Origin of the sequence: Streptomyces sp. NPDC057438 (assembly GCF_042802995.1) — a bacterium.
Classification (GTDB): domain Bacteria; phylum Actinomycetota; class Actinomycetes; order Streptomycetales; family Streptomycetaceae; genus Streptomyces.
This window is the reverse complement of sequence record NZ_JBHVDD010000021.1, coordinates 1-57,671: the sequence shown is the minus strand read 5'-3', so window position 1 is coordinate 57,671 and position 57,671 is coordinate 1. Positions and strand designations below refer to the sequence as shown.

At 72.6% G+C, this 57,671-nt stretch carries 47 protein-coding genes, 1 tRNA gene and 1 riboswitch (1 of these 49 running past the window's edge); of the genes, 17 read left to right on the top strand and 31 right to left on the bottom strand.

The features are described from left to right. The 3 genes from ACFU5F_RS14795 to ACFU5F_RS14785 form a co-directional block, all read right to left on the bottom strand. A protein-coding gene (locus ACFU5F_RS14795) for a peptidase (protein ID WP_383886832.1) crosses the window boundary here: on the bottom strand, positions 1-737 show its 5' portion. It extends 1 nt beyond the left edge of the window; only the first 737 of its 738 coding nucleotides appear in the window; its start codon is at positions 735-737; the stop codon is cut by the window's left edge — 2 of its three bases fall inside, at positions 1-2. A 209-nt stretch (positions 738-946) separates the two neighbouring features. Then, positions 947-1,462 (bottom strand): ATP-binding protein, encoded by a 516-nt coding sequence (locus ACFU5F_RS14790; RefSeq protein ID WP_383886830.1) that lies wholly within the window; start codon positions 1,460-1,462, stop codon positions 947-949. A 474-nt stretch (positions 1,463-1,936) separates the two neighbouring features. Next, the gene (locus tag ACFU5F_RS14785; protein WP_013003084.1) at positions 1,937-2,305 is read right to left on the bottom strand and encodes an STAS domain-containing protein; all 369 of its coding nucleotides are present in this window, start codon (positions 2,303-2,305) and stop codon (positions 1,937-1,939) included. A gap of 234 nt (positions 2,306-2,539) precedes the next feature. Here ACFU5F_RS14785 and ACFU5F_RS14780 point away from each other — a divergent pair, with 234 nt between their 5' ends. Then, positions 2,540-3,454, top strand: a complete 915-nt coding sequence (locus ACFU5F_RS14780; RefSeq protein WP_383886828.1) for an RNA polymerase sigma factor SigF — start codon at positions 2,540-2,542, stop codon at positions 3,452-3,454. 235 nt (positions 3,455-3,689) lie between these two features. Beyond that, positions 3,690-6,065, top strand: coding sequence for a ricin-type beta-trefoil lectin domain protein (locus tag ACFU5F_RS14775; protein WP_383886826.1), 2,376 nt, complete (start codon positions 3,690-3,692; stop codon positions 6,063-6,065). Between the two features lie 34 nt (positions 6,066-6,099). On the opposite strand, the gene hutI is transcribed toward ACFU5F_RS14775, so the two are convergent. Genes hutI through hutU form a run of 4 tightly spaced genes read right to left on the bottom strand, consistent with a single transcriptional unit; the run spans position 6,100 to position 11,697 of the window. Continuing rightward, the gene (gene hutI, locus ACFU5F_RS14770; protein ID WP_383886824.1) at positions 6,100-7,389 is read right to left on the bottom strand and encodes an imidazolonepropionase; all 1,290 of its coding nucleotides are present in this window, start codon (positions 7,387-7,389) and stop codon (positions 6,100-6,102) included. Beyond that, complete coding sequence (locus ACFU5F_RS14765) at positions 7,386-8,726, bottom strand: formimidoylglutamate deiminase (RefSeq protein ID WP_383886822.1); 1,341 nt, start codon at positions 8,724-8,726, stop codon at positions 7,386-7,388. The genes hutI and ACFU5F_RS14765 overlap by 4 nt, the downstream gene beginning before the upstream one ends. Further along, positions 8,723-10,036 carry an allantoate amidohydrolase gene (locus ACFU5F_RS14760; protein ID WP_383886820.1) on the bottom strand — a complete coding sequence of 438 codons (1,314 nt, stop codon included), beginning with the start codon at positions 10,034-10,036 and terminating at the stop codon, positions 8,723-8,725. Before ACFU5F_RS14760 ends, ACFU5F_RS14765 begins: the two co-directional genes overlap by 4 nt. Then, the gene (gene hutU / locus ACFU5F_RS14755) at positions 10,033-11,697 is read right to left on the bottom strand and encodes a urocanate hydratase (protein WP_383886818.1); all 1,665 of its coding nucleotides are present in this window, start codon (positions 11,695-11,697) and stop codon (positions 10,033-10,035) included. The genes ACFU5F_RS14760 and hutU overlap by 4 nt, the downstream gene beginning before the upstream one ends. 121 nt (positions 11,698-11,818) lie before the next feature. Here hutU and ACFU5F_RS14750 point away from each other — a divergent pair, with 121 nt between their 5' ends. The 6 genes from ACFU5F_RS14750 (at position 11,819) to ACFU5F_RS14725 (ending at position 17,074) form a co-directional block, all read left to right on the top strand. Continuing rightward, the gene (locus ACFU5F_RS14750) at positions 11,819-13,282 is read left to right on the top strand and encodes a diaminopimelate decarboxylase (protein WP_383886816.1); all 1,464 of its coding nucleotides are present in this window, start codon (positions 11,819-11,821) and stop codon (positions 13,280-13,282) included. A 456-nt stretch (positions 13,283-13,738) separates the two neighbouring features. Then, on the top strand, positions 13,739-14,137 hold the full coding sequence (locus ACFU5F_RS14745; RefSeq protein WP_013003076.1) for a hypothetical protein: 399 nt from the start codon (positions 13,739-13,741) through the stop codon (positions 14,135-14,137). Next, entirely contained in the window at positions 14,134-15,165 is a 1,032-nt protein-coding gene (locus ACFU5F_RS14740; RefSeq protein ID WP_383886814.1) for a hypothetical protein, read from the top strand. Before ACFU5F_RS14745 ends, ACFU5F_RS14740 begins: the two co-directional genes overlap by 4 nt. A gap of 37 nt (positions 15,166-15,202) precedes the next feature. Next, complete coding sequence (locus ACFU5F_RS14735) at positions 15,203-15,793, top strand: roadblock/LC7 domain-containing protein (RefSeq protein ID WP_383886812.1); 591 nt, start codon at positions 15,203-15,205, stop codon at positions 15,791-15,793. Between the two features lie 16 nt (positions 15,794-15,809). Then, the gene (locus ACFU5F_RS14730) at positions 15,810-16,184 is read left to right on the top strand and encodes a hypothetical protein (RefSeq protein WP_013003073.1); all 375 of its coding nucleotides are present in this window, start codon (positions 15,810-15,812) and stop codon (positions 16,182-16,184) included. A gap of 182 nt (positions 16,185-16,366) precedes the next feature. Further along, positions 16,367-17,074 (top strand): lipoprotein, encoded by a 708-nt coding sequence (locus ACFU5F_RS14725; RefSeq protein WP_383886906.1) that lies wholly within the window; start codon positions 16,367-16,369, stop codon positions 17,072-17,074. 13 nt (positions 17,075-17,087) lie between these two features. Here ACFU5F_RS14725 and ACFU5F_RS14720 read toward each other — a convergent pair whose 3' ends face one another. The 4 genes from ACFU5F_RS14720 to ACFU5F_RS14705 form a co-directional block, all read right to left on the bottom strand. Then, positions 17,088-17,654, bottom strand: coding sequence for a hypothetical protein (locus tag ACFU5F_RS14720; protein ID WP_383886810.1), 567 nt, complete (start codon positions 17,652-17,654; stop codon positions 17,088-17,090). A gap of 105 nt (positions 17,655-17,759) precedes the next feature. Beyond that, entirely contained in the window at positions 17,760-18,620 is an 861-nt protein-coding gene (locus ACFU5F_RS14715; RefSeq protein ID WP_383886808.1) for a MurR/RpiR family transcriptional regulator, read from the bottom strand. Continuing rightward, positions 18,620-20,203, bottom strand: coding sequence for an aromatic amino acid ammonia-lyase (locus tag ACFU5F_RS14710; RefSeq protein WP_383886905.1), 1,584 nt, complete (start codon positions 20,201-20,203; stop codon positions 18,620-18,622). Before ACFU5F_RS14710 ends, ACFU5F_RS14715 begins: the two co-directional genes overlap by 1 nt. Positions 20,204-20,380: 177 nt before the next feature. Continuing rightward, positions 20,381-20,581 carry a hypothetical protein gene (locus ACFU5F_RS14705; protein ID WP_383886806.1) on the bottom strand — a complete coding sequence of 67 codons (201 nt, stop codon included), beginning with the start codon at positions 20,579-20,581 and terminating at the stop codon, positions 20,381-20,383. An 83-nt stretch (positions 20,582-20,664) separates the two neighbouring features. Between ACFU5F_RS14705 and ACFU5F_RS14700 the strand changes: the two genes are divergently transcribed. Further along, entirely contained in the window at positions 20,665-21,102 is a 438-nt protein-coding gene (locus tag ACFU5F_RS14700) for a hypothetical protein (protein ID WP_383886804.1), read from the top strand. A gap of 433 nt (positions 21,103-21,535) precedes the next feature. Here the strand turns inward: ACFU5F_RS14700 and ACFU5F_RS14695 are convergent, their stop codons facing one another. Then, on the bottom strand, positions 21,536-22,924 hold the full coding sequence (locus ACFU5F_RS14695; protein WP_383886803.1) for a cystathionine beta-synthase: 1,389 nt from the start codon (positions 22,922-22,924) through the stop codon (positions 21,536-21,538). Between the two features lie 157 nt (positions 22,925-23,081). Between ACFU5F_RS14695 and ACFU5F_RS14690 the strand changes: the two genes are divergently transcribed. From ACFU5F_RS14690 to ACFU5F_RS14680, 3 genes are all read left to right on the top strand, one after another. Continuing rightward, positions 23,082-24,176 carry an SGNH/GDSL hydrolase family protein gene (locus tag ACFU5F_RS14690; protein WP_383886801.1) on the top strand — a complete coding sequence of 365 codons (1,095 nt, stop codon included), beginning with the start codon at positions 23,082-23,084 and terminating at the stop codon, positions 24,174-24,176. A gap of 214 nt (positions 24,177-24,390) precedes the next feature. Then, positions 24,391-25,608: an acetyl-CoA C-acetyltransferase gene (locus tag ACFU5F_RS14685; RefSeq protein ID WP_383886799.1), complete on the top strand. Its 1,218-nt coding sequence runs from the start codon at positions 24,391-24,393 to the stop codon at positions 25,606-25,608. A gap of 295 nt (positions 25,609-25,903) precedes the next feature. Continuing rightward, on the top strand, positions 25,904-26,686 hold the full coding sequence (locus ACFU5F_RS14680) for a hypothetical protein (protein ID WP_383886903.1): 783 nt from the start codon (positions 25,904-25,906) through the stop codon (positions 26,684-26,686). Positions 26,687-26,708: 22 nt separating this feature from the next. On the opposite strand, the gene ACFU5F_RS14675 is transcribed toward ACFU5F_RS14680, so the two are convergent. Beyond that, positions 26,709-27,020, bottom strand: a complete 312-nt coding sequence (locus ACFU5F_RS14675) for a hypothetical protein (protein ID WP_173402906.1) — start codon at positions 27,018-27,020, stop codon at positions 26,709-26,711. A 103-nt stretch (positions 27,021-27,123) separates the two neighbouring features. On the opposite strand from ACFU5F_RS14675, the gene ACFU5F_RS14670 reads away from it, so the two are divergent. After that, positions 27,124-27,354 (top strand): DUF4287 domain-containing protein, encoded by a 231-nt coding sequence (locus ACFU5F_RS14670; protein ID WP_013003062.1) that lies wholly within the window; start codon positions 27,124-27,126, stop codon positions 27,352-27,354. A 97-nt stretch (positions 27,355-27,451) separates the two neighbouring features. Here the strand turns inward: ACFU5F_RS14670 and ACFU5F_RS14665 are convergent, their stop codons facing one another. Continuing rightward, positions 27,452-28,333, bottom strand: a complete 882-nt coding sequence (locus ACFU5F_RS14665) for a Bax inhibitor-1/YccA family protein (protein ID WP_383886796.1) — start codon at positions 28,331-28,333, stop codon at positions 27,452-27,454. A 291-nt stretch (positions 28,334-28,624) separates the two neighbouring features. Then, positions 28,625-28,707, bottom strand: a tRNA-Leu gene (locus tag ACFU5F_RS14660). Between the two features lie 584 nt (positions 28,708-29,291). Here ACFU5F_RS14660 and ACFU5F_RS14655 point away from each other — a divergent pair. After that, on the top strand, positions 29,292-30,062 hold the full coding sequence (locus ACFU5F_RS14655) for an ABC transporter ATP-binding protein (protein WP_383886794.1): 771 nt from the start codon (positions 29,292-29,294) through the stop codon (positions 30,060-30,062). Positions 30,063-30,153: 91 nt separating this feature from the next. Beyond that, positions 30,154-32,691, top strand: a complete 2,538-nt coding sequence (locus ACFU5F_RS14650) for an ABC transporter permease (RefSeq protein ID WP_383886792.1) — start codon at positions 30,154-30,156, stop codon at positions 32,689-32,691. A 100-nt stretch (positions 32,692-32,791) separates the two neighbouring features. Here ACFU5F_RS14650 and ACFU5F_RS14645 read toward each other — a convergent pair whose 3' ends face one another. The 14 genes from ACFU5F_RS14645 to ACFU5F_RS14580 form a co-directional block, all read right to left on the bottom strand. Next, entirely contained in the window at positions 32,792-34,087 is a 1,296-nt protein-coding gene (locus tag ACFU5F_RS14645; RefSeq protein WP_383886790.1) for a class I SAM-dependent methyltransferase, read from the bottom strand. Positions 34,088-34,303: 216 nt separating this feature from the next. After that, complete coding sequence (locus ACFU5F_RS14640) at positions 34,304-35,692, bottom strand: NAD(P)/FAD-dependent oxidoreductase (RefSeq protein ID WP_383886788.1); 1,389 nt, start codon at positions 35,690-35,692, stop codon at positions 34,304-34,306. A gap of 449 nt (positions 35,693-36,141) precedes the next feature. After that, positions 36,142-37,083 (bottom strand): exopolyphosphatase, encoded by a 942-nt coding sequence (locus ACFU5F_RS14635; RefSeq protein WP_383886786.1) that lies wholly within the window; start codon positions 37,081-37,083, stop codon positions 36,142-36,144. Continuing rightward, entirely contained in the window at positions 37,080-37,622 is a 543-nt protein-coding gene (locus tag ACFU5F_RS14630) for a DUF501 domain-containing protein (protein WP_383886784.1), read from the bottom strand. The genes ACFU5F_RS14635 and ACFU5F_RS14630 overlap by 4 nt, the downstream gene beginning before the upstream one ends. Positions 37,623-37,650: 28 nt before the next feature. Then, positions 37,651-38,172 (bottom strand): septum formation initiator family protein, encoded by a 522-nt coding sequence (locus tag ACFU5F_RS14625; protein ID WP_383886782.1) that lies wholly within the window; start codon positions 38,170-38,172, stop codon positions 37,651-37,653. A gap of 135 nt (positions 38,173-38,307) precedes the next feature. After that, on the bottom strand, positions 38,308-39,588 hold the full coding sequence (eno, locus tag ACFU5F_RS14620; RefSeq protein ID WP_013003053.1) for a phosphopyruvate hydratase: 1,281 nt from the start codon (positions 39,586-39,588) through the stop codon (positions 38,308-38,310). Between the two features lie 412 nt (positions 39,589-40,000). After that, positions 40,001-40,717 (bottom strand): transglycosylase family protein, encoded by a 717-nt coding sequence (locus tag ACFU5F_RS14615; RefSeq protein WP_383886780.1) that lies wholly within the window; start codon positions 40,715-40,717, stop codon positions 40,001-40,003. A 4-nt stretch (positions 40,718-40,721) separates the two neighbouring features. After that, positions 40,722-40,921, bottom strand: a riboswitch (cyclic di-AMP (ydaO/yuaA leader). A 182-nt stretch (positions 40,922-41,103) separates the two neighbouring features. Further along, the gene (locus ACFU5F_RS14610) at positions 41,104-42,174 is read right to left on the bottom strand and encodes a transglycosylase family protein (RefSeq protein ID WP_383886901.1); all 1,071 of its coding nucleotides are present in this window, start codon (positions 42,172-42,174) and stop codon (positions 41,104-41,106) included. A 227-nt stretch (positions 42,175-42,401) separates the two neighbouring features. Further along, complete coding sequence (locus ACFU5F_RS14605) at positions 42,402-43,667, bottom strand: cytochrome P450 (protein WP_383886899.1); 1,266 nt, start codon at positions 43,665-43,667, stop codon at positions 42,402-42,404. Positions 43,668-43,854: 187 nt separating this feature from the next. Continuing rightward, a complete protein-coding gene (locus ACFU5F_RS14600) occupies positions 43,855-44,991 on the bottom strand; it encodes a nucleoside triphosphate pyrophosphohydrolase (protein WP_383886778.1) in 1,137 nt (378 codons plus the stop codon). A gap of 149 nt (positions 44,992-45,140) precedes the next feature. Beyond that, entirely contained in the window at positions 45,141-45,818 is a 678-nt protein-coding gene (locus ACFU5F_RS14595; RefSeq protein ID WP_383886776.1) for a SurA N-terminal domain-containing protein, read from the bottom strand. 166 nt (positions 45,819-45,984) lie between these two features. Next, positions 45,985-47,478, bottom strand: a complete 1,494-nt coding sequence (locus tag ACFU5F_RS14590; RefSeq protein ID WP_383886898.1) for a protein kinase — start codon at positions 47,476-47,478, stop codon at positions 45,985-45,987. A 44-nt stretch (positions 47,479-47,522) separates the two neighbouring features. Continuing rightward, entirely contained in the window at positions 47,523-48,158 is a 636-nt protein-coding gene (locus ACFU5F_RS14585) for a hypothetical protein (RefSeq protein ID WP_383886774.1), read from the bottom strand. A 220-nt stretch (positions 48,159-48,378) separates the two neighbouring features. Further along, the gene (locus ACFU5F_RS14580; protein WP_383886772.1) at positions 48,379-50,406 is read right to left on the bottom strand and encodes an N-6 DNA methylase; all 2,028 of its coding nucleotides are present in this window, start codon (positions 50,404-50,406) and stop codon (positions 48,379-48,381) included. Positions 50,407-50,679: 273 nt separating this feature from the next. Between ACFU5F_RS14580 and ACFU5F_RS14575 the strand changes: the two genes are divergently transcribed. Further along, positions 50,680-51,417 carry a hypothetical protein gene (locus ACFU5F_RS14575; protein ID WP_383886770.1) on the top strand — a complete coding sequence of 246 codons (738 nt, stop codon included), beginning with the start codon at positions 50,680-50,682 and terminating at the stop codon, positions 51,415-51,417. Between the two features lie 33 nt (positions 51,418-51,450). Here the strand turns inward: ACFU5F_RS14575 and ACFU5F_RS14570 are convergent, their stop codons facing one another. Together ACFU5F_RS14570 and mfd are read right to left on the bottom strand one after the other, a co-directional pair. Further along, positions 51,451-52,167, bottom strand: coding sequence for an HNH endonuclease family protein (locus tag ACFU5F_RS14570; RefSeq protein ID WP_383886768.1), 717 nt, complete (start codon positions 52,165-52,167; stop codon positions 51,451-51,453). Positions 52,168-52,304: 137 nt separating this feature from the next. Further along, positions 52,305-55,838, bottom strand: a complete 3,534-nt coding sequence (mfd, locus tag ACFU5F_RS14565; RefSeq protein ID WP_383886766.1) for a transcription-repair coupling factor — start codon at positions 55,836-55,838, stop codon at positions 52,305-52,307. A gap of 239 nt (positions 55,839-56,077) precedes the next feature. Here mfd and ACFU5F_RS14560 point away from each other — a divergent pair, with 239 nt between their 5' ends. Next, on the top strand, positions 56,078-57,538 hold the full coding sequence (locus ACFU5F_RS14560; protein ID WP_383886764.1) for a DUF2079 domain-containing protein: 1,461 nt from the start codon (positions 56,078-56,080) through the stop codon (positions 57,536-57,538). Positions 57,539-57,671: the final 133 nt, after the last annotated feature.

The following is a 57,671-nucleotide window of genomic DNA, read 5'->3' as shown; positions in this document are numbered from 1 at the left end:
CAGCGACGTACCGCCTGGTTCCTGCGTGTCACCCACAGGGCGCCCGCCGCGCCCGCGAGCAGTACCGTCCCGCCGAGCGTGCCGAGCGCGACCGCCGAGTCCAGGGGTCCGGTCTGCGGAAGCTCGCCGCCCGAGCCGCCCGAGCCGCCGGAGCCGCCCGTTGCGGAGCCGCCGCCCGTACCGCCCGAGGCGCCACCCCCGCCGGCGGCGGTGACGTCGAGGGTCAGCGAGGGGCCGGGGTCGTTCCCCGGGGTGCAGGTGGTCACCGTGCCGAGGGCCTTGATGGTGAGGACACCCGCGGTGAAGTCGACCTTGCCCGTCTTCTTCGGGGTGTACGTACCGCTCAGGTCATTGATCTTGATCGGCGTGTTGGCCGGGATCGCCTCCTGGTTCGCCGGCCCGGTCACCGTGAGCGTCCCGCTGTCGGCCCCGCCCAGCTCGATCGTGGCGCTCGGCGTCATCGCGCCCTTGCCCAGCTCGACCGGGCTGGACGACACGCCCTTCTGCCACGACATCGTGATCTTGTAGCCGTCGCCGCTCTCGACGCCCTTGATGTCGATCGGCGACACCGCGGACTTGTCCCCGATCGGCGTCTTGCAGTTGTACTCGACGTCCACGACCTCGGCATGGGCCACCGGGGCGGCCATCAGCACCGCTGAGCCGGCCAGGGCCGCGAGGGACGCGAGCGCGGCGGTTCGTTTCTGGTACGTCCGGTACGACACCTCGGCACCCCACATTTCTGACGGAACATCAGATCGGCGGCTCAAGGTACGCCGGGGCCCGTGGAGAAGGAAGACACACGCAGGTGTCGGATGAGTGTCGATACCCCGGCGCGGCCGTCCACCGGCCGCTGCACCGGCCGCCGTGACGACGGTCTGGCCCGGGAGGCCTCAGGGTCTGACCTCCGCCCGGCCGTCCCCGCCAACCCGCCGGAGGCACACGGCGGTCAGGCCGGCGCCCCCAGCTCCGCCCACACCGTCTTCCCGGACGCGCCGGGGTCCCGTACTACCCCCCAGTCCAGACACAGCCGCTGCACGATGAACATGCCGTGGCCACCCGGGCGGCCCGCCCGGTGCGGTGTCCGGGGTGCGGGATCCCCCGTCCCGCGGTCGGACACCTCGATCCGCAGCACCTTGTTGTCGCACCCGATCCGCAGCTCGGCCGGGCCCTCCGCGTGGAGGCACGCGTTGGTGACGAGCTCGGACACCACCAGCAGGACGTCCTCCGCCGCCGCCCGCTGGTCCGCGGTCGCGGCCGGCAGCCACCCCCACTCGTACAGCGCCTGGCGGGTGAAGTCGCGGGCGAGCGGCACCACCCCGCTCTCGCCTTCGAAGCTGAGCCGACGGGACCGACGCCCCGTGGCGGGGACCGCGGGCGGGTCTCCCCCGGGCGCCCCGGAAGCGCCGCCGGCACCCGGTTCCGGGCCGCGGTCGCCCGGCGAGAAGGGCCGGGTGGTGCTCATCAGCGCTTCACCTCACCGATTCACCAGTACACGATTCAGGACTCATCAAGGATGCGGGACACAGGCCAGCGGCACGTGCCGTCTTCTGCTGTCATCGTTGCGCCATCCGTACTCCCCGTCGCACTTCGCCGAACTACCGAGTCACCGCCGAGCCGCCGTCGAACCGCCGCCGAGTCGCCGCCGCACCGCCGTCGAGCCGTTGCCGGGTCCCTGCCGGACCCGCGCCGTACGCCCCACCGCCCGTCCACGCCCCGCCGCCGGGCCCCTCCCGGGCAGCCGGCCCGTTCGCCGGCACGTTCAGGATGTCTCCTGCCCGAGCGAACCGTCAGAACACCCATGTTTTCGGCACAGCCCTGTGACGCGAACAACCTGCCGGTCGGGACGGGGCGCCGGGAGCCCGTCCTGCGGGCCCGATGGCCGCGACGGCCGGACCGACGGCGCCCTCGGCGAGGGACTCGGCCGACGGACGCGGGCCTAGTCCCCCAGGGCCGCGTCGAGGGTGTCGTGGACGGTGAACACGGCGTCCGCCCCGGTGATCTCGAAGACCCGCGCCACCGCCGGGAGCATGCCCGCCAGATGGACCCCGCCGCCCGCGGACTCCGCCTTGAGCCGCACGCCCAGCAGGACGTTCAGCCCGGTGGAGTCGCAGAACTCCAGCAACGAGCAGTCCACCACCAGACGCGTGAATCCCTTTTCCAGGCAGCTCTCGAGTGGCTCGCGCAACAGATCGGCGGTGTGGTGATCCAGCTCACCCGCCGGTGTCACGACGGCACTGGAGCCCTCTTCCCGCACCTCGACCCGTAGCCGGCCCGACTGTGCGCTGCCGACCGTCCCACGGTCCATGCCGTCTCTCTCCCGACCGTCGTGACTGCTGACTCGCCCTCGAACACTACGCCTTCTCCACACTCTCCGACACCCGAACAATCCCCCGAAAAGGGACATTTCAGTACAGCACGCACTTGCGACGACGTCCTGAAAACGGGTAGGGCTAGTAGTGCACCAAATGACACGGCCGGCTTTGGAGGCGCCGCACACCGCAGTGCACGTACAGGCATCGGCGGCCATATGCCGAGAACGATGGAGGACATCATGTCACCCCGGCTCGACGCATCGCATACCCAGAGGGCGACGTCGGCATCCGCCCCGGAAGAGACTCAGGACGACCTCGCCCACGATCCGGGCGACGGACTCACCGACCTGCCGGAGATCCCCCCGTACGACGAGGTGGGACCGGTGGACGCCCGGGCGCTGTCCAAGACCCTCTTCGAGCGGCTGGAGTCCCTCGAGGAAGGCACGTACGCATACTCGTACGTCCGTAACACGTTGGTCGAACTCAACCTGGCTCTGGTGAAGTTCGCCGCCTCCCGGTTCCGCTCGCGCAGCGAGCCCATGGAGGACATCATCCAGGTCGGCACGATCGGCCTGATCAAGGCGATCGACCGCTTCGAGCTGAGCCGGGGCGTCGAGTTCCCCACGTTCGCGATGCCCACCATCGTCGGCGAGATCAAGCGTTTCTTCCGCGACACCAGCTGGTCCGTGCGCGTACCGCGCAGGCTTCAGGAGCTCCGGCTCGACCTGGCCAAGGCCGGTGACGAGCTGGCCCAGAAGCTCGACCGCGCTCCCACGGTGGGCGAGCTGGCGGAGCGCCTGGGGCTGACCAAGGACGAGGTCGTCGAGGGCATGGCGGCGTCGAACGCGTACACCGCCTCGTCCCTGGACGCCCAGCCGGAGGAGGACGACTCCGAGGGCGCGCTGGCCGACCGGATCGGCTACGAGGACCACGGACTCGAAGGCATCGAGTACGTCGAGTCCCTGAAGCCGCTGATCGCCGGACTGCCGCCGCGCGACCGGCAGATCCTCTCCCTGCGGTTCGTGGCCAACATGACGCAGTCCGAGATCGGGGACGAGCTGGGCATCTCCCAGATGCACGTCTCCCGGCTGCTGTCCCGCACGCTGGTGCGGCTGCGCAGGGGACTGACGCTGGAGGAGTGAGCGGGCTGGCGCTGCCGGGGCGTCCGTGACGATGACGGAAGTCGGCCGGGTGCGGCAGGAGTTGTGACACTCTTCCCGTACCCGGCCGAACCGCGTCCGGCCTGCCGATCTCTCACCCCCTTACCGCAAGAAACCCCTTCCCTCCGGTTCACCTTCCGTCACTATGGTCACGCGCCAGACTGTTCGGTGTTCCAGAAGCCGACTGGCGGACACGGGGGTGCGAGGAGGCACGAGGATGACTCGGGCTCGGGACGAGCGCCCCGGCGACGACGACAGCCATGAGGACCGGCAGGACACCGGTGCGCCGGGCGCACGCCCCGACGACGGGTCCGAGCACCGGCACGGAGCCGCGTCCGACGCGCGGCTCACCGCGCTGTTGCGCGCCGACTCGCCGGTCGCGTACACGGCCCTGCGCGAGCTGCGTGAGCGCCACCACCCGTCGGTCCTCGCCTACGCCCGGCTGTGTGCCGCGAGCGAGTCGTCGGCCCTGGAGCTGGCGACGCAGGCGTTCACGACCGCCACGCGGGAGACGGCACGCGGCACCGAGGCGTCCGTGCCCTGGCGCCACCAACTGCTGCTGCTGACCGTCAGGGTGGCCGCCACCTGGACCACCGACGAACACGCGACCGGTCTCGCCCCCGCCCTGCGCCCCGTGCTGGCCGCGGCGGGCCCCGAGGGCCCCGTCCCGCCCCTGCTCGCGGCGTTCCGGCTCCTGCCGCCCCGGCCCCAGGGACTCATCTGGTACGGCGTCGTGGAGCAGGAACCCGACGAGCGTACGGCCGTGCTGCTCGGTCTCACCCCCGACGACGTGACGTACAAGCGGGAGTCCGCGCTCCAGGCCCTGCGCCAGGCCTGTCTCCGCGCGCGTCTCGCCGCCTCCGACGACCCCCGTTGCCAGGACTTCCGCCGGCTCATCGAGGAGTCCGTGCGACCGGACTCCCCTCGCCACAGCAGCGATCTGCACGCCCACATGGAGTACTGCGCCTACTGCGCCGGCGCCTACGAGGAGCTGTGCGCCCTGCGCGACAGCCCGCGCACGACGCTGGCGGAGGGGCTGTTGCCCTGGGCCGGTACGGCGTACACGCGGGGCTCGCGCGGCGCGCGGGGCGGGGCGGGCGGACGCGTGGGCGGCCGACCGGGTGATGGTGTGGAGGGCGCGGGCACGGAGGACTTCTCGGGTACGGACCCGGCCCCGGAGACTGAGCAGGAGGCCGGGTGGGCGGGCGGCTCGGCCGGGGCGTCCCGTCCGGGCCGGGCGAGGACGGGGCCGCGGAGCAGGGCGGGCGCCGGAGCGGGAAGGTGGGCCGAGGCCGCCGCCGCGACCGCCGCGGCGGCGGAGGCGTGGGCGGAGTCGGGCCTGGGCGGCGGGCCGGGCAGGGGCGTCCCGTCCGGGCCGGGCGCGGAGGGGGCGGCGGACTCGGGTGCGGCGTCCGGCTCCGGCACGGGGCCAGGGTCGGGCGGCGGCCGGGGCGGCGTCGGCACCGGCATGGACTCCGGTTCCGGATCCCCTTCCGGTTCCGGATCCCCGTCCTCCGGCTCCGACTTCGGCGCCGTCGGCGGGGACCGTCCCGTGGGCGGCGGGCGAGCAGAGCCTTGGGCCGGTGCGCCGGCCGGGGCCGAGACATGGGCGGGGCCCGGGGAGGACAGGGCGTCGGCCGACTCTGCAGGCGGCGCCGGCGCTGGGCCCTACTCGGCGGGCTCGGCCGGGAACAGGGCCGGGGCGGGGACAGCCGCCGGAGCTTGGGCTACGGGGCCCGACGACACGGAGCCCCTGGCCGCGGGCGGGGCCAGGCCGGCCGCCGGGGCCTGGGCGGCGGCGGAGAGCGACGGCGGGGCCGAGGTGCTGACCGGGGCGGCGAGGGCCACGTGGTCGCGGTCCCGCCGCATCGTGCTCACCTCGGTGGCCCTCGGGGTGGCGCTGGCGCCGCTGCTGGCGTTCCTGGTGTTCTCGGGATCGGTCGGCTCGTCGTCGTCCGACGACGCGGCCGGTTCCGGGGGTACGCCCACGGCACCGCCGTCGGGGGCGGTGACCCCCACGGTCCCGCCGAGCCCGACGCCGTCCCCGACCCCCTCGGAGACCGCGAGCCCCTCGGAGACCGCGAGCCCCTCGAAGCCCCCGCGGAAGGAGAAGCCGACGCGGAGCCCGAGTCCGTCCGACACGGGGTCGCCGACGCCGACACCGCCGTACGGAGGGCCGCTGAGCGGTGCCTACACGCAGGTGGTGAACGTCGCCTCAGGGCTGTGCCTGGACATCCGGGGCGAGTTGGCGAAGGGCACCGACGTCGTCACGGCCACCTGTTCCTCGCGCGCCACGCAGCGCTGGCGGCTCGACTCGGCGCGTGCCGCCCTCCAGTCGTTCGCCGATCCCGACCTGTGCCTGGACAGCCGTGGGGCGATCGACGACGGTGTGGGCGTCTGGGAGTGCGACTCGCTCGACGGGGACAGGGGCGACAACCTCCGGTTCGAGGTCGACTCCCGGGGGGCGATCCGCCCGGCGATCGCGGGGCGGTTCGCCGTGACGCCGGACGCGCTCGGTTCCGTCGGCTTCGCCGTGGCATCGGGGCGCGACGGGCAGCGGTGGAAGGCGGGGGCCGGGCCGGCCGACTCCTGAGACCGGCCTGCGAGCCCCCGGCATCCGGGACCGGTCAGACCACGCGGACGCCCCTGCGCCACACGCCCGTGACCAGAGGCACTCCCGGCCGGTAGGCGAGGTGGACATGGCTGGGCGCGTCCAGCAGCGCGAGATCGGCGTACGCGCCCGGCGTGAGCCGGCCGATGTCGTCGCGGCGGAGCGCCCGCGCGCCCCCCGCCGTGGCCGACCAGACCGCCTCGTCCGGTGTCATCCCCATGTCCCGTACCGCTAGGGCGACGCAGAAGGGGACGGACGAGGTGAACGACGATCCCGGGTTGCAGTCCGTGGAGAGGGCGACGGTGACACCCGCGTCGAGGAGGCGGCGGGCGTCGGGCCACTCGGCGCGGGTGGAGAACTCGGCGCCGGGGAGGAGCGTGGCGACCGTGTGGCCGCTCGCGAGGGCGTCCACGTCGGCGTCGGTGAGGTGGGTGCAGTGGTCCGCGCTCGCCGCGTCCAGCTCGACGGCGAGCTGGACACCGGGGCCGTAGGAGAGCTGGTTGGCGTGGATGCGCGGGTGCAGGCCCCTGTCCCTGCCCGCCGTGAGGATCGCGCGGGCCTGGTCGCCGTCGAAGGCGCCCTTCTCGCAGAAGACGTCGATCCAACGGGCGTGCGGGGCGCAGGCGTCGAGCATCTCGCCGGTGACGAGGGCCACGTAGGCGGCGGGGTCCTCGGCGTGGTCGGGGGAGACGATGTGGGCGCCGAGGTACGTCACCTCGTCCGTGTGCCGGGCGGCGATGCGCAGGGCCCGCGCCTCGTCGTGGACGGTCAGGCCGTAGCCCGACTTGGTCTCGAAGGTGGTCGTGCCCTGGCGGAGGGCCTCGCGGAGGTAACGGGTGAGGTTGGCCTCCAGTTCCTCGTCGGTGGCGGCGCGGGTGGCGGCGACGGTCGTGCGGATGCCGCCCGCGCTGTAGGCCCGGCCGGACATGCGGGCGTTGAACTCGGCGGTCCGGTCGCCGGCGAAGAGGAGGTGGGAGTGGGAGTCCACGAAGCCGGGGATCACCGCCCGTCCACCGGCGTCGACCCGATTGTCAGTGGCGGGTGCTTTGCTCTGATCACCGGTCCACGCGATGCGTTCACCGTCGATGACGACGGCCGCGTCCCGGATCAGTCCGAGGGGCGATCCGTCGCCGAGGGAGGGGTCGTTGGTGACCAGGGCAGCGATGTTGGTGATGAGCGTGCTGGCGGTGCTCGCCGAGTGGGCGGGGCTGTCGGTCGTCGGGCTGCTCATGGCGTCCTTGGTTGCCTGGTCGGCGGTCGGTTCGGAATCGGGGTCGGGGGCCGGGCGCGGGGCGGTCCGGGTCATCCGCGCAGTGCTGCGACGGCGTCCGCGAGGGCTCGCGGCACGTCCGGTACGAGCACGTGCGCCCCGTCCCGTACGACGTGCCGACCTCCCACCACCGTGTGCGACACGTCCGCTGCCGACGCGGCGAATACAGCCGTCTCCGCGCCGAGCCGTGGCAGCGGCCCCGCTGTCCTGACCGAGTCGAGCGCGATCGTCGTGAAGTCGGCGAGCGCGCCCGCCTCCAGGGTGCCGGCGTCGTCCCAGCCGATCGCCGCGTGGCCGTCGGCCGAGGCCGCCCGCAGCAGGGCCGCCGCCGTCCAGTGACCGCGCGTACGGGTGCGCAGCCGCTCGTTCAGCTCCATCGCGCGCGCCTCCTCGAGCAGGTCGATGACCGCGTGGCTGTCGGAGCCGAGGGAGAGCGGGGAGCCCGCGCGTTGCAGGGCGACGGCCGGTCCGATGCCGTCCGCGAGGTCCCGTTCGGTGGTGGGGCACATGCAGGTGCCGGTGCCGCTGCCGCCGATGAGGGCGATGTCCTCGTCGGTGAGGTGGGTGTTGTGGACGCCCGTCGTGCGGGGGCCCAGCACACCGTGGTCGGCGAGGAGCTGGGCGGGGGTGCGGCCGTGTGCCGCGTGGCAGGCGTCGTTCTCCGCCGTCTGCTCCGACAGGTGCACGTGCAGCGGGGCCCGCCGCTCCTCGGCCCAGCGCGCCACGATCGCCAACTGCCCGGCCGGCACGGCCCGTACGGAGTGCACGGCCGCACCGATCCGCGCGTGATCCCGGTCCTTGAGAACTGAACAGCGTTCGGCCCAGGCGTCCGCCGTACCGTCGGAGAAGCGGAGCTGGTGCGGGTCGGGTGCCTTGCCGAAGCCGGCGGAGAGGTAGGCCGTGTCGAGGAGGGTGATCCGGATGCCTGCCTCGGCCGCGGCCTCGACCAGGGCCTCGCCCATGGCGTTCGGATCGGCGTAGGGCGTGCCGCCGGGGGCGTGGTGCACGTAGTGGAACTCGCCGACCGCCGTGATCCCGGCCAGCGCCATCTCCGCGTACACGGCCCGCGCGAGGGCGTGGTAGGTGTCCGGGGTCAGCCGGTCCGCCACCCGGTACATGACCTCGCGCCAGGTCCAGAAGGTGCCCGAGCCGACCTGGACGGTGCCGCGCAGGGCCCGGTGGAAGGCGTGGCTGTGGGCGTTGGCGAGGCCGGGCAGGGTGAGGCCGCGCAGGACGACCGCGCCCGGGGGCGGGGTGGGCGTGCCGGTGCGCACGGCACCGACGCGGCCGTCGGTGGTCACCGTGAGGGTCGCGCCCGGCTCGACGTGCGTGCCGAGCCAGGCGTGTTCGAGCCAGTAGGTCGTCTCCGTCACCTGCGGGCCAGCCCTTCCAGTACGTCGGCGAGCGCGGTCACTCCGGCCAGGCAGTCGTCCTCGGCGGCGTGTTCGGCCGGGGAGTGCGAGACGCCCGTCGGGTTGCGCACGAACAGCATGGCGGTCGGGACGGTTCCGGAGAGGATCCCGGCGTCGTGTCCGGCACCGGTTCCGAGGACCGGCACCTTCAGGCCGGCCGTGTCCCGGCCCAGGATGCGGGCGATCTCGTCGCGCAGCGCGTGCTCGAACTCGACGACGGGGGTGAAGGACTCCCGGACGACGTCCAGTTCGATCCCGTGCTCCTGGGCGTAGTCGCGGGCGGCCTCCTCGATGGCGCCGACGACCGTGTCCAGGGTCTGCTGGTCCTCGGCGCGGGAGTCGAGCCAGCCGCGCACGAGGGAGGGGATGGCGTTGACGCCGTTCGGCTCGACGGAGATCTTGCCGAAGGTGGCGACGGCGCCGGCGAGGCGGGCCTCGCGGCGGGCCGCGAGCACGGTCTCCGCGTACGACAGCATGGGGTCCCGGCGGTCCACGAGCCGTGTCGTGCCGGCGTGGTTGGCCTCGCCGCGGAAGTCGAACCGCCAGCGCCCGTGCGGCCAGATCGCGCTGGCGATCCCGACGGCGTCCCCGGAGAGGTCCAGGGCGCGGCCCTGCTCGACGTGGAGTTCGACGAAGGCCCCGATGCGCGCGAGGCGTTCCGGGTCGGCGCCGATGCCCTCGGGGTCGTATCCGGCGGCCTCCATCGCCCGGGGGAGGGTGATCCCGTCCCCGTCGGTGAGCCGTCCCGCCTGCTCGGCGGTCAGCTGCCCGGTGGCCAGCCGTGAGCCGACGCAGGCCAGTCCGAAGCGGGCGCCCTCCTCGTCCCCGAAGTTGACGATGGCGATCGGCTTGTCCAACCGGGCGCCCCGGGCGCGGAGTTCGTCGAGCGCGGCGAAGGAGGAGACGACGCCGAGGGGGCCGTCGAAGGCCCCGCCGTCGGGCACGGAGTCGAGGTGCGACCCGGTGACCACGGCGTCCCCGGCGGCGGGGTCGCCGAGCCAGGCCCACTGGTTGCCGTTCCGGTCGACCTCGTGGTGCAGGCCCCGGTCCCGGGCCTGCTCCTCGAACCAGGCCCGGCAGTCGGCGTCGGCGGTGGTCCAGGCGAAGCGGCGGTAGCCGCCGGAGCCGGGGTGCCGGCCGACGGGCGACAGGTCGCGCCACATCTCGTGGAAGGAGGCACCGCCGGTGACGGGGCGGGGGCCGCGGCCGTGCGGCCCCGCCTCGGGGCTGTTGTCCCGCTCCCCTTCACGCTCCCCTGCGCGCTGGGTCACGCGTCCTCACCCTCGCGCATCGGCACCCGTACGCCCCGGTCGTCGGCGACGGACTCGGCGATGTCGTAGCCCGCGTCGACGTGCCGGATGACGCCCATCCCGGGGTCGTTGGTCAGCACGCGGCGGATCTTCTCGCCGCCCAGCTTCGTGCCGTCGGCGACCGTGACCTGGCCGGCGTGGATGGAGCGGCCCATGCCCACGCCGCCGCCGTGGTGCAGGGAGACCCAGGACGCGCCGGAGGCCACGTTCACCATCGCGTTCAGCAGCGGCCAGTCGGCGATGGCGTCGGAGCCGTCGAGCATGGCCTCGGTCTCGCGGTAGGGGGAGGCGACGGAGCCGCAGTCCAGGTGGTCGCGGCCGATCGCCAGCGGCGCCGCCAGCTCCCCGCTCGCCACCATGTCGTTGAACCGCTCACCGGCCCTGTCCCGCTCGCCGTAGCCGAGCCAGCAGATGCGGGCCGGCAGGCCCTGGAAGTGGACGCGCTCGCCGGCCATGTTGATCCAGCGGTGGAGGGACTCGTTCTCCGGGAAGAGGTCGAGGATCGCCTTGTCGGTCTTGGCGATGTCGGCGGGGTCGCCGGAGAGGGCGGCCCAGCGGAAGGGGCCCTTGCCCTCGCAGAACAGGGGCCGGATGTAGGCGGGGACGAAGCCGGGGAAGGCGAACGCCCGGTCGTAGCCGGCGAGCTGGGCCTCGCCGCGGATGGAGTTGCCGTAGTCGAAGACCTCGGCGCCGGCGTCCTGGAAGCCGACCATCGCCTCGACGTGCCGGGCCATGGACTCGCGGGCGCGGGTGGTGAAACCGGCCGGGTCCTTGGCCGCGTACGAGGCCATGTCGTCGAAGTCGACGCCCACGGGCAGGTAGGCCAGCGGGTCGTGGGCGGAGGTCTGGTCGGTGACGATGTCGACGGGGGCGCCCGAGGCGAGGAGTTGGGGGAGGAGGTCGGCCGCGTTGCCGAGGACGCCGATCGAGAGCGGGCGGCGGGCGTCACGGGCCTCGACGGCCAGCTGGAGGGCGTGGTCGAGCGAGTCGGCCCGCACGTCGAGGTAGCGGTGCTCGATGCGGCGCTCGATGGCGCGGGGGTCGCAGTCGATACAGATCGCGACGCCGTCGTTCATGGTCACCGCGAGGGGCTGGGCGCCGCCCATGCCGCCGAGCCCGGCGGTGAGGGTGATGGTCCCGGCGAGGGTGCCGCCGAACTTCTTGGCGGCGACGGCGGCGAAGGTCTCGTAGGTGCCCTGGAGGATGCCCTGGGTGCCGATGTAGATCCAGGAGCCGGCGGTCATCTGGCCGTACATGGTCAGCCCGAGCTGTTCCAGCCGGCGGAACTCCTCCCAGTTGGCCCAGTCGCCGACGAGGTTGGAGTTGGCGATGAGGACCCGGGGCGCCCACTCGTGGGTCTGCATGACACCGACGGGGCGGCCCGACTGGACCAGCATGGTCTCGTCCTGCTTGAGCGTCCGCAGGGTGCGGACCATGGCGTCGAAGGAGCGCCAGTCGCGGGCGGCCTTGCCCGTGCCGCCGTAGACGACGAGCTTGTCGGGGTGCTCGGCGACCTCGGGGTCGAGGTTGTTCTGCAGCATGCGCAGGGCGGCTTCCTGCTGCCAGCCCAGGGTGCTGAGTTCCGTACCGCGCGGCGCTCGAACGGGGCGGGGTCCTGACACGGTCTGCCTCCAGCTCTATACAGCAACTATTCACATCCTGACTTGCTGAATAGAGCTAGTCAATACAGCGGTAGGGCCAGCGGCGGCGCGCCGTGGGTGTTTGGCTGGACACACTGGGTCCATGGGCTCGGACGACGACACGACAGCGGGGGACGGGATGGGAGACGTGACGAACGGGACCGGCGGGGAGAGGCCCGCCGCCCGGCACGAGGAGGCCGCCGGGGACGGCGAGCCGACGCTGCGGCTGTTCGACACCGACGGCGAGCGGGCCGTGCGGCGGGACGAGGCCGTGCGGGCGGCGGTGGAGCAGGGGCTGCTGTCCCCCGACACCCCGGTCGTCGCGCTCCTCGACGTCACCGGGATCCGGGCCTCGGCAGCGGCCCTGCGGACGGCGTTCGACGCGGTGACGGCGCCCGGGACGCCCGTGCTGCACGCGTTCGCGGTGAAGGCGACGCCGCTGGTGCCCGTGCTGCGGCTGCTGCGCGAGGCGGGGATCGGGGCCGAGGTCGCGAGTGCCGGGGAGCTGGCCCTGGCGCGGGCGGCCGGGGTGCCACCGAGGCACACCGTGCTGGACTCGCCCGCCAAGACCCCGGCCGAGCTGCGGGAGGCGCTGGCGCTGGGCATCGCGGTGAACGCGGACAATCCGCAGGAGCTGGACCGGATCGACGCGCTCGTCCGGTCGGCCACCACCCGCTCCCCCGTCGGCATCCGGGTGAACCCGCAGGTTGGCTCGGGCGCGATCGACGCGCTGTCCACCGCGACGGCCACCTCCAAGTTCGGCGTGGCGCTCCGGGACGAGGGCGCCCGGGAGTGGGTCGTCCAGGCGTATCTGGACCGCCCCTGGCTGAGCCGGCTGCACGCGCACAGCGGGTCCCAGGGGATGCCGCTGTCGCTGATGACCCGGGGGATCACCGAGACGTACGAGCTGGCGGAGGAGATCAACCGGCGGATCGGGCGGCGGCAGATCGACACGATCGACATCGGCGGCGGCCTGCCGGTGAACTTCGCGTCGGAGGCGGCCACCCCGACGTACGAGCAGTACGCGCGGCTGCTCGCGGAGGCGGTGCCGGGCCTGTTCGACGGGCGGTACGGGCTGGTGACCGAGTTCGGCAGGTCGCTGCTCGCGAAGCACGGGACGATCGTCGCCCGCGTCGAGTACACCAAGAGCGCCGGCGGGCGGGCCATCGCGGTCACGCACGCGGGGGTGCAGGTGGCCACGCGGACGGTGTACGTGCCCGGGTCCTGGCCGCTGCGGATCGCCGCGTACGACGCGAAGGGCCGGGCGAAGAACGGGCCGGTGGCGGTGCAGGACGTGGCGGGGCCCGCCTGTTTCGCGGGGGACCTGCTGGCGGAGGGGCGCTCTCTGCCGCTGCTGGAGCCGGGCGACTACGCGGCCGCGCTGGACACCGGCGCGTACTACTTCGCGCACCACTACGCGTACAACTCGCTGCCCCGGCCCGGGATCTACGGGTACGCCCCCGGGGAGGGCCGGACGCGGTTCGCGATGGTGCGGCGGGCGCAGACCGTGGAGCAGATCGTGGCCGAGGCGGGGGGAGCGGAGCGGTCGGGGCTGCTGGGGCTCTGACCGGCGCCGTCCGGCCCGGCACGCGCCCGGCCGGCGCCGTCCGGCCCGGCACGTTCCCGGGGAACCGTGCTGCGGCGACCGCGGCCGCCGACCGCTGCCCTCGGGCGCGGCCGATGGCCCGAACTCCCCGCGCCCGGGATCGCCGAGGGTCGTCCGGGAGTGCCCCAAGGCGCCCGGCCCTGGGTGGCGCACCCTACGTACGCCCCTCGCGCCCCCCCAGAATGAGGAACACCCGGCGCCTCGTCCGCGCCCGGTATGCGGGCCCGCCGCATAGGTGCACCTCAGCGCGCCGGCGTGCCGCCCGGCGCCCAACAGCGGTGAAAAGCAGGCAAGTCGACCTACCTTAGTCACCTCTCCGCATGTTCCGCTGGAAAATGCCAGATCGCTCACTCCCCACGCACACGTTGCGTAGCGTCTGCGTCACTCAGCCGAACCGCAGGCAGGAGGGGAGCCACGGTGCCCGGAATCGACGAGTGTCTGGTGGAGGCCATGAGGCTGCCCGGTGCCCTGGGCGCCGCGGTGGTCGACTGGACCAGCGGGCTGGCACTGGGCACCGTCGGGGAGGCGCCCGGCGGTGACCACGAGACGACCGCGGCGGAGGCCGCGGAGCTGGCGCGGCTGGCGGCGGAACACCGGGCGTTCGCACCGGAGGAGGGCTCGGACTGGTCCGGCGCGGATCTGCCGGTCGAGGACCTGATCGTCAGCAACCGGGACACGTACCACGTGCTGCGGTTCGTGCGGACGACGTTCGACAGCAGTGTGTTCCTGCACCTGTGGCTGACCCGGTCGGACGGCAACCTCGCGCTGGCCCGGATCCGGCTCGGCGAGATGGCGGGACGGCTGGTGCTGGCATGAGCGTGATCACCACACCGGCGCCCCCGCTGCCCGTGCGCGGCGAGCACTTCCGGCAGGCCGTCTCCCCGATGCTGAGTCGGCTCGCCGCCGAGCGGGCCACCGGCGTACTGCTGCGCGAGAGCGGCTCGCTGTACCTGTCCGAGGGGGAGGTGGTGCATGCCGAGAGTCCCCGCTCCCCGGGCCTCGACGTGCTGCTCGCCACCGGCGGCGTGCTGGACCGCGACGGCTGGCGGGAGGCGGTCGACACGGCGGGGGCCGGGCTGCGGGTCGGACGGTTCCTCGTGGACAGCGGCCGGGTCGCGCGGGGTGCGCTCGAACTGTGCCACGCGGGCGCGCTGTTCGACGCGGCGTACTTCGTACTCGGCCCGGGCGGCGCGCCGGCCAGCTTCCGTTACGGGGCCGCGCACTGGCTGGGGCCGATCCGCCCGGTGCCGGTGGCCGCCGTGGCGCGCGAGACCCGGCGCCGCCGCGACCTGCTGCACCGCATCTGGCCCGACGCCGAGACGGACGACGCTCCGCTGACCAGGGCCGCCGACCGGGGCGTGCCCCCGGTCCCGGCCCGCCAGGGAGCCGTGCTCGGCCAGGTGAACGGCCTGCGCACGGCCGCGGAGATCTCCCTCACCCTGGGGCGCCCGGCCTTCCACACCCTGGTGGACGTACGGCGGCTGGCGGCCGCGGGGCTGATATCCGCGACCCGGCACAGTCCGGTGGGAACCCCACCGGCGCCGGCCGGCCCGGAACACCACTCCCGGGCCCCCCACCCCGAGCACTCCCCCGCCCCGCACCCGGGCCACACCGCCCTGCCGGCGGCCCCGGCCCCCCTCGCACCGCCGCCCGGTCCGGGCGCCCTCGCCCCGGCGGCGGCCCCGGCCCCCCTCGCGCCACCGACCGCTCCGGGCCGGCACGCGGCCCCCGGGCCCGCGGCCGCAGGCGGGGTCTCGTCCCTCGTCTCACCCTGGCCCCTCACCACCACAGACCCCGACGTGGCTCTACTGCAAAGGCTCAGGGATGCGCTGGAGGCCCTTTGAGCGGCAGCGGGAGCGTCCCGCCGAGAGGAGACTGCTCATGGCCGCGGAGGCCGAAGTCCTCGACGAACTGCACCGGTTGAGGGCCCGTGTACCCCAGTTGACCGGCGCGCTCGCGGCCAGCGTGGACGGGCTCGTCCTCGCCCACGACACCCCCGGCGTCGAACCGGAGGGCCTCGCGGCACTCACCGCCGCCGCGCTCGGCGTCGCCGTACGGATGACGGACACCGCCGGCCGGGGCGAGCTGCGCGAACTGCTGCTGCGGGGCGACCGCGGCTATGTGGCCACGTACGCGGCGGGATCCTCAGCCGTACTGACGCTGCTGGCCCAGGACCGGGTCAACGTCGGCCGGCTGCACCTGGAGGGCCGCCGGGCCGGCGGCCGGATAGGTGAGCTGATGGACGCCATGCCCCGGCCGGACGACACCGCCGCGACGGAGGCCCGGCCGGCCACCCGGAACCCGGCCCGTGCGGTGGCGAGGACCACGAGCACGGCCACGGCCGCCGCCGCGTCCCCGGCGCCGGCCAAGGCCACGGTCAGGTCGACCATGCCCCGCCGCACCCCCCGTGCCACCCCCTCGCGCACCACCCCCCGAACCACTCCCAACGCACCTACCACCAGTGAAAGCTGAAAGGACACCGCACACCATGGCCAACACCGAGACCACGTTGAAAGAGGCCCTCGCGTCCATCGAGGGCGCGACCGGCGCCGCCCTGGTCGACTACACCAGCGGCATGGCACTGGGCACGATCGGCGGCAGCAAGGGCTTCGACCTCAACGTCGCCGCGGCCGGGAACACCGACGTCGTCCGAGCCAAGCTGCGCACCATGGAACACCTCGGCCTCAAGGGCGAGATCGAGGACATCCTGATCACCCTGTCCGACGCCTACCACCTGATCCGTCTGCTCACCGGGCGCGGCGGCAACGGCCTCTTCCTCTATCTGGTCCTCGACGCCAAGCGGGCCAACCTGGCCATGGCGAGGCACCAGTTGAAGCGGATCGAGGCGGAGCTGGAGGTCTGACCCCACCGACACCGGGCTCCGGCGGCGCACCCCACCCGGGGGGCGCCGCCGAGCACGTTCACCGACGCCGTCCGACCCCAGCACCCGCACCCCCGCACCCCCGTACACCCGTACACCCGTACGAACACCACCTCTCCCGCTCCGCTACCGTGTCCGCCCTGGACCAGGAGAAGAGGACGACGGTGGGCAGAGCGGTACGGGGGACGGCGCTGGCGCAGGTGGCGCTGCTGGCCGGGGTGCTGACGGGGTGTGCGGAGCCGGCGGGGGACGGCGGCGGGAAGCCGTCGGCGAGCGCGGGCAGGCCGACGGAGGAGCGGTCCGGGCCGGGGTCGTCGCAGGACGCCGTCAGGAGCGGAGGCAGCGTGGGCGCGGCCGGGGCCGCCTGTGAGCTGCCGGTCACCTTCGAGACGGCCGAGAAGTGGCGGCCGGAGGCCGTCGAGACCGGGGCGCCCGGCGACGGGAGCGGGTCCGAGGAGGACGAGCTGGCGGCCGAGCTGGCCGAGGGCCTGCTGCACCAGGGCCCGTTCACCGCCGCGTGCGAGATCGACGCCAAGCCGGCAGGGAACATCGGCTTCCTCCGCGTCTGGACCGGCGAGGCCGATGCGAAGGGCGGGGACGCGAAGGCCCTGCTCAAGAAGTTCGTGGCGGCCGAGGGCAATACCAGCGTGGCCGAGTACCGCGCGTTCCGCTCGGAATCGGGTGTCCCCGGCGCCGAGGTGGAGTACCTCTACACCAGCGAGGCCCTGGGCGAGACCAAGAAGGAGCGGGCCTTCCTGACGGTCACCCCGGAGGGAGCCGTCGTCGTCCATCTCGGCGGCCTCGACACCGAGGAGCACGAGGAGATGCTCCCGGCGTACGAGCTGGCCAGGCGGACCCTGAGCACCGGCTGAAGGGTCCCGCGGCCTACCGCCGGCCGCCCCCGGGCGCCGCGTCGCCCGCGCCGATCCCGGTGATCCGGTACGCGTCCACCCGCTTGCCCGCCGGCCCGCCGCCCCGGGCGGACAGCCGGTCCACCGGGACCCAGTGGAGCCGGCCCGCGGCGCGTTCGCGGCGGCCGAGCCAGGCCGCCCTGAGGCGCAGGCCGGCGCCGCCTCCGGCGAGGAGCAGCCCGCCCGCCGCGGGGAGCGCGAGGGACGATCCCAGGGCGAGGGCGAAAGCGAGCAGGAGCCACCAGCGGTGGCCCCGGCGCCAGGCGCGCAGGGTCACGGCACGGTCCTGGAGGACGTCGTGCTTGCCGGCGCGCACGGCCGCGCGCTCCCGCGCGAGGTACCGGCCGCGCCCGGCCCACGCCACCACGCCGGCGGCGAGGAGGAACAGCGCCGCCCCGGCGAGCACCCCGATCCGCCGCCCGGTCAGCCCCGGCGGCACCGCACCGGCCCCCGCCGCGACCACTCCCAGCCACCACCACGGCCCCGCCCCGGCCCGCACCACGACAGCCACCCGGGCCAGCCCCTGCCCTCCGCGCGCCACGCTTCCCCGCCTCCCGTGAACCCGACGTCGTACGACAGCCGCGGGCACGGTATCCGGCGCACGTGAAACGCGTCTGAGAATCGCCGGAATCCCCGACCGGGAGGGCTACTCGACGAACAGGCCCCTGCTCGCCGCCCGCGCGTCGAACTCCTCCAGCCGGGCCTGGGCCTCCGGCAGGTCGTCGCACATGGCCTCCAGGAGCACCCGGCCCAGCAGCATCGGGGCGCAGGCGGTGTCGAAGGCGAGCCCGGTGCCGACGGCGGCGGGCAGCAGCAGGTCGGAGACCTTGGCGACGGGCGCGAAGGCCGAGTCGGCGACGGTGACGACGAAAAGCCCCGCCTCCCTGGCGTACGCCAGGGTCTCGACGACCTCGCGCGGATGGCGGGGCAGCGCGAAGCAGAGCAGCGCGGTCGCCCCCGCCCGTACGGCCGCGTCGATACGGTCGTGCAGCATGCTGCCGCCCTCGTGCAGCAGCCGTACGTCCGGGTGGACCTTGGCGGCGAAGTAGCCGAAGCCGTACGCCTGGGAGGCCGCGGCCCGCAGTCCGAGCACCGGCAGCGGACGGGACGCGGCCAGCAGGCGCCCGGCCCGGGCGACCGGACCCGGGTCGGCGAGCACCTCGGCCAGATGCCGCAGGTTCTCGATCTCGGCCTCGACGGCCTGCTGGTACTCGTTGTACGCGGCCGTGTCCGGGGCCGGCTCGGCGGGCGCGACGTCCCGCAGGTGCCGGCGCAGCGCCGGGTAGCCGTCGAAGCCCAGCGCCACCGCGAAGCGCGTCACGGAGGGCTGGCTGACCCCGGCCAGCTCCGCCAGTTCCACACTGGACAGGAACGGCACGTCAGCCGCCCGCCGCACCATGCTGTGGGCGATGCGCCGCTGCGTGGGCGTCAGCCGGTGGCCCTCGAAGAGGGCCTGCAGTCGCGCGGCGGGACTGTCCGTCACGCCCGTGCCCTTGTCCGCGCTCATCACGCGCTCCCCCTCAGTGGGTCCGCCTGGACGTCCGCCCAGATCTCGGTGAACCGGTCGAGCAGTACGGCCGCCGCGCCGACGTCCGCCGTCAGCGGCCGGTCGGCCGGGTCCGCGTCGAGCACGGTCTCGGCCAGTTCCAGCGCCCGCGCGACGGGCAGTCCGGGATCCGGCCGCAGGTCCCGTTGGCGCAACGCCCGCACCGCGGCGACCAGTTCGCAGCCGACGACGAGCCGGTACGGCCCGCACGCCCGCAGGGTCTGCCGGGCGGCGAGCGAGGCGAAGCTGGCCTGTTCCTCGACGCCCCGGGAGAGTACAGCGTGGCCGAGCGACGCGGGCGCCGAGAAGGCCCGCAGGTCGCCGAGGGCGGCTCCGGCGGCGTACTCCAGGATCATCACGCCCGACGAGGCGGGCTCCTGATCGGCGAGGAAGGGGCGCAGCCGGGTGTAGGCGGGCTCGTTGAGCGAGGAGAGCCGGGAGGTCGACAGCCGGGCGACCTGGGTCACGGCGAGCCGGAAGTGGTCCAGGGCGAGGGCGAGCTGGGCCTGGTAGAAGCCGCCGTGGTGGTAGGCGGCCAGGTCGTCGGGGCAGATCAGCGGGTTCTCCGCGGCCGCGTTGATCTCGATCTCCAGGACGCTCTCCAGGGCGTCGGCCGCGTCCAGGGCGGGCCCGTGGATCTGCGGCAGGCACCGGAAGCCGTACGGGTCCTGGATGCGGCCCAGCGGGGGCGTGGGCCGGTCGGCCGCCCCGATCAGCTCCCGCATGCGCCGGGCCGCTTCGCGCGACCCCCGGTGGGCGCGCGCGACGTGCACGGGCGCCGCGTACGCCTCGTGCGAGCCGTCCACGGCGAGCAGCGACAGGGCGGCCACGACCTGGGTGGCCGCGATCAGCCCCCGCAGCTCGTGGAGCGCGAGCGCGGCCTGTCCGAGCGTGAGCGCGTTGCTGCTGATCAGCGCGAGGGCGTCGTTGTTGTCGAGCGGCTGCGCCTCGGGGGCCCCGGTGCCGGCCGCGCACCGCGCCCCGGCCTCCCCGCCGGCCCCCGGACCATGCCACGGGTGCTCCCCCGCCAGCGCCAGCCCCATCTGGGCCAGCGCCGCGATGTCCCCCGTACCGACGGACCCGAACTCGTTCACCACGGGGTACGCCCCGCTCTCCAGCGCCTCGCAGAGCGCCGTGACCACGCTCGGCCGGAGTCCGGCGCCGCCCGCGAGCAACTGGTTGGCGCGGACGGCGAGCATGGCCCGTACCTGCCGGGCGGGCAGTTCCTCGCCGATGGCCCCCGCGTGGCTGCGCAACAGCCGCAGACCGTGCTCGGCGGCGGCCTCGGTGGGCACGTCCTCGCTGCGGTTGGCGCCGACGCCGGTGGAGCGGCCGTACACGCGTCCGGTCGCCGCGATCTGCCGGGCCGCGTCCCAGGACTCCTCGACCCGCCGCATCGCCTCGCTGCCGGGTACGGGCCGTGCGGTCCCGTCGGCGAGCCGGACGACGTCGGCGACCCCGACGGCGTGCCCGTCGAGGACGACGAGCCCGCCACCCGCGGCCATGGCGACGGCGTCCGACGCGCCGACGATCGGAGAGGACATCATCCGCAGCCTCCAGCCCCGCATGGACACCGGTTGTTCGGACATCCGGTCGTTCAGCCCGGATATTCAGACACCGAGAACTCTGCATGAGGCTATGCAGGCAGGGCAAGGGATGCCGGGCACCGGCGTGCACGGACGTGATCCCCGGCGGCCGGAGGGCCGGTCGCCGGGCGGCCGTCAGCGCAACCGCTCGGCGAAGAACTCGGCCGCAGCGCCGGCCACCCGGTCGAAGGCCGGACGGGCCTTGTACGCGTCGAAGTGGCCGGCGGGCACGGTCAGCAGCCGCTTCGGCTCCCGGGCCCGCGCGTAGGCGCCGAGCTGCGGGTCCGGCGGGCACTCCTTCCGCGAGCGGTACGGGTCACGCCCCGCGAGGTGCAAGCGGCCGGCGCGGGAGAACCGGTGCGCGAACAGGGGGGCTAACCCCAGTGCCGGGCGGCCCCCGGGTCCCTAACGTGAACGGCATGACCGGTATGGACGCTCGTGACACCCAGCTCGGGGACACCGAGCTGAAGAAGGAACTCGCCGCGACCCTGCACGCCCGCCGAGAGCTGGGCGAGGACTACGAGTCGGCGCTCGTCGACTCGTTCCTGGAGAAGGTCGACCAGCGCATCGACGGGGCGGTGGACCGCAGGGTCCGGCGTCAGGTGGCGGAGCAGCAGATGGTGGTGGCCCGCGGCAGCCGCGCTCCCAGGTCGACCGACAGCTGGGGTGAACGCTACGGCTTCGGCGTCGTCTCCCTCGTCGTGGCCATCCCCCTGTCCGGCATCGGCGGCGGCGTGGCCGACTTCCGGGGCCTGTTCGTCACCTGGGCGGGCATCGTGGGCGTGAACCTGGCCTGGGCCCTGCGCGGTTCGTCGGCCCTGCGCCGACGCGGCCGCACGAGCGAGGACACGGACTGACAGCCGCGACCCGGACCGGGCTGGAGTGGCAGGTGGGGCCGGAGTGACCGGCACCGGATTCGCGGAGGTGTGCGCGGGGACCGCCGCACCCCCGTGTGACGGGGGGCGGGACGACGGCGGTCCCCGCGGAGGACGCGGGCCGGGTCAGGACCGGGCTTGCGCGTCCGTGGCGTCCGTGGAGGTCCGGGAGCCGCTCCGGAGGTCCTTGACGCCGTTTCGTCGTCGGCCGGGGCGGGGAGCCGCTCCCGCCCTGCCGACACCCACCAATGTGCCGGACCCGTGTTAAGCGAGTGCTGCGTGGACGTGACGCCCTCGTACCACTTCTGCGAAGTCAAACCCCTGCCTCGCAACAATTTTCGACGCAGGGGGCCTTTTACGGGCATTTCGTCTCCGTGACGCGCGTCCGGCAAGGCCGCCGCCGGCGCTCCCGCCGCTACACCCCGCCCTTGGCGAGGAACGCGAGCAGGTCCTGCCGGCTGACGACACCGGTCGGCTTGCCCTCGACCAGCACGATCGCCGCGTCCGCCGTACCGAGCACGGACATCAGGTCGCCCACCGGCTCTCCGGAGCCGACCTGCGGCAGCGGCGCCGACATGTGCTTCTCCAGCGGGTCGTCGAGCGAGGCGCGCTGGGTGAACAGCGCGTCCAGCAGCTCCCGTTCGACGACGGACCCGACCACCTCCGCGGCCATGACGTCCGGGTGCCCGGCGCCCGGCTTCACGATCGGCATCTGCGAGACGCCGTACTCGCGCAGCACCTCGATGGCCTGGCCGACCGTCTCGTCCGGGTGCATGTGGACGAGGGAGGGGATGGCCCCGTGCACCTTGTCGTTCAGGACGTCGGCGACGCGCGCGCTCGGGCCCTCGTCCTCCAGGAAGCCGTAGTCGGCCATCCACTCGTCGTTGAAGATCTTGCTGAGGTAGCCGCGCCCGCTGTCGGGCAGCAGGACGACCACGACGTCGTCCGGGCCGAGCCGCTCGGCGACCTCCAGCGCGGCGACGACCGCCATGCCGCAGGAGCCGCCCACGAGCAGGCCCTCCTCCTTGGCGAGGCGGCGGGTCATCTGGAAGGAGTCCTTGTCGGACACGGCGACGATCTCGTCGGCGACGGTCCGGTCGTAGGCGGTCGGCCAGAAGTCCTCACCGACGCCCTCGACGAGGTACGGCCGCCCGGAGCCGCCGGAGTACACGGACCCCTCGGGATCGGCGCCGATGACCTGGACGCGGCCGTCGCTGACGTCCTTCAGGTAGCGGCCGGTGCCGGAGATGGTGCCGCCGGTGCCCACGCCCGCCACGAAGTGCGTGATCCGCCCCTCCGTCTGCTCCCACAGCTCAGGGCCGGTCGAGTGGTAGTGGGAGAGCGGGTTGTTGGGGTTGGAGTACTGGTCCGGCTTCCAGGCCCCGGGGGTCTCCCGCACCAGCCGGTCGGAGACGTTGTAGTACGAGTCGGGGTGCTCGGGGGCGACCGCGGTGGGGCAGACGACGACCTCGGCGCCGTAGGCCCGGAGCACGTTGATCTTGTCGGTGCTCACCTTGTCGGGGCACACGAAGATGCACTTGTACCCCTTCTGCTGGGCCACGATGGCGAGCCCCACGCCGGTGTTTCCGCTGGTGGGCTCGACGATCGTGCCGCCGGGCTGCAGCTCGCCGCTTTTCTCCGCCGCCTCGATCATGCGCAGCGCGATGCGGTCCTTCACGGAACCGCCGGGGTTGAAGTACTCGACCTTGGCCAGGACGGTCGCCTGAATGCCCTCGGTCACGCTGTTGAGCCTCAGCAGCGGGGTGTTGCCGACGAGGCTGATCATCGAGTCGTGAAATTGCACCGTTGTCTCCGGAGCCGCAAAAAGGGATGGTCGTAATGTTCCGCCAGCCTAAGCCCCACTCTCACTCTTCTCCTCCCTGTTCACCCGCCGTCGGGATTGGCCGAGGGCCGGTACGGGGCAAGGAGTGGGTACGGGAACGAGGAGGTGGCGGCGACGCATGACGAGCATGTCGAGAGCACGGGTGGCCCGCCGCATCGCGGCGGGCGCGGCGTACGGCGGGGGCGGCATCGGGCTGCTGGGCGCCGCCGCCGTGGGTGTGCTGCTGGCCGAGGTACGGATGGCCAAGCGGGTCGTGGGCAACGGGCACAGCCCGCACCCTCCGAGCGCGGAGGGTGTGTACGGTCACACGCACGGCAGCCGGTACGGCCGCGCCTACGGCTACGACTCGTACGGCAGTTCGTACGACGCCCCTGACGATCCCCCGATCCGTCTCGTCATGCTCGGCGACTCCACCGCCGCCGGCCAGGGCGTCCACCGGTCCCGGCAGACCCCGGGGGCGCTGATCGCCTCGGGCCTCGCGGCCGTCGCGGAGCGGCCGGTGCTGCTGCGCAACGTCGCGCTGCCGGGCGCCCAGTCCGACGACCTCGACCGGCAGGTCTCGCTGGTCCTGGAGGATCCGGACCTGGTCCCCGACGTGTGCGTGATCATGATCGGGGCGAACGACGTGACCCACCGGATGCCGCCGACCCGCTCGGTGCGCCACCTCTCGGCGGCCGTGCGGCGGTTGCGGACCGCCGGGGCCGAGGTGGTGGTGGGCACCTGTCCCGACCTCGGCACCATCGAGCTGGTGCAGCAGCCGTTGCGCTGGCTCGCCCGCCGGGCCTCGCGGCAGCTGGCGGCGGCCCAGACGATCGGGACCGTCGAGCAGGGCGGCCGCACCGTGTCGCTGGGCGACCTGCTCGGCCCCGAGTTCGAACAGAACCCCCGGGAGCTGTTCGGCCCCGACAACTACCACCCCTCCGCCGAGGGCTACGCGACCGCCGCGATGGCCGTCCTGCCGACGGTCTGCGCGGCGCTGGGTCTGTGGCCGGCGGACGAGGAGCGACCGGACGTCAGCCGCCGCGAGGGCTTCCTGCCGGTGGCGCGGGCCGCCGCCGAAGCCGCGTCCGAGCCCGGCACCGAGGTGACGGCCGCGATGCCGACGGGGCCGCGTGGCCCCTGGGCCCTGCTCAAGCGGCGGCGCCGGCGGCGGGTTCCGGCCACCGACCCGGCGCCGACCGCTTCCGCGGAGGCGCAGCCGGGCGCCTCGTAGCTCGGGAGTTCCCGTGGAATCGCGCGACGAGCCCCCACCGGACCCGCGCCCACCCACGCATCCGCACCCCCGGCTCACTAGGTGCCCCACCTAAAAAAAGCAAGCGCTTAGAAAAGTGCGGTCGGCGTCACACCCGACTACCCGTGACCCCGCCCATACGTACGGGTAACTTCCCCCACAGCCCTGCTTTCCGTCGCATGCCCATGGAGCCGTGATGCCCGAAGCCGTGATCGTCTCAGCCGCCCGCTCCCCCATCGGCCGCGCTTTCAAGGGCTCGCTGAAGGATCTGCGCCCGGACGACCTGACCGCCACGATCGTCGCCGCCGCCCTCGCGAAGGTTCCCGAGCTGGACCCGAAGGACATCGACGACCTGATGCTCGGCTGCGGCCTCCCCGGCGGCGAGCAGGGCCACAACCTGGGCCGTATCGTCGCCGTCCAGCTGGGCATGGACCACCTGCCGGGCTGCACCGTCACCCGTTACTGCTCCTCCTCGCTCCAGACGTCCCGGATGGCCCTGCACGCCATCAAGGCCGGCGAGGGCGACGTCTTCGTCTCGGCGGGCGTGGAGGTCGTCAGCAGCACCGCGCGCGGCTCCAGCGACATCCCCACCGCCCGCAACCCCCTCTTCACCGAGGCCGAGGCCCGCACGGAGGCCGTCTCCAAGTCGGTCGGCGCCTCCTGGCACGACCCGCGCGAGGACGGTCTGCTCCCCGACCCGTACATCGCGATGGGGCAGACCGCCGAGAACCTGGCCCGCCAGTGGGGCGTGACCCGCGCGGACATGGACGAGTTCGGCGTCCGCTCGCAGAACCTCGCCGAGGAGGCCATCGGCAAGGGCTTCTGGGAGCGCGAGATCACCCCGGTGACGCTGCCCGACGGCACGGTCGTCAGCAAGGACGACGGCCCGCGCGCCGGGGTCACCCTGGAGGCCGTGCAGGGCCTGAAGCCGGTCTTCCGCGAGGACGGCCTGGTCACCGCCGGCAACTGCTGCCCGCTGAACGACGGCGCCGCCGCCCTCGTGATCATGTCGGACACCAAGGCCCGCGAGCTGGGTCTGACCCCGCTCGCCCGGATCGTCTCCACCGGCGTCTCCGGCCTCTCCCCCGAGATCATGGGCTACGGCCCGGTGGAGGCGTCGAAGCAGGCCCTGTCCCGTGCGGGCCTCACCGTCGGCGACATCGACCTGTTCGAGATCAACGAGGCCTTCGCCGCCCAGGTGATCCCCTCCTACCGCGACCTGGACATCCCGCTGGACAAGCTGAACGTGAACGGCGGCGCCATCGCCGTCGGCCACCCCTTCGGCATGACCGGCGCCCGCATCACCGGCACGCTCATCAACTCCCTGCAGTTCCACGACAAGCAGTTCGGCCTGGAGACGATGTGCGTCGGCGGCGGTCAGGGCATGGCGATGGTCATCGAGCGCCTCAGCTGACCCGCCGCCCGCACGCGGAGCGGTGACTGTTCGAACGCGCTCCGCGATGCCATGGCCCGGAGTCCCGATTTTCCGGGGCCTCCGGGCCGTTTTGTGATCCAATCTCCCCCAGGATGTGACCTATCTCCCTTCGGAGAGGGATCTACGCAGGTCAGAGTCGTTTCACTACCAAACATCGGGCCCAGATTCCTGCCCGATTCGTGACGTTACGCACTGACAGCTGGTTAGTCCGCCCTTCAAGCTGATGTAGGAAGTCGGGGGTCGACTTTGAACCGGGAGTACGTCAGTGAGCGCTATGCCGATCGCCTTGCTGCTCACCACGGCCGCCACCGCGGCCGTGGGCGTCGCCGTCCTGCGCACCCTCACGGGGCTGCGCCGACAGGTCACCGCCCTGCGCGCCGAGCTGGCCGAGAGCCGGGCCGCCGGGGTGCGGGCGCCGGTACCGGCCGCCCGGCCGGCCGCCGACACCGAGGAGATACGCGCCGCCGTCGCCGAGGCACTCGCCGAGGAGCGGGAGCGTGAGCTGGCCGAGGCGAGGGCCTTCTGGGCCGCCCAGGAGTCCCGTGACGTCTCCGACGCGCCCTCCCTGCTGGGGCTGCCCGACAGCGACCTGTTCATGCCCCGGCAGTCCGACTTCGCGGGTCTGGAGCACCTGGAGCCGGTGATCGAGGCCAGTCTGGAGGGCGACGAGTTCGCCCCGGACTCGGCCGAGCTGGCCGCCGCCCGCCGCCGGCACCCCTCGCACCCCGACTTCGTGCCGGTGCAGTCGCCCGTCACCAGCGACCACGAGCGCACGGTCGCCTGCCTGGAGGACCTCGCCGCCTCCCGCACCGAGCTGGCCGACGTCCGCCCGGGCCCCCTCGGCACCCTCGACGTCTACGTCTTCGCCGACGGCACCACGCTCTGTATGACCCCCGGCCACCGCGAGACCGCCGAACGCCTGGCCTCGGCCCTGCAGACCGGTGACACCCCGGTCCTCCTGGGCGGCTCGGGCATCTCGGGCGGCTACACGCTCACCTTCGAGTGCGGCGAGGACATGGTCTACATCCTGGCGGACCGGGTGATCGCGTCGCTGTAGAGGCCGCTGCCGCGCCCCGGGCTCACACCCCGGCCCGGCGCTGCGCCTCCTCCACCAGCGCCACGGCCTCCGCCACCGCGCCCTCGTCGCCGAGCACCAGCGCGAGGTCGTTCCCGGCGACCATGACCTGATCGGCCGCCGCGAACATCCCCACGTCCGGCATCTCCCGGGCGTCCGTGCCCGGCGCCTCCAGCCGCTGGGCACGCCGTGCCATCTCCCTGGCCAGCGCCAGCGCCTCCGCGGCGGCCCCCCGCTGCAGCCGGCTCTGCGGGGCGGCCCGCAGCCGGTCGGCGAAATGATCCACGGCACGGGTCAACGGTGTCGTATCAAGCACGCCGCGAGAGTACGCGCCTTCACCGGACTGTTGCCAACAGCCCGCCACTCAGGCAACGTGACCTGAAGGACCGGCTTACATTCCCTTTCGTCCGGAGGCGCCGATGTCCCAAGTCTTCTCCGAGGAGACCCACCGCAACCTGCTCGCCCGCATCCCTCACTGCACCGGTCGTGAAGTCTCCGACTGGCTCCGCAAAGTCGACGACGGCCCCGCTCTCCACAATTTCGAGGAGAAGGTCAGCTGGCTCCGGCACGAGTACGACCTCGCGTACGGACACGCCAAAGCGATCATTCACGAGTACGACCTGAGGAGGGCCGCGCGGAAGCTCCGCTGAATCCGCCGAGAACCTACGAAGGGCCCCCGAACCGTGAGGTTCGGGGGCCCTTCACCACGAGGGGGCCGGGAGCATCAACGGCTCCCGGGGGTCACTCCTAGTCGTCGCCGCTGAAGATGGCGACCAGGCGGAGCATCTCGACGTAGATCCACACGAGGGTCATGGTCAGGCCGAACGCGGCCAGCCAGGCCTCCTCGCGCGGGGCGCCGTAGGCGATGCCGTCCTCGATCTGCTTGAAGTCCAGGGTCAGGAAGAACGCGCCGAGGAGGATCGCGAGGATGCCGACGATGGCGCCGAGCGGGCCCATGCTGCGCAGCCCGCCGTCCGGGGCGAGCCCGAAGACGACGAGGAGCAGGTTGACCGCCATGACCAGGACGAACGCGATCGCGATGGTCATACCGATGCGGGCGTACCGCGCGGTGACCCGGATCCAGCCCGCCTTGTAGACCAGCAGCGTGGCGCCGGAGACGGCCATCGTGCCGAGCACCGCCTGGAAGGGCGCGCCGCTCCACCGGCTGTTGAACATCTCGCTGAACACGCCGAGGAAGACACCCTCGAAGGCGGCGTACGTCAGGATCAGCGCGGGCGAGGCCTTGCGCTTGAACGACTGCACCATCGCCAGGACGAAGGCGATGAGCGCGGCGCCGATGGCCAGGCCGTAACTCGTGGGCGACACCGGCAGAAGGGCCCAGGCGAGGGCCGCGCCGACGACGACCGTGCCGAGCGTCATGGCCGAGCGCATGACGACGTCGTCCATGGTCATGGCGCCCGTGCGGGCCGGAGCCTGCGGCGGGACGCCGTGCTGTACGTCCTGCTGGGCGTACGGGTTCGTCGCGTACGGGTTGCCGCCCTGCTGGGCGTAGGGGTTGCCCTGGGTGCCGACAGCTGCTCCCCCGGCCTGCGGCGCGGTGTTGAAGCCCGCGTGGCCGTTGTCGCGGCTGAACCCCCGTCGCGAGAAGACCGGGTTGCTGCTCCTCATTTCACTCCTCCATGGCCACCCTGCGTGGCCTTGGCTCAAGAGTAATAGGTAGGCAAAGGATTGACTCTACTGCTTGGGGAGGATCTTTCCCTGCCATGTCCTCGAACACGCTACGCGTCTCCGCGATTCCCCGCGCCACACCTCACCACCCCTGACCAACCCGGTACGAGTCCGCGATCATCCGGAGACCGAGCACGACGGCGCCCACACCGTCACGCGCCTCCCGGGGCGCGGCTCGCCCAAGGGCGGCATGTGAGAGTGTGGGCGTAAATGTTCGAGTTTGGTCGGAGGTGCCCGGAACCGGACTTGAACCGGTACGCCCGCGAGGGGCAGCGAGGTTTAAGCTCGCCGTGTCTGCATTCCACCATCCGGGCAGGCCATGGGCTCCGCGCTGAGCTTCCGAGACTATCGGGAGGCTTCCCCCGAACAGTCGCCCGGCGGACCGATGTTGTCTTATTTTATTGACGTCTGAGGGTGCATCAGCCCACGGAACACGCCATCCGCACTTGCCAATAGCCTTCCCGACGGCCCGACCGGGCGTATGCGGAATGACGGAATTTCACCGCCCGAACGAGCGCCCCGACGAGGACACGCGCGGTGACGCGGCGGCTCTCGTCGGTCATCGCGGCCCCGCGAGGGGATCTGACGGTCCCTCGAATCGGACAGGAAGCCTCAGCGCGCCGTTCACGGCGGCCCAGGCGCACACCGGCGGTCCCGGCGGCCCGCTCTCCCGGCGGACACCGCCGTCATCCCCAGGTATGACGCACCGCCCGCCCGTCCCCCGGAAGTCTGCCCCCGGAACCAGGACAGCGGCTGACTACACGGCGCCCTCGCGTCGGGACGATGGAGACATCCCACGAAGCGACCGGCTTCCGGCACGCCGCGCCGCACGACCAGGCGCGCCTCCGGCCGTCCCTCCGGCGCCCCGACCGTCACCGCCCGCAAGGAGCTCCCACTCGTGACCACCACTCCCCTCGCCGACCGGGCCACCGTCGTGGCCGCCCGCGCCACGGAACTGTCGAAGGTCTACGGACAGGGCGAGACCCGGGTGGTCGCGCTGGACCAGGTCTCCATCGACTTCCGGCAGGCCCAGTTCACCGCGATCATGGGCCCCTCGGGCTCCGGCAAGTCCACGTTGATGCACTGCGTGGCGGGCCTGGACACCTTCTCCTCCGGCTCCGTCCGCATCGGCGACACCGAGCTGGGCTCGCTGAAGGACAAGCAGCTCACCAAGTTGCGCCGGGACAAGATCGGCTTCATCTTCCAGGCGTTCAACCTGCTGCCGACGCTGACGGCGCTGGAGAACATCACCCTCCCGATGGACATCGCGGGCCGCCGGCCGGACAAGCAGTGGCTGGACACCGTGATCGGCATGGTGGGCCTCGCCGACCGGCTGAGCCACCGCCCCGCCCAGCTCTCCGGCGGACAGCAGCAGCGCGTGGCCGTGGCCCGAGCGCTCGCCTCCCGCCCGGACATCATCTTCGGCGACGAGCCGACCGGGAACCTCGACTCGCGTTCGGGCGCCGAGGTGCTGGGCTTCCTGCGCAACTCCGTACGGGAGTTGGGGCAGACCGTGGTGATGGTGACCCACGACCCGGTGGCCGCGGCCTACGCGGACCGGGTCGTCTTCCTCGCCGACGGACGTCTCGTGGACGAGATCCACGAGCCGACGGCGGACTCCGTCCTGGACCGCATGAAGCAGTTCGACAGCAAGGGCCGTACGAGCTAGGGCAGTTCGGCGAGTCCGTCCGTCCGGCGGACGCGCGCTCGTCCACCCTTCACCCTCACCACCCCTCCGACCCCTGACAGGGACCCCACTCATGTTCCGTACCGCCCTGCGCAACGTGCTCTCGCACAAGGCCAGGCTTCTCATGACCGTGCTCGCGGTGATGCTCGGCGTCGCCTTCGTGTCGGGCACGCTGGTCTTCACGAACACCATCTCGGACGCGTTGCAGAGGAGTTCGGCCAAGGGCTTCGACCATGTGGACGTCGCGGTCCAGTCGGGGTACCGGCCGGACGAGGGCGACACCGTCGCCGAGCAGCCGAAGCTGACGCCGGGGCTGCTGAAGAAGATCGAGGGGGTCCCCGGCGCCGAGTCGGCGATCGGTGTGGTGAGCGGGTTCGCCGCCCTCGCCGACAAGGACGGCAAGCTGATCGGCGGCGGCTTCCAGTCGCAGGGCGGGAACTTCTGGGGGACGGACGATCCCCGCTATCCGATCGAGGACGGCGCCGCGCCCCGGGGCGCGGACGAGGTCGCCATCGACGCCCGGACCGCGAAGCGGGCCGGGTACGAGGTGGGCGACACCATCCGGATGTCCGTCGACGGCCCGGTCCTCACCCCCACCGTCAGCGGGATCTTCACGACGGACGACGGCAACGTCGCGGCCGGCGGCAGCCTCGCCCTGTTCGACACGGCGACCGCGCAGAAGCTGTTCCACGACGAGGGCGAGTACGACGAGATCACCGTGACCGCGGCGGCCGGCACCAGCCAGAACCAGCTGCGGCAGGCCATCGACAAGGTCCTCCCCGAGGACACCGCGTCCACCATCACCGGACGGCAGCTCGCCGACCAGCAGGCCACGCAGATCGCCGCCCAGATGAGCGGCATGAAGAACGCGCTGCTGGTCTTCGCCGGGATCGCCCTGTTCGTGGGCACGTTCATCATCGCCAACACCTTCACGATGCTCGTCGCCCAGCGCACCAAGGAACTGGCGCTGCTGCGCGCCGTCGGCGCCTCCCGCCGCCAGGTGACGCGGTCCGTGCTGATCGAGGCGTTCGTGGTGGGCCTGGTCGCCGCGGTCACCGGCCTCGCCGCCGGTGTCGGCATCGGCGCCGGGATGCGGGCCCTGATCAGCACCCTCGGCGAGACCGTCCCGGACGGCCCGCTGGTGGTCTCCCCCGGCACGGTCGCCACCGCCCTGCTGGTCGGCGTGCTGATCACCATGGTGGCCGCCTGGCTGCCGGGCCGCCGCGCCGCGAAGATCCCGCCGGTCGCCGCGATGAGCAGCGTCCACGCGAAGGCCACGGCCAAGTCCCTCGTCGTACGGAACACCCTCGGCGCGCTGCTGGCGGGCGCGGGCGTGGCCACCGTCCTGTACGCCACCACGATGGAGGGCTCGGACGGCCAGGCCCCGATGGGGATCGGCGCGGTCCTGCTGATCATCGGTGTCTTCGTCCTGACCCCTCTCCTGTCCCGCCCGCTGATCGCGGCCGCGGCACCCCTCATGCGCGTCTTCGGGATCTCCGGCAAGCTCGCCCGGCAGAACTCCGTGCGCAATCCGCGCCGCACCGCCGCGACCGCCTCGGCGCTGATGATCGGCCTGACGCTGATCACCGGGATGACGGTGACGGCCGGAAGTCTGCAGCAGGCCATCGCCAGGATGGCCGCCGACGCGATCAAGGCGGACTACGTCGTCTCGATGACCAGCGGCAGCTACCTCTCCCCCGACGTGGAGAAGAAGCTGTCCGCCGCCGAGGGCGTCACCGCCGTGTCGCCGCTGCGCAACGCCGAGTCCCGTATCGGGGACGAGACCGAGTACCTGACGGGTGTCAACGGCGCGGCCATCGGCAAGGTCACCGATCTGCCCGTGGACGAGGGCACGTTCAAGGTCGGCGGCGCGGACGTGGTCGTGGACGCGGACACCGCCGCCCGGCGCGGCTGGAAGGCCGGCTCGGAGTTCACGGCCGGTTTCGAGGGCGGCGAGAAGCAGAAGCTGACGGTCTCCGGGGTCTACGAGAGCAACGAACTGATCCGGGGCATCCTGCTGGACAACGCCACGCTGACCGAGCGGCTGCCGGCCTCCGCCGACCCGGCCGACATGATGGTCATGGTCAAGACCTCGGCGGGCGCCTCCGACACCACCAAGGACCGGCTGGAGAAAGCCCTGGGCGACAACCCGGCGATCAAGGTCCAGAGCGGGCAGGACCTCTCCGACGACATCGCGCAGATGTTCACGCTGATGCTGAACATGCTCTACGGCCTGCTGGCCATGGCCGTGATCGTCGCCGTCCTCGGTGTCATCAACACCCTGGCCATGTCGGTCTTCGAGCGGTCGCAGGAGATCGGCATGCTCCGCGCGATCGGTCTCGACCGGCGGGGCATCAAGCGGATGGTCCGTCTGGAGTCGCTCGTCATCTCCCTCTTCGGCGGTGTCCTCGGCATCGGTCTCGGCGTCTTCTTCGGCTGGGCCGCCGGCGAACTCCTCGCCAGCCGGATGCCGACGTACGAACTGGTGCTGCCCTGGGCCCGGATGGCCGTCTTCCTCCTGCTCGCCGCCACGGTCGGCATCCTGGCCGCGCTGTGGCCGGCCCGCCGCGCGGCGAAGCTCAACATGCTGGCGGCGATCAAGTCGGAGTAGCCGCGCGGGAGCGGTGACTCAAGACGAGGGGCCCCGTTCCGGTGCGGAACGGGGCCCCTCGCGCGTGCCCGTACGGCCGCTCACGCCCCTGTACGGGGAGTCAGGCTCCCCAGGTCCGCGCCCTGAGCGGCAGCCCCGAGGCGCCCCCTTCCGGGGGCCGTACGGCCAGGACCTGGTTGACGCCGAGCCGGTTGCGTTCGAAGCCGAGGGCGCAGGCGGCCATGTAGAGGCGCCAGACGCGGGCGCGGCCGGGACCGACGAGGGCGACCGCCCGGACCCAGCCCGCTTCGAGACGGGCGACCCACGCGCGCAGGGTGAGGGCGTAGTGCTCGCGGAGGGACTCCACGTCCCGGACCTCGAACCCGGCGCGTTCGAGCTGGGTGACGGTGGTGCCGATCGGGGCGAGTTCGCCGTCCGGGAAGACGTAGGCGTCGATGAAGCCGTCGAGGGAGTAGGCGCTCTCGTCGTGCTGCGGACGGCGTGCGATCTGGTGGTTGAGCAGCCGTCCGCCGGGGGCGAGGAGCCGGTACAGGTCCCTGGCGTACTCCAGGTACCGGTCGGCGCCGACGTGTTCGGCCATGCCGATGGAGGAGATCGCGTCGTAGGGCCCGTCGAGCACGTCGCGGTAGTCCTGGACGCGGATCTCGACGCGGTCGGTCAGGCCCTCCTCGGCGACACGCTTACGGGCGTACGCGGCCTGTTCCTGGGAGAGGGTGACGCCGACGACCTGGACGCCGTACTCCCGGGCCGCGTGCACGGCCAGGGAACCCCAGCCGCAGCCCACGTCGAGGAGCCGCGTGCCCGGGACCAGGGCGAGTTTGCGGCAGACGAGGTCGAGCTTGTCGTGCTGGGCGGCTTCGAGGGTGGCGTCGGGGGCCGGCCAGTAGGCGCAGGAGTACACCATCGACGGGCCGAGGACGAGCTCGTAGAAGTCGTTGCCCACGTCGTAGTGGTGGCTGACGGCCCGTCTGTCGGTGCGCCTGGTGTGCCGGTGGCGGGAGCGGACCTCCTCGCGGGGCGGTGCGGGCGGGACCAGGACGGCGGGGCCGGCCAGCTTCAGCAGGCCCGTGACGGCCGCGCGGACCTCCGGGTCGCGCAGGGCCCGGCCGAGGCTCCGGGCGTCCTCGTCCCGCTCCCACACATGGGCGGCCACCAGGTCCAGTACGGCGTAGAGGTCCCCTTCGACGCCGAGGTCACCGGCGACCCAGGCGCGGGCCAGGCCCAGTTCGCCCGGCTTCCACAGCAGCCGGCGCAGGGCCCTGCGGTTGCGCACCACCAGGGCGGGGGCCTCCGGTGGGCCTGCCGTCGAGCCGTCCCAGGCCCGCAGCCGGACCGGGAGCGGCTCTCCCGACAGCTGCTCGAACAGGTTCTTCAGCCGCGACGCGGCGTCCTGCATGGCGCACACCTCCGTGACAGGAGATCCCGGAATGTCCAACGCCACGGTAATCACCTGCGGGGCTGTGCCGTATTCCCGCGGGGAGGTGTGTTCTTCGGGTGCGGGTGAGTGAGGGCTTCTCGCGCACCCGCGCCCGCACCCCCAAGCTCCCCCCACGCACCCCGAAGGGCCCCCCGCACCACGGATGGCGGGAGGCCCTTCGGATGACACCAGAGGTCAGGACGCCTTGGCCTTCTCCGCGGTCTTGCTCGCGGCGGCGACCGGCGCGGGCGCCGGCTTGGCGGCCTCGTAGAACTCCTCGCGAGGAGTCTCGATGGCGCCCAGGGAGACCACCTCACGCTTGAGGAACATCGCGAGGGTCCAGTCCGCGAAGACACGGATCTTCCGGTTCCACGTCGGCATCGCGAGGCCGTGGTAGCCGCGGTGCATGTACCACGCCAGACGGCCCTTGAGCTTGATCTTCATCTTGCCCATGACGATCATCGCGACACCCTTGTGGAGGCCGAGGCCCGCCACCGCACCCTTGTTGGAGTGCGCGTACTCCTTCTGCGGGAAGCCCCGCATGCCGGAGACCACGTTGTCGCCGAGGACCTTGGCCTGCCGCAGCGCGTGCTGCGCGTTCGGCGGGCACCAGGCGTTCTCGACGCCGGCCTTGCGGGCGGCGACGTCCGGGACCTGGGCGTTGTCGCCCGCGGCCCAGATGTAGTCGGTGCCGGTGACCTGGAGGGTCGGCGAGGCGTCCACGTGGCCGCGGGGGCCGAGGGGGAGGCCGTAGCGCGAGAGGACCGGGTTCGGCTTGACGCCGGCGGTCCAGACGATCGTGTTGGAGTCGACCTCCAGGCCGTTCTTCAGCACGACGTGGCCGTCGACGCAGGAGTCCATGGAGGTGTTGAGGTAGACCTCGACCCCACGGCCCTCCAGGTGCTCCTTGCCGTAGCTGCCGAGCTTCGGGCCGACCTCGGGGAGGATCTTGTCGGCGGCGTCGACGAGCACGAAGCGCATGTCCTCACGGGACACGTTCTTGTAGTACTTCGCGGCGTCGCGGGCCATGTCCTCGACCTCGCCGATGGTCTCCGCGCCGGCGAAGCCACCGCCCACGAAGACGAAGGTCAGCGCCTTGCGGCGGACGTCCTCGTCGGTCGTGGAGTCGGCCTTGTCGAGCTGCTCCAGCACGTGGTTGCGCAGGCCGATGGCCTCCTCGATGCCCTTCATGCCGATGCCCTGCTCGGCGAGGCCGGGGATCGGGAAGGTGCGGGAGACCGCGCCGAGCGCGATCACCAGGTAGTCGAAGGGCAGCTCGTACGCCTCGCCGACCAGCGGGGCGATCGAGGCGACCTTGCGGTCCTGGTCGATGGTGGTGACCCGACCGGTGAGGACCTCCGCCTTCGGCAGCACGCGTCGCAGCGGGACGACGACGTGCCGGGGGGAGATGCTGCCGGCGGCGGCTTCGGGGAGGAAGGGCTGGTAGGTCATGTACGACCGGGGGTCGACGACCGTGACGGTCGCCTCGCCGTAGCGCATCTTCTTGAGGATGCGCCGAGCTGCGTACAGGCCTACGTACCCACCGCCTACTACGAGGATCCTGGGACGCTCCGTGGTGCTCATGCCATCGAGTATGTACCCGCCATCCGGGGGTCGCTCGTGCGCCCCTTCACAAGCTTCCTCGCCCCCTCTGCTACACTGCGCGACCCCGTTGGCCGGACCCGCGGCCCACCAGGGAACCGGCTGGTGGGTTTGACCGATGTCAAGGCCGCGTGAACTGCCGTTCCGGTCTCCCGAGGGCCCTGGACCACCCTTCGCTTTCACACGGACGAGACCCCCGCGAAAACCCCTCGGGTACGCCCTGTTGACCCCTCGGAGCCCCCCAACGCTCTGCGGGAGCTCAAAACATCGCTCAACAGGGCCGATTCTCTTGTGAAGAACTTCACGAAGTTTCCCGGCGGACGGTTGCCGAGGGGCGCCGGAGCACCCCTCGGGCGCGCTCATACGTTATCCGAACAGCTCAAGCGAGGCTACTGGCGAGTAGTAAAACAGGTGCGCGGCCCGCCCGAGAGTCAGGCGACGGACCAGGCGATTCCGTCCAGAATGTCGTGTTCGCTGACCACGACCTCCGCCGCGCCGGTCCGCTCCATGATCGAGAGCAGGACCAGGGCGCCCGCGGCGATCACGTCCACGCGCCCCGGATGCATCGACGGCACCGCCTGCCGCTCGGCGTGCGTCGACCGCAGCAGCCACTCGGTGATCTCGCGGACGCGGTCGTGGGAGACCCGGGAGTGGTGAATGGCCGCCGAGTCGTACGCGGGCAGGTCCTGGGCGATCGCGGAGATGGTCGTCACCGAGCCGGCTAGCCCGACGAGAGTCCGCGCCTCCCGCAGCGGGACGTCCCGCTCGGCGAGGTCGAGGGCCGCTTCGATGTCGGCGCGGATCGCGGCGATCTGCTCCGGCCCGGGAGGATCGACGACGGCCCCGTCCCGGACGAGGTGCCGCTCGGTCAGCCGTACGCAGCCGATGTCCACGGAACGGGCTCCGCGCACGTGGTCGTCCCCGACGACGAACTCGGTGGAGCCGCCCCCGATGTCCACGACCAGGTAGGGCCGGGCCAGATCGGTGCGCCCCGTCAGCTCCTTGGTGGCGCCGGTGAACGAGAACTCGGCCTCCTGGTCGCCGGAGATCACCTCGGGCTCGACGCCGAGGATGTCGAACACCCCACGCACGAACTCGTCCCGGTTCTCGGCGTCCCGGGAGGCGGAGGTGGCCACGAAGCGGACCCGTTCGGCACCCAGCTCCTTGATGAGGGCCGCGTACTCCCGGCAGGCCGCGAAGGTCCGCTCCAGCGCCTCGGGCGCCAGCCGACCCGTACGGTCCACGCCCTGGCCGAGCCGGACGATGGTCATCCGCCGGTCCAGCTCGACGAGCTCACCGGTGGCCGGGTCGCAATCGGCGACGAGCAGCCTGATGGAGTTCGTACCGCAGTCGACGGCGGCGACCCGGGTCACTGGCCGTCCTCCTTCGTCGGCTCCGGCGCGGGCACCACGCACGGGCCCTTCGCCCACCACTCCGGCAGCATCGCGATCGCCTCGTCGCCCAGCGGGTTGACGCCCGGACCGGCCGCCAGCGAGTGTCCGACGAGGACGTGCAGGCACTTCACCCGGTCCGGCATGCCGCCGGCGCTCGGGAAGCCCTCCAGGACCTCGATCTCGTCGCGGCGGGCGATGTAGTCCTCGTGCGCGGCCCGGTAGGCGGCGGCCAGTTCGGGATCCGTCGCCAGCCGCTGCGTCATCTCCTTCATCACGCCGTTGGCCTCCAGCGTGCCGATCGCCGAGGCCGCGCGCGGGCACGTCAGGTAGTACGTCGTGGGGAAGGGCGTGCCGTCCGGCAGGCGCGGAGCCGTCTCGACGACGTCCGGCTGCCCGCACGGACAGCGGTGCGCGATCGCGCGGAGGCCGCGCGGGGGGCGCCCGAGCTGCTGCTGGAACGCCTCGACGTCGGCGTCGGTCGGCTCGGTGCGCTCAGTGGTCGGCGGAGGGGTCTGCATAACCTGCTACTCAAGTCCTCGGTGTGGCTCATCGGTCGACGGTCACGGAGGTGACCGTCCGGCTGTCGGCGGCGTCGGCGGCGTCGGCCTTGTCGACCCCGTCCCAGACATTGGTGTACCAGGGGCGGTCGGCCGCCCCCTGGGTCGTACGGGACTGCTTCGCCGCGTCCGGGTCGATCATGGTGTAGCCGGTCTCGCCCGGCATCACGTAGTGCAGCCGCTCCCGGATGCGCTGCTCGGCGTACGCGTCGTCCTGCCAGCGCGCCTTGAGGTCGCGCAGCTCCTCGACCCGCTCGCGCGCCTCCTGGCGCTGCCGCTGCATGTCGGCGATCTCGGCGCGCTGGGAGACGTACTGCCTTATGGGGTAGGCGAGCGCCACGATCATCGAGCAGAGGACGAGGGCGAGCAGCGCGGCCCGGCCGGTCAGCCGGGAGCGGCGGACCTGGCGCTTGGCCTGCGAGCGGTAGACCCGGGCGGCCGTCTGCTCACCGAGCACCTTCAGCCGGGTCGCGGTGGAGAAACGGTCCCGGTCCCGGTCCTTCACGGCCATGTCCCGCGTCCCCTTCCGCTGCTGCCTTCTTCCCGCGCACGCGCGTACGTCCCCGCACACGGTACGGGACCGGTACGGGGACGTACGTACGACTGGCTCGGGCCGGGCCCTTAACGGCTCAGCCCTCGCGGTGGCTCAGCCCTTGAAACGCGGGAAGGCGGAGCGGCCGGCGTAGACCGCGGCGTCGTCGAGGATCTCCTCGATGCGCAGCAGCTGGTTGTACTTGGCGACGCGGTCCGAGCGGGCCGGGGCGCCGGTCTTGATCTGCCCGCAGTTCACGGCGACGGCGAGGTCGGCGATGGTGACGTCCTCGGTCTCGCCGGAGCGGTGGGACATCATGCACTTGAAGCCGTTGCGCTGGGCCATCTCGACGGCGTCCAGGGTCTCGGTCAGCGAACCGATCTGGTTGACCTTGACGAGCAGGGCGTTGGCCGAGCCCTCCTCGATGCCGCGGGCGAGGCGCTCGGGGTTGGTGACGAAGAGGTCGTCGCCGACGATCTGGACCTTGTCGCCCAGCTTCTCGGTGATGGTGTTCCAGCCGGCCCAGTCGTCCTCGAACAGCGGGTCCTCGATGGAGACGAGCGGGTACGACGCGACGAGGTCGGCGTAGTACTCCGTCATCTCGGCGGCGGAGCGCTCCTTGCCCTCGAAGGTGTAGACGCCGTCCTTGTAGAACTCGGAGGCGGCGACGTCCAGCGCGAGGGCGATCTGCTCGCCGGGGGTGTAACCGGCCTCCTTGATGGCCTCGAGGATGAGGTCGAGGGCGGCGCGGTTGGACTCCAGGTTCGGGGCGAAGCCGCCCTCGTCGCCGAGGCCGGTGGACAGGCCCTTGGTCTTCAGCACCTTCTTGAGGGTGTGGTAGACCTCGGCCCCCCAGCGCAGGGCCTCGGAGAAGGACTCCGCGCCGATGGGGGCGATCATGAACTCCTGGATGTCCACGTTGGAGTCGGCGTGCGAGCCGCCGTTCAGGATGTTCATCATCGGAACGGGCAGCAGGTGCGCGTTCGGGCCGCCCAGGTAACGGAACAGCGGGAGGTCGCTGGCCTCGGAGGCGGCGTGGGCGACGGCGAGGGAGACGCCGAGGATGGCGTTGGCGCCGAGGGAGCCCTTGTTGTCGGTGGCGTCCAGGTCGAACATCGCCTGGTCGATCAGGCGCTGCTCGGTGGCGTCGTAGCCGACGAGCTCCGGGCCGATCTGCTCGATCACGGCGAGGACGGCCTTCTCAACGCCCTTGCCGAGGTAGCGGTTGGGGTCGCCGTCCCGCAGCTCGATGGCTTCGAAGGCACCGGTGGATGCGCCGGACGGAACGGCGGCACGACCCGTGCTGCCGTCGTCGAGGCCGACCTCGACCTCGACGGTGGGGTTGCCTCGTGAGTCGAGGATTTCCCGGGCTACGACGACGTCGATGGACGGCACGAGCATCTCCTTCATGGGATGTGACGCTGGTTGTGCGGGGCCGCTTGGGCCTTGCGACTAGAGCCTAACCGCCCCCGGGCCGTCGGCAGCCGACCGACCGTCCCGTGGACAGACAGACCGTACCCATTGTTCCCGCCCGGAACAAAGAGGGGGTGAACAAGAGAAGGCGCCGACGGTGCAAAAAAGCCCCGCCCCGGTGCGTACGGGGGAATGCGCACCGGGGCGGGGAGCCCGTGGGGTCGGGGGGACGGCCCTCACGAGGTCTTCACTATGGAGGACACGGATGTGAGTGGGCTGTGGTTCAGCCGGGGAGCGGCCCGATTTCCGGCCCGGCTGAACCTGCCCCGCCTGCCCGGCCGTGGGGGCGGCCGTGGGGTCGGCAGGCGCGTGCGGCCGTCGTGGTCGCGGCGGGTCAGCTCAGGTGGAGCTGCTGGCCCGGGTAGATGAAGTCGGCGTCGTCGATGATGTCCTTGTTCAGCTCGAAGAGTTTCTCCCAGCCACCCTTGACGTTCTTCTTCGCGGCGATGCCGCTGAGGGTGTCCCCCTTGACGACCTTGTACTCGCCGTCGCCCTTCTTGACCTTCTTGCCGGTCGGGGTCTTGACGGTGGCACGCTCGGAGGAGCGGGAGGAGCGGGTGTCCCCGGTGCTCTTCTCGGTGCTCTTCTGGGTGCTCTCCTGCGTGCCCTGCGAGGAGGAGCCGGAGGAGTCGGCGTTGCCGCTGGAGGGGGCGGAGCCGTCGTACGAGGCGCCGGACAGGCCGGTGCCGCAGACCGGCCAGGCACCCTTGCCCTGGCCGGCGAGGACCTTCTCGGCGATCGCGATCTGCTGGGCCTTGCTCGCCTTGTCGGCGGTGGAGGCGTACTGCGTACCGCCGTAGCCGGCCCAGGTGGAGGCGGAGAACTGCAGGCCGCCGTAGTAGCCGTTGCCGGTGTTGATGGACCAGTTGCCGCCGGACTCGCACTGGGCGACGGCGTCCCACTCGGAGGCGGTGGCGGCGGAGGCGCTGCCGGCCGCCATCAGCGGGGCGGCGACGGCGGCGGCGCCGGTGACACCGACGACGGCGATGGCGCGAGCAGACCGCTGCATGGCGGACGGGCGGCGGTGCTTGCCCTTGCTGGAAAACAGCATGGAGAGATCCCCTCACCGACGCCTGCGAGGTGAGCTGTCGGGTTCGGGCCGGTTGAGTTGCCCGGCCGCGCACGCTCGCCTCTCGGCTCACGTCGCGCGGCTTCACCCCCAGCCGGTTCCGGTCGTGCGCCCCCGAAGGGCCGCAACCGCCGGACCCGGCACTTACCTTGGGTCCCCCGCTCCTGCCTACGGCGCTTGACGCGACGACTGTTCCTCACGGCCGATGGCAGGATTCGGCGTGCCGACCGGGAGGGCCCGCTGTGGCGAGCGGTCACGACCGTAAACAGGTGATTGCCCGAATTTCAAAGACGATCAGGGGGTCTGTGATTCATCTCCCACGGAGATCAAAACGGGCATTCAGGGTCGAACCATGACCCGAACTGCCGCTACTTTTTGCCCGTTTCGGCACCGACTTCGAGGGTCTGACCGGGAAGGATGAGGTCCGGGTCGGTTCCGACCGTGCTCTCGTTCTCGGAGTACAGCGTCCGCCACCCGCCGTCCAGGCCGAGCGAGTTCACGATGCCGGTCAGGCTGTCGCCCACACGGACGGTGTAGCCGCCCTCCACCGCCTCGCGCGAGGCGCCGCCGTCCCGCGAGGCGTGCCGGCCGGAGGAGGTGCCGTCGGCGCGCGAGCCGTCGCCCGCCTCCGCGCCGGAGGCGGTGTCCGTGCCGGAGCCCTCGTCGGCGCTGGCGCCGCGATGACGGCCGGTACCGCTGCCGCCGTCGTCGGCGGCCGAAGAACCGTCTCCCTGGCGCGCGGCGTCCGACGTCCCACTGTCGGAGTCCTTGGAGTCGCCGTCGCCGGAGTCGCCTTCGCCGGAACCGGTCGAGTCCGCGGAGTCGGAGTCCTCGGTCGCCTTCGCGGAACCGTCGCGGGCGTCCGCCGACGAGTCCGACGTTGCGCCCGACTTCCCGGACCCGTCGGCGGCGTCGGAGCCGGCGTCGTCGGTCGACCTGGCCGAGTCGGTGGAGCCGGCCGAGTCCGGCGAGGCGGAGGAATCCGGCGAACCGGATGCGCCGGACTCGCTGCCGGAGTTCGACGAGTCGTCCGCGACACCCGTGTCCACATCGGCGGAACCGGCGTCGCCGCCGAGGTTGTGGAGCAGTCCGCAGGTGGCCCAGACGCCGACGCCCTGGTCGGCGAGGATCCTCTCGGCGACGGCTATCTGCTGCGACCGGCTGGCCCGGTCCGCGGTGGTCGCGTAGTCGAGACCGCCGTACTCCTCCCAGTTGGCCTGGGTCAGCTGCAGACCGCCGTAGCGTCCGTTCCCGGTGTCCGCGCTCCAGAAGCCACCGCTCTCGCACTCCGCCACCTGGTCCCAGGTGGTCCCGCTCGCCGCGCTCGCGCCGGTGGCGCCGAGGAGGGGGATGGCGATGGCCGACCCGGTGACTCCCGCCGCGACGAGGAGAGCCGGAGCCTGACGGGGGCGACGGTGACGACCGTTCCCGGAGAGCATGCGGTTGCCTTTCACACGACAGCGGTGGCCTGTGCGACGGGCGTGATGACCCCTTCGCACTGACGTGTGAACGTATCGGCAGTCGATCAGTTGTCACAAGTTAATGCAGCGCAGATCACGTGAAGATCACGGAGTTGAGAGAGCGTCAACTTCTGGCGCGGAATGGGGTAGTGCTACGGCCCGTCGGGGTATCACTACGGGCTGCTCATGGCGTGATCACCGGGCACTCATGGCCGCTTCCGCGGGGTGAATTCCACCGGAAGCGTCCGCAATCCACGCATGATGAGACCTCCTCGCCATCTCAGATCGGCCGAATCCACGGCGAGTCGCAGATCCGGAAGACGGGTCAGGAGCGTCGCCAGCGCGCTCTGGCCCTCGAGCCGGGCGAGCGGTGCGCCGAGGCAGTAGTGGATGCCGTGGCCGTAGCCGAGGTGCTGGTTGTCACGGCGTGAGAGATCCAGGGTGTCGGGGTCGTCGAAGCGGGCCGGGTCACGGTCGGCCGCCGCGAGGACGACGAGCACGGGGTCGCCGGGGGCGATGTCCTGCCCGCCGAGGGTGAGGGGCTCGGTCGCGAAGCGCCAGGTGGCGAGTTCGACGGGGCCGTCGTAGCGCAGGAGTTCCTCGACTCCCGTCTCCAGCAGTCCGGTCTCCCCGGCGGCGAGGGAGGTCTGGAGGCGGGCGCGCTGCCCGGGGTGGGTGAGGAGGGCGTACGTGCCGTTCCCGATGAGGTTGACGGTGGTCTCGAACCCGGCGAACAGCAGGATGAACGCCATCGCCGCCGCCTCGTTCTCGGTGAGGTGCTCCCCGTGGTCGGAGGCGCGGATGAGCGCGGAGATGAGGTCCTCGCCCGGGGCGGGGTGCTCGGTGAGCGCCTCCCGCTTGCGGTGGATGAGTTCGGCGAGGTAGCCGCGCATCTTCTTCACCGACCGCGCGACGCCGCCCCGCGGTCCGCCGCCGTGCCGGATCATCATGCCCGCCCAGTCCCGGAAGTCGTCCTGGTCCTCCCGGGGGACGCCGAGCAGGTCGCAGATGGCGTAGATGGGCAGGGGGAAGGCGAACTCGTGGATGAGGTCGGCCTCCCCCCGGTCCGCGAACCCGTCGATGAGCCGGTCGGTCAGTTCCTGGACGCGGGGGGCGAACGCGGCGACCCGGCGGGGCGTGAACGCCTTCGAGACGAGGCGGCGGAGCCTGGTGTGGTCCGGCGGATCGATGTTCAGCAGATGCGTCATCAACTCCGCCTTGCGCTCGCCGGGGATACCCGTCTTCCCCTTGGCGTGCGCGGGCTCGGCGTGGTGCGCCGGGTTCTTCGACAGACGCGCGTCGGCGAGGGCCTGCTTCGCGTCGCCGTAGCGGGTGACCAGCCAGGCCTCCACCCCACTGGGCAGGCGCGTCCGGTGGACGGGGGCGTGTTCCCGGAGCCAGGCGTACGCCGGGTAGGGGTCGGTGGCGAACTCCCAGGTGAAGAGAGCGGGCGCGCCGGTTTCCGTGGGCATGGCGGAGCTGGATGCGGGCTGGTTGGTCACCCGCCGACGGTATCCGGCCCTGCCATGGCCTCCCGCCCCGTCCCCGGTACTCGCCGGGCTGCGGCTTCACACGGCCGCCGACGGGGACGCGGCCCGGTACCGGGCGGCCGTCGGCGGGCTCGGGGCTCCTGCCGTCGTTCTTCCGCGTGGCGCCGGGTCAGATCAGGTCGGTCTCCTCGTCGGTCTCGGCGTCGGTCCGGTCGGTCCCGCCGCCGTCCGTCCCCTCCTGGGACCTCTCCCCGTCGGTCCTCTCTCCCGCTCCCGCAGGTACGCCCTCCGCGATCCGGATCGCGTCCCGGTACGCGCGGGACGCGGCCCGGAGGGCCGCCTCGGGGTCGATGCCCCGGGACTCGGCGTCGGCGGCGAGGGTGAGGAGTGCGTGGCCGAGGTCGTCACCGGGGGGTATCGGGACGTCGAGGCCGGCGGCGCGGACGCGGGAGGAGAGCTTGGCGGCGAGGGCGAGGCCGGGCTGGCCGAGGGGTACGCCGTCGGTGACCGACTCGCGCCGCTTCTCGACGGCCTTGGTACGCAGCCAGTGCGCCTTGACCTCCTCCGGGGTCGTGGCCGTCGCGTCGCCGAAGACGTGGGGGTGGCGGTGGATGAGCTTGGTGACGATGCCGGCGGCGACGTCGTCGACGGAGAAGGGGACGTCGGGGTCGTCCTCGGCGATGCGGGCGTGGAAGACCACCTGGAGCAGGACGTCGCCCAGTTCCTCGCGGAGTTCGTCGCGGTCGCCCTCCTCGATGGCCTCGACGAGTTCGTACGCTTCCTCGATGCCGTACTTGGCGAGGCCCTGGTGCGTCTGCCGCGAGGACCAGGGGCACTCCGCCCGGATCCGGTCCATGACCTGGACGAGGTCGAGGAGACGGGCGCCGGGGAGGTCGTAGGAGGCGGGGAGCAGCTCCAGGGACGGCATCCGGGCGCGGCCCGAGCCGGCGAGGCGGGCCAGACCGTCGGTGAGGCGGGGTTCGCCCTCGGCGTCGGCCACCACGACCACCGTGCGGCCGCCGGCGCAGTCGTCCACCAGTTCCTCGGCCGTCGGGGCCGTCTCCTCGACCGTGATGCCGGCCTCGCGGAGATAGGGGAGCTGGGGATGCGCCCCGTCCGCGCAGAGAACGCGGTCCGCCCCGTGCAGGGCCTGCCAGGCCGGCCAGGAGAGCAGGCCGGGCGCGACACGGTGGCTGGTGGTGAGCAGGACGACCCGGCCGGGGCCAGGGGTGGAGGCCGTGCTCTCTGAGGCCGCGGCCTCGGGGGCCGTGGTGGCGGAGGTGCCGTCGGGGCGGTGTGCGTTCACCCCACGAACGTAACCCACGTCACGGACGACCCCTGAGTTGTCCACAGGCGGGCACCCGGGGCCCCGGCGGCTCCGCCGCCACGGGCGGAGCAGGCACAGTCACGGCCGGGGCTCACCCCCGCGCGGGCCCCGGCGGTCCTGCCCGGGGCTCACCCCTGCGCCGGCTCCGGCGTCGCCGCCCGGGTGACCTCCTTCAGCCACGGTGTCTTCGCGTCCACCAGGCCGACCCTGCCGGACGACGGGTCGACGCCCCAGCTGCCGTAGCGGGGGTTGAGGTCCACGTCGAGTTCCTTCGACGCCTTGGAGAGGGCCTTCCAGAAGACGGCGCCGCCCTCCGGGGTGTTGAGGTCGGCGCCGAGGGCGGCGGCGAGCTTCTGGACCTCGACATCGCTGCGGAGGCTCTCCTCCAGCTGCTCCGGGGCGACGCTGTAGCGCTGCAGGTAGGCCGTCTCCAGGGCTTCGGCCCCGCCGGCCTGCGCCTCCAGGTCGGCCCGGTACTTCTGGACCTCCTTGCGGGTGACGGTCACCCCGGCGTCCTTCAGAGCCTGGTCGAGGACCTTCTCCAGGACCATGCCGTTCAGGGTGTTGCGGGTGAGGGCGCTGCTCTGGGCGACGGCCTGCTGGTACTGGCTGTCGTCCGTGCTGACGGCGCGCTGGGCGGTGCGCACCGCGTTCACCCGGTTCTCCAGCTGCGCGACCGTGATCCGGTCCTGGCCGACGACGGCCGCCGCGCCGGGATGCGCGTCGCTCCCGCAGGCGGTCAGGAGCGGGGCCGCGGCGGCGATCGCTGCGGAGAGGAGGAGCGCGGAACGACGGCGGCGGTGCAAGTGAGCCTCCCGAGGAGATTGTGCGGCGGTGCACAAGGTCTTGCGGTGATCGATGGTAGGCAGTGGCCCTGCTCTCGGCCAGCCATTCGACCAACGATTCACGCCGACTTCGGGCACCGTCGCTCCGGGAGCCCGCCACCACCGGCCCATCCCGGCCGTCGCGGCGTCAGCCGCGTACCTGCCCGAGCCACTGCAGCGTGCGCCGGACCTCGCCCGCGAGGGGATGGCCGGGGCCGCGCAGCCGTTCCACGTCGAGCAGCAGGCGGCCCAGGGTCTCGTGGGCGGCGCCCCGGTCGCCGAGGGCGAGCAGCAGGTGGCCGATGCGGCGACGCACGTCGAGGGCGAGTTCGGGGTCGCCGCCGACGTACTGGTTCTCGTAGTACGGCAGCAGGGAGCGGTACTCGGCGAGGGCCGCGGCCGGTTCGCCGAGCTGTTCGAGGCACTGGGCGGAGTCGTAGCGCCAGCGCAGCGCCTGGGGGTCGGCCTGGCCCGCCTCGGTGGCCCGCTCGTCGGCGAGGCGGCGCAGCTCCGGCAGGGCGCGGCGGTACTGCCCGTCGTCCATGAGGGTGGCCGCGTACTGCTTGCGCAGGGTGCGGACGACGGGTGAGTGCTCGCCGTGCTGGGCGGCGGCGGCCGGGAGGATCGCGCCGAGGATGTCGACGGCCTGGGTGATGCGGCCCTCGCCGAGCAGCCGCTTGACCTCGTCGACGGCACCCGCCACATCGGGCTTGTCGACGGCGGGCACGGGGTCGGGCACGGCGGACGGCTGCGGCGCGGGAATGCGGGCGCGGTCCGGCCAGGGGGCGTGCGGGCGCAGGAAGGGGCGCGTGGGGTCGAGCGGGGAACCGGTGGGCATTCCGCGCGCGGGGAGCAGGGGGAGGAGCTGTTCGTACGTCTCCTGCGCGGAGGACGGGCGGTGCTGCGGGTCCTTGGAGAGCAGCCGCAGGACGAGGGCCTCCAGCTTCTCGGGGACCTCGGGACGCAGCCGGCGCACGGGGACCGGCGGCTCGTAGAGGTGGCGGTGCAGCACGCCGAGGGCCGTGGTGCCGGTGAAGGGGACGTTCCCGCTGAGCAGTTCGTGGATCAGCACACCGAGGGCGTACAGGTCGGTGTAGGGGCCGACCGCGCCGCCCATGGCCTGTTCGGGGGCCATGTAGGCGGGGCTGCCGATGGGTGAGCCGGTGTGGGTCAGGCGGGTGGTGTCGGTGTCCATGACGGAGGCGACACCGAGGTCGAGCACGGTGACCGTGCCGTCCTGCTTGACCATGACGTTACGCGGCTTGAGGTCGCGGTGGATGATCGGCACCGCGTGCACGGCGGAGAGCACGGCGCACAGCTGCGCGGCGACCGAGACGGCCCACTGCCAGGGGTACGGGTCGTGCTCGGCGAGGTGGTCGGCGAGGTCGGCCCCGTCGACGTACTGCATGACGAGGAACAGCTCCTCGCCCTCGCTGCCCGCGTCGTGCACGGTCACCAGGCCGGGGTGGTCGACCTGGGCCGTGACGCGGCACTCGCGCACGAAGCGGCGGCGCAGCTCGTCGGCCTCCTGGCCCGCGACCTTGTCCGGGCGCAGCAGCTTCACCGCCACGCGCCGGTCGAGGCGCTGGTCGTAGGCCGTCCACACCTGGCCCATGCCGCCCTGGCCGATGAGCGTGGACAGTTCGTAGCGGCCGGTGATCAGGCGTCCGGTGCCCTTGCCCTGGGTCACCGGTCTCCTTCGTGATTGCGGAGATAGTCACTGAGCTCGTCCAGCTCGGCGCGCACCTGGTCGATGCGGGCGGGCCCGGGGCGCTGCGGCTCCGGCGCGGGCTGCGGCTGCGGCTGGTGCTGGGGCTGCGGCTGGTGCTGGACGGGCGGCTGCGGGACCGGCGGCGCGGGGGTGTAGGGCTGGGGGACCTGGACGGGCGGGTAGCTGTACCCGCTCTGACCGGTGTTGTAGCCGGTCTGCTGGGAGTACCCGGTGGTCTGGGCGTACGGCGACGGGTGGCCCGCCCGGGCCCGGCTGAAGTGGCGTATGTCCGCGTAGAGGTAGTACGCGACGATGGCCACGAGTCCGCCGAGGAGGAGTCCCATGCCGACGTCGCCGCGCCAGGTGGTGAACTCCTCCTCGCCCGGGTCGGTGCCGATGATGTACAGCGTCACGACGATGTGGACGAGCGACAGGGCGAACAGCCACCAGTCGCGGGGCCTGCGGGTCACCGAGGCGAGCCGCACCAGGCAGGCCCAGGCCAGCAGGCCACAGCTCATGACCGCGACCACCACGAAGATCACACGGAGTGCGACCTGGCCCCCCTGGTCGGGGCCGGGGGGCGGTGTCGGCGCATAGCCGTGGCCTTGCATGGCTGCTCCTGAGGGCCTGGTGAGAGTGAACGCGCAGTGTCGTCCCGAGGGTATCGGTCGACCATGACATGAGGTCCAGGGATGTGGACAACCGTTGTAGTACCGCAGTGCTGGTCACGCCGCCGCGGGCGGAGCGGTTCCGTCCGGTAGGTGTGTTCGTGGCGGGAGTTGGCCGGACCGGGGCGGGCGCGCGGCGGTCCGCGGGTCCGCCGCGCGGGGTTCAGTCGGGGGCGACGGTGCCGTCCGTCAGTCCGTCGTACATGCCCCGCACCAGGCGTTCGCCCAGGCGGCCGGCCTGGCGCAGGGCGTCCTCGAAGGCGGCCAGGGCACGGAAGCGTTCGCCGTAGCGGCGCTGCTGGTCCAGGGGCAGCCGGGGCAGTTGGAGACGGCGTACGTCGAGGCGGGTCGCGGTGGAGGCGTAGCTGCTGGCCTGGCGGCTGTTGGCGGTGCCGCGCAGGAATCCGGCGACGAACCACGCGTCCAGCGCGGCCCGGTCGGGGCGCAGCAGGGTGAGGTTGCGGCCGAGGGCGGCGCCCGCGGTCTCCTCGTCGATCACCCGCGCGACCCCGCCGCCACCGAGGACGGGGACGACGATGTCGCCGGGCTCCACGAGCACGGGGTCCTCGCCCGTCCCGGGCAGGGTTCCGGAGGGTGCCGTGCCGGCCAGGACGTCGTGGTCGGTGAGCACGCGCGCGTGGGGGCCGGTTCCGCCCGTGCGGAGCACCAGGGCTCCGCCGCGCGCGAGTTCGCCGACCGTGGTGAGCGGCCAGCGCGCGGGCCCGGCCTCCCCGGCGAGCGCGGGCGTGAGGTCGGCGGTCAGGCGGAGCGTCTCGCCGAGGCGGTCGCGTACGGCGGTCAGCTGCTCGGCGCCGCCGCCCGCGGCCGGGGGCGGCAGATGCCGGGCGGGGGCCAGGTCCACGTCGTCGTCGAGGAGTTCGATGACCGGCAGCGAACGGCTGAGCCCCGGCTGTTCGGCCACCTCGCCGGCCCGGTCGAAGGTCCGCCAGGCATCGAGCACGGCGGTACGGACCGCTGCCCAGTCGGAGCCGCTGCGCCCCTCGTGGACGAGCCGCCCGGTGTCGACGAGCAGCAACTCGGGCGGCACGACGGCCCTGCGGGGCCTGCGCAGCACCCACAGGTGCAGCGGGATGTTGTACGGGGGTGCCGCGCCGACCGGCAGGGCGATCACGGCCCGCAGCGCCCCCCGGCGCAGCAGGTCGGCGCGGATACGGCGCCCCGAGCGGCGGCTCGCGACGGCGGGCGGCATCAGCAGCACGGCGGTGCCGCCGTCCTCCAGGCGGGCCAGCGCGTGCTGCACCCAGGCGAGTTCGGATTCCGTACGGGCCGGGAAGCCGTACTCCCAGCGGGGGTCGTAGGCCAGTTCGTCATGGCCCCAGTTGCGCTCGTTGAACGGCGGGTGGCACAGCACGGCCTCGGCCCTGAGGTGTTCGTAGGCGTCCGCGCGGAGGCTGTCCCCCGGGGCGGTGCGGACGGTGCCGCCGGTGCGCAGGGCGAGGCGCAGCGCGGTGAGGGCGGCCAGTTCGCGGGAGCTGTCCTGGCCGTACAGCTCCTGGCCGGGGCGGGCGGCGACGGCGTGCAGGAGCGCGCCGGTGCCGCAGGCGGGGTCGAGCACCGAGCGGGCGGGCCCGGCGAGTTCGGCCATCAGCTCGGCGAGGTCGGCCGGAGTGAGCGTGTACTGCCGCGGGTTGGCCTCGAGGTGCCGGGCGAGCAGGAACTCGAAGGTCTGGCGTGCCCCCAGGTCGGCCGCGAGTTCGGTGGCGCCGCGCAGCAGCGGGATCGAGGGCAGCAGCCCGGCGGACGTCGGCCGGGGTACGGCGGACTCGCGCGGCGCGCCGAAGCGCGGGGCGAGGACCTGCCACAACGCCTCGGGCAGGTTGCGGGCCAGCTGCCCGTCGTCGGGGCAGGCGCTCGACTCCAGCCAGGCCAGGGGCCGGTCGTGGAGGTGGAGCAGCGCGCAGCCCACGTGCACCAGGGCGGTGACGGGGCCGTCCGGATGCCCGGCGACCTGCTGCCAGACACGCTCCTTCAGGGGCACCTCGGCGAGCTTGCCCTGGTGGCGCAGCCACTCCTCGACCTCGCCGAGCGCGAAGGCCGGACTGGTCTCGGTCCCGCCGACCGGTTTGGGGAAGTCGGCATGCCGTCGGCGCCAGTTGCTGACGGCGGCACGACCCACGCCGGCGAGCCGCGCGATCTCCGCGGCGGTGACCTCTGTTCCGTTCCCCTGCACGCGCCCGGCTCCCCTCGTACCTGGTGGTGTGATGTCGAGCATACCGACGGGCGCAAGATCTAACCCTTCACATCGTGAATGAACTCAATCCCGTGAACCGTGTTGACTCGGTTCACAGGCTCTGCTCTGATTGACCCATCGAACGACGGACTACCCCCACCGGGTGGTCACACGTCGGCCGTGCTGTCACACCCGGGGGAAGGCCGCGGCGCCCAGCGCCACACCACCGCTCGTCCCACGGACCTCACACCGATTTCCCAGGGGGGAACTCCCATGCGTCGCACCGCACTCGCCGCTCTCTGCATCGCCGCCGCGGCCACCTTCTCGCTCACCGGCTGCCTGCCCGGCGAGGACAAGGCGGACGGCCCGTTCGCCGGACTGACCGGCGGCGAGATCGCCGACAAGGCCGTGAAGGCCACCTCGGGCGCCGAATCGCTCCGCATGAAGGGCGAGATCGAGGACGAGTCCGCCGGCGGCACGGTCCAGATGGACATGGCGATGAACAAGAAGGGCGACTGCGCCGGCACCATGAGCATGGGCGGCGAGGGCCAGGCCGAGCTGATCAAGGTCGGCGACACCCTCTACATGAAGTACGACGAGGCCTTCCTGCGCGCCCAGTCGAAGGACTCCTCCAAGGAGGAGGCCGACATGGTCGTCGACATGCTCGCCGGCAAGTGGACCAAGACGTCCGCGGCGGGCGAGGACTCCAAGGACATGGCGAACTTCTGCGACCTCGACACCGTCCTCGCGGACTTCGAGGACGTCGACTCCAACGCCACGCGCGGCAAGACCGCCGAGGTCGACGGCACCCCCGCGATCGTCCTGAACGAGAAGGACGGCAAGGACAGCTACACCCTGTACGTCGCCACCAAGGGCGAGCCGTACCTCCTGCGGGTCGTCAGCAAGTCCGCGAAGGAGCCCGGCGACCTGGTCTTCACCGACTTCGACAAGCCGGTTCCGGCCAAGGCCCCCAAGGGCAAGGTCATCGACATGGACAAGGACTTCGGCTGATCCGCCGCGCCGCGCGGCGGCACCGCGAAGGCCTCAGCCCGCGTGGAAGCGGGCCGGGGCCTTCGTCGGGTTGCCGCCGGTGGGCAGCTTCTGCTGAGGACAGGTGCCCAGGACACGCTTCATGGCGGCCTGTTCGGCCGAGGTGACCCAGAGGCCGTACTTCGTCTTCACGGCGACCTGGGCGGCCACATAGGTGCAGCGGTACGCCTTGTTGGGCGGGAGCCAGGTGGCCGTGTCACCGTCGCCCTTGGCCCGGTTGGTGCCCGAGTCGACCGCGAGCAGGTTGAGCGGGTCGTTGGCCAGGGCTATGCGCTTGCTGTCGTCCCACTGCTGGGCGCCCTTCTGCCAGGCGTCGGAGAGCGCCACCACGTGGTCCACGTCGACCTTGCTGCGGCCCCGCACGTACGGCACGTCCTTCCCGGTGTACGGGTCCGGGTCGAGCACCCCGGACGCCACCGTGCAGTCCCCGTCGCGGAACTTCACGTCGTCCAGGTCGCGTTGGAGTATGTCGTCGCGGGTGTCGCAGCTGTTGGAGTCCGTGTCGGCCCAGGCACTGCCGAACTCGTCGCGGTCGTACTTGTTCTTCGGCGCCCGTCCCTTGACGGTCAGCGCCTCCGCGGCGGCGTACGCGGCGCCCCCGGCGGGGTTCTCCTGCGGTCCGGCCGAACCGCCCGTGCTGTCCAGTTCGCAGCCGGTCGCGGCGGCCAGCACCAGAGCGACGACGGCGACCCCACCCCTCAGACGTACCACGCGACACCCCTTCCCTCTGTTCGTTGCCCTTCGGCGGTCCCGCTCGGGGTTCCCCGTCCCGCCTGCTCGACACCGTAGCGGCCGCCGGACGCACGAGTGGTGGGTGCCCTGGCGGCACCCACCACCTCACCGGGCCCCTACGACCCGAGGATCGAAGCCAGGAACTCCCCGGTCCACCCCAGCAGATCCCGGCCGAGCAGCGGCTTACCGCCCACCTTCGCCGTCTTCGGGCGGGGCACCAGCACCTGGTGGGCGGCCGGCTTGATGACCGTGCCCGGGTACAGGCGCTTCAGGCGCAGCTCCTGCGACTCGCGCAACTCCACGGGCGCGAAGCGGATGTTGGCGCCCTGGAGGACGATCTCACCGACACCGCAGGCCCGGGCGAGCATGCGCAGACCGGCGACGAGCAGCAGGTTCTCCACCGGCTCGGGCAACTTGCCGTAGCGGTCGACGAGTTCCTCGCGCACCGCGGCGATGTCGGCCTCGGTGTTGACGGAGGCGATCGCCCGGTACGCCTGCAGCCGCAGCCGCTCGCCCGGCGCGTAGTCGTGCGGGACGTGCGCGTCGACCGGCAGCTCGATCTTCACCTCCAGCGGCGGCTCCTCCTCGATCCCGCCGCTCTCCAGCTGGCGCCGGTAGTCCGCGACGGCCTCGCCGACCATCCGCACGTACAGGTCGAAGCCGACACCCGCGATGTGGCCGGACTGTTCGCCGCCCAGCAGGTTGCCCGCGCCCCGGATCTCCAGGTCCTTCATCGCCACGTACATGCCCGCGCCCATCTCCGTGTGCTGGGCGATGGTCGCGAGGCGCTCGTGCGCGGTCTCCGTCAGCGGCTTCTCGGGCGGGTACAGGAAGTACGCGTACCCGCGCTCCCGGCCCCGGCCCACCCGGCCGCGGAGCTGGTGCAACTGCGACAGGCCGAAGGTGTCACCCCGCTCCACGATCAGCGTGTTCGCGTTGGAGATGTCGATGCCCGACTCCACGATCGTCGTCGAGACCAGGACGTCGAACTTCTTCTCCCAGAAGTCGACGACGACCTGCTCCAGCGCCTGCTCCGACATCTGCCCGTGGGCCGTCGCGATCCGCGCCTCGGGGACGATCTCCCGCAGCCGGGAGGCCGCGCGGTCGATGGACTCCACCCGGTTGTGGATGTAGAAGACCTGGCCCTCGCGCAGGAGTTCACGGCGGATCGCCGCGCCGATCTGCTTCTCCTCGTACGGGCCGACGAAGGTCAGGACCGGGTGGCGCTCCTCCGGGGGCGTCGTGATCGTGGACATCTCGCGGATGCCGGTGACCGCCATCTCCAGGGTGCGCGGGATCGGGGTCGCGGACATCGTCAGCACGTCCACGTTGGCGCGCAGCTTCTTCAGCTGCTCCTTGTGCTCGACGCCGAACCGCTGCTCCTCGTCGACGATGACCAGACCGAGGTCCTTGAACTTCGTCTCGGAGGAGAACAGGCGGTGAGTGCCGATGACGATGTCGACCGCGCCCTCGCGCAGCCCCTCCAGGGTGCCCTTGGCCTCGGTGTCCGTCTGGAAGCGGGACAGCGCCCGGACGTTCACCGGGAACTGCGAGTACCGCTCGCTGAAGGTGCCGAAGTGCTGCTGCACCAGCAGGGTCGTCGGCACGAGCACGGCGACCTGCTTGCCGTCCTGGACGGCCTTGAAGGCGGCCCGCACCGCGATCTCCGTCTTGCCGTAGCCGACGTCGCCGCAGATCAGGCGGTCCATGGGGACCGTCTTCTCCATGTCCTCCTTGACCTCGGCGATCGTCGTCAGCTGGTCGGGCGTCTCCGCGTACGGGAAGGCGTCCTCCAGCTCGCGCTGCCACGGGGTGTCCGCCCCGAACGCGTGGCCGGGCGCCGCCATCCGGGCGGAGTACAGCTTGATGAGGTCGGCGGCGATCTCCTTGACCGCCTTCTTCGCGCGCGCCTTGGTCTTCGTCCAGTCGGCGCCGCCGAGGCGGTGCAGGGTCGGGGCCTCGCCACCGACGTACTTGGTGATCTGCTCCAGCTGGTCGGTGGGGATGTAGAGGCGGTCGCCGGGCTGGCCGCGCTTGGCGGGCGCGTACTCGACGACCAGGTACTCGCGGGTCGCGCCCTGCACGGTCCGCTGGACCATCTCGATGTAGCGGCCGACACCGTGCTGCTCGTGCACGATGTAGTCGCCCGCCTCCAGGGTGAGCGGATCGATGGTCTTGCGGCGGCGGGCGGGCATCCGGGCGCCGTCCTTGCCGGCCGCCTTCTGGCCGGACAGGTCGGTCTCGGTGAGGACCGCGAGCTTCAGGGCGGGGTCGATGAAGCCGTAGTCGATCGAGCCGCACGCCACGTGCACGACCGAGGGGGCGATCTCCCCCAGCTCGGCCTCCAGCCGGGCCGGGACACCTTCGCCGCCGAGCACCTCGACCGTGCGGGCGGCCGGGCCGTGGGCCTCGGTCACGAAGACCGTGCGCCAGCCGTCGGCGAGCCAGCCCTTGGTGTCGGCGAGGGCCTTGGCCGTGTCCCCCCGGTAGGTCTCGGGGGCGTGCATACCGAGCTTGAGGGTGTCGGAGTCCAGCTCCTCGTCGGCCGCGAACGGCGACACCGACCACCACATCATGTCCAGCTCACGGGCCCGGTCGCGGACGTCCGCGAGGGACCGCAGGGAGGCCGCGCCGACGTCGATCGGCGCCTCGCCGCCCCCGGCGGTCGCCGCCCAGGACGCCTGCAGGAACTCCTGGGAGGTGGCCACCAGGTCAGCCGCCCGCGTCCGCACCCGCTCCGGGTCGCACACGATCGTCATGGCGCCCTTCGGCAGGACGTCGATCAGCAGTTCCATGTCGTCGACGAGGACCGGGGCGAGGGATTCCATGCCCTCGACGGCGATCCCCTCGGCGATCTTGTCGAGGAGTTCGCCCAGCTCGGGGTGGCGTTCGGCGAGGGCGCGGGCGCGGGCGCGCACGTCGTCCGTGAGGAGGAGCTCACGGCAGGGCGGCGCCCACAGGCCGTGCTCGGCGACCTCCAGCGACCTCTGGTCGGCGACCTTGAAGTACCGGATCTCCTCGACGTCGTCGCCCCAGAACTCCACCCGCAGGGGGTGCTCCTCGGTCGGCGGGAAGACGTCCAGGATGCCGCCGCGCACGGCGAACTCGCCGCGCTTCTCGACCAGCTCGACACGCGCGTACGCGGCTGCCGCCAGGGCCTCGACCGTACGGTTCAGGTCGGCCGTCCCGCCCGTGCGCAGGGCGACCGGCTCCAGGTCGCCGAGGCCCTTGACCTGCGGCTGGAGCACCGAGCGGACGGGGGCGACCACCACGGACACCGGGCCGGTCTCCGGGTCGTCCGGGCGTGGATGGGTCAGCCGGCGCAGCACGGCGAGGCGGCGGCCGACGGTGTCGCTGCGCGGGCTGAGGCGCTCGTGCGGGAGCGTCTCCCAGGCCGGGTACTCCACGACGCCGTCCCGGGGGAGCAGCGAGCGCAGGGCCGCCGCAAGGTCCTCGGCCTCGCGGCCCGTCGCCGTCACGGCGAGGACGGGGCGGCCGGCGTCCCGGGCGAGGGCGGCCACGGCGAAGGGGCGGGCCGCCGGGGGGCCCACCAGGTCGATGTGGGAGCGGTGGCCGTCGGCTGCCGCCCTGATCGCTTCCGCGAGGGGGGCGTCCTGGACTACGGCGTCTAGCAGGCCGTGGAGGCTCATTCGGGGCGTTTCCCGTCCGGGTGGGCAAGGGGTGGGGTCTGGTGTGGGGCAACACGAACGCCCGGACTCGTGTGACGGGCCGGGGGTGTCCAGGGTACGACGGGTGTGGCGGGGGCCGCGGACGACTTTTGTCGCCCCCACCGCCCCTGCCCGTCTGGAAAGCAGGGGCTGCGCCCACTGCTTTCCAGGGGCGCCTAATCTCTATGGGCGCCCCTGTCCCCTGTCGAACGTGAGCCCCCATGGCATCGAGCGCCCCGTCCACGGAGTCGTCGGGTCCCTCGCTCATACCGGGGCCGGTCGCGGTGGCCGCCCCGGCCCGTGACCGGCGTTTCCCGCTCGTGGGCCGGGAGCCTCACGTGCTCGCGGTCCTGTTGTTCGTGGCGTACGCGGTCGTGTCGGTCGGGCGGTACCTGCGCCTGGGGACCCGCTCGTACGACCTGGGCATCTACGAACAGACCGTGCGGGCGTACGCGCACTTCCAGGCGCCGATCGTCGAGCTGAAGGGGCCGGGGTACAACGTGCTCGGGGATCACTTCAGCCCCGTCACCATGCTGCTCGCGCCCTTCTACCGGGCCTTCCCCTCGCCCGTGACGCTGCTGGTCGCGCAGGCGGCGCTGTTCGCGCTGTCGGCGGTGCCGGTGACGCGTGCGGCCACGCGGGCACTGGGGCGGACGCGAGGGCTCGCCCTCGGGGTGGCGTACGGGCTGTCGTGGGGGCTGCAGAACGCCGTGGACTTCGACTTCCACGAGATCTGTTTCGCGGTTCCGCTGATCGCGTTCTCCCTGGAGGCGCTGCTCGCCCGGCGGTGGCGCGCCGCGCTGCTCTGGGGGCTACCGCTGGTCCTGGTCAAGGAGGACCAGGGGCTGACGCTGGCGGTCGTCGCGGCCGTCGTCGCGCTCCGGGCCCGGCGGCACGGCGCGACCCGGGTGGTGCCGTACGCCCTCGCGGTCTCGGCGTTCGGCGCGCTCGCCACCCTGCTCGCGTTCACCGTGCTCATCCCGGCCTTCAACACCGCCGGAGCCTCCGACTACCTGGCGAAGGTCGGCGGCGGGGGCCCGCTCGACGGTCTGGACGTCAAGATCCGTACCGTCCTGTGGCTGCTGATCCCGACCAGCGGGCTGCTCGCCCTGCGCTCCCCGCTCGTCCTCGCCGCCCTCCCCACCCTGGGCTGGCGGTTCGTCGCCTCCGACCACAACTACTGGGGCACGGCCTGGCACTACAGCGCCGTCCTGATGCCGATGGTCCTCCTCGCGCTCGTCGACGCCCTGCCCGGCGCCCGCCGGAGCCCCCGTCCGTGGCTGCGGTCGTACGCGCTGCATCTGCCCGCCGCCGTCCTCGCGGCCTCCGTCGCGCTGACGCCCTCGCTGCCCCTGGGCACCCTCACCGAGGGGTCGGCCTACCGCGTCCCGGCCGAGGTCGGGGCGGTGGAGAAGCTGCTGGGCACCATCCCGGACGGGTCCACCGTCGAGGTCAACATCGGTCCCATCAGTCGGCTGACGTCCCGCTGCCGCGTCTTCTGGATCGGCAGGACCGGGGGCCTCGCGCCCGACTACATCGCCTTCAACAACCGCACGGGCTGGGTGAAGGACGTCCCCGCGTACGCCCGTCAGCTCCATCCCCGCGACACGTACGTGCTGCGGGGCGTCATCCAGGGGTTCGTGCTGCTGAAGCGCACGTCCCCCGAGCGGGGGGCCTCCTAGGACGGATGGAGCCCGGCGCCCCGAAGCCGCCCCGTCCCGGGGCCCGGGCCGCCCCCCCGGTGCCCCCGGTGCCCCTTCCCCCCGGTCCCCCCGACCCCGGGGCGACGCGGGGGGGGTAGCGGGGAGGGCGGTC

Excerpts from the sequence above, each read along its gene's own strand:
- ACFU5F_RS14790 (WP_383886830.1), bottom strand. The coding sequence starts at position 1,462 with ATGAGCACCACCCGGCCCTTCTCGCCGGGCGACCGCGGCCCGGAACCG.
- ACFU5F_RS14785 (WP_013003084.1), bottom strand. The coding sequence starts at position 2,305 with ATGGACCGTGGGACGGTCGGCAGCGCACAGTCGGGCCGGCTACGGGTC.
- ACFU5F_RS14780 (WP_383886828.1), top strand. The coding sequence starts at position 2,540 with ATGGAGGACATCATGTCACCCCGGCTCGACGCATCGCATACCCAGAGG.
- ACFU5F_RS14775 (WP_383886826.1), top strand. The coding sequence starts at position 3,690 with ATGACTCGGGCTCGGGACGAGCGCCCCGGCGACGACGACAGCCATGAG.
- hutI (WP_383886824.1), bottom strand. The coding sequence starts at position 7,389 with ATGACCCGGACCGCCCCGCGCCCGGCCCCCGACCCCGATTCCGAACCG.
- ACFU5F_RS14750 (WP_383886816.1), top strand. The coding sequence starts at position 11,819 with ATGGGCTCGGACGACGACACGACAGCGGGGGACGGGATGGGAGACGTG.
- ACFU5F_RS14740 (WP_383886814.1), top strand. The coding sequence starts at position 14,134 with ATGAGCGTGATCACCACACCGGCGCCCCCGCTGCCCGTGCGCGGCGAG.
- ACFU5F_RS14735 (WP_383886812.1), top strand. The coding sequence starts at position 15,203 with ATGGCCGCGGAGGCCGAAGTCCTCGACGAACTGCACCGGTTGAGGGCC.
- ACFU5F_RS14730 (WP_013003073.1), top strand. The coding sequence starts at position 15,810 with ATGGCCAACACCGAGACCACGTTGAAAGAGGCCCTCGCGTCCATCGAG.
- ACFU5F_RS14715 (WP_383886808.1), bottom strand. The coding sequence starts at position 18,620 with ATGAGCGCGGACAAGGGCACGGGCGTGACGGACAGTCCCGCCGCGCGA.
- ACFU5F_RS14710 (WP_383886905.1), bottom strand. The coding sequence starts at position 20,203 with ATGTCCTCTCCGATCGTCGGCGCGTCGGACGCCGTCGCCATGGCCGCG.
- ACFU5F_RS14700 (WP_383886804.1), top strand. The coding sequence starts at position 20,665 with ATGACCGGTATGGACGCTCGTGACACCCAGCTCGGGGACACCGAGCTG.
- ACFU5F_RS14690 (WP_383886801.1), top strand. The coding sequence starts at position 23,082 with ATGACGAGCATGTCGAGAGCACGGGTGGCCCGCCGCATCGCGGCGGGC.
- ACFU5F_RS14685 (WP_383886799.1), top strand. The coding sequence starts at position 24,391 with ATGCCCGAAGCCGTGATCGTCTCAGCCGCCCGCTCCCCCATCGGCCGC.
- ACFU5F_RS14680 (WP_383886903.1), top strand. The coding sequence starts at position 25,904 with ATGCCGATCGCCTTGCTGCTCACCACGGCCGCCACCGCGGCCGTGGGC.
- ACFU5F_RS14670 (WP_013003062.1), top strand. The coding sequence starts at position 27,124 with ATGTCCCAAGTCTTCTCCGAGGAGACCCACCGCAACCTGCTCGCCCGC.
- ACFU5F_RS14665 (WP_383886796.1), bottom strand. The coding sequence starts at position 28,333 with ATGAGGAGCAGCAACCCGGTCTTCTCGCGACGGGGGTTCAGCCGCGAC.
- ACFU5F_RS14650 (WP_383886792.1), top strand. The coding sequence starts at position 30,154 with ATGTTCCGTACCGCCCTGCGCAACGTGCTCTCGCACAAGGCCAGGCTT.
- ACFU5F_RS14645 (WP_383886790.1), bottom strand. The coding sequence starts at position 34,087 with ATGCAGGACGCCGCGTCGCGGCTGAAGAACCTGTTCGAGCAGCTGTCG.
- ACFU5F_RS14640 (WP_383886788.1), bottom strand. The coding sequence starts at position 35,692 with ATGAGCACCACGGAGCGTCCCAGGATCCTCGTAGTAGGCGGTGGGTAC.
- ACFU5F_RS14630 (WP_383886784.1), bottom strand. The coding sequence starts at position 37,622 with ATGCAGACCCCTCCGCCGACCACTGAGCGCACCGAGCCGACCGACGCC.
- ACFU5F_RS14625 (WP_383886782.1), bottom strand. The coding sequence starts at position 38,172 with ATGGCCGTGAAGGACCGGGACCGGGACCGTTTCTCCACCGCGACCCGG.
- ACFU5F_RS14615 (WP_383886780.1), bottom strand. The coding sequence starts at position 40,717 with ATGCTGTTTTCCAGCAAGGGCAAGCACCGCCGCCCGTCCGCCATGCAG.
- ACFU5F_RS14610 (WP_383886901.1), bottom strand. The coding sequence starts at position 42,174 with ATGCTCTCCGGGAACGGTCGTCACCGTCGCCCCCGTCAGGCTCCGGCT.
- ACFU5F_RS14605 (WP_383886899.1), bottom strand. The coding sequence starts at position 43,667 with ATGCCCACGGAAACCGGCGCGCCCGCTCTCTTCACCTGGGAGTTCGCC.
- ACFU5F_RS14585 (WP_383886774.1), bottom strand. The coding sequence starts at position 48,158 with ATGCAAGGCCACGGCTATGCGCCGACACCGCCCCCCGGCCCCGACCAG.
- ACFU5F_RS14575 (WP_383886770.1), top strand. The coding sequence starts at position 50,680 with ATGCGTCGCACCGCACTCGCCGCTCTCTGCATCGCCGCCGCGGCCACC.
- mfd (WP_383886766.1), bottom strand. The coding sequence starts at position 55,838 with ATGAGCCTCCACGGCCTGCTAGACGCCGTAGTCCAGGACGCCCCCCTC.
- ACFU5F_RS14560 (WP_383886764.1), top strand. The coding sequence starts at position 56,078 with ATGGCATCGAGCGCCCCGTCCACGGAGTCGTCGGGTCCCTCGCTCATA.